The organism is Mesorhizobium sp. WSM4830, assembly GCF_055811495.1.
Genome location: NZ_JBVVQI010000024.1, coordinates 52,694 through 105,273, shown reverse-complemented (window position 1 = coordinate 105,273; position 52,580 = coordinate 52,694). Strand labels below are relative to the sequence as shown.

63 protein-coding genes and 1 pseudogene are annotated in these 52,580 nt (G+C 64.1%); 34 read left to right on the top strand and 30 right to left on the bottom strand.

Going from position 1 to position 52,580, the window contains the following annotated elements; genetic code table 11:
• Positions 1–9 precede the first annotated feature (9 nt).
• A complete protein-coding gene (locus AC0L2Y_RS25820; RefSeq protein ID WP_254819626.1) occupies positions 10–441 on the bottom strand; it encodes a DoxX family protein in 432 nt (143 codons plus the stop codon).
• A gap of 360 nt (positions 442–801) precedes the next feature.
• Positions 802–1,554: a tryptophan 2,3-dioxygenase family protein gene (locus AC0L2Y_RS25815; protein WP_473560402.1), complete on the bottom strand. Its 753-nt coding sequence runs from the start codon at positions 1,552–1,554 to the stop codon at positions 802–804.
• 157 nt (positions 1,555–1,711) lie between these two features.
• On the opposite strand from AC0L2Y_RS25815, the gene AC0L2Y_RS25810 reads away from it, so the two are divergent.
• Positions 1,712–2,188 (top strand): Lrp/AsnC family transcriptional regulator, encoded by a 477-nt coding sequence (locus AC0L2Y_RS25810; protein ID WP_473560401.1) that lies wholly within the window; start codon positions 1,712–1,714, stop codon positions 2,186–2,188.
• A 5-nt stretch (positions 2,189–2,193) separates the two neighbouring features.
• Here AC0L2Y_RS25810 and AC0L2Y_RS25805 read toward each other — a convergent pair whose 3' ends face one another.
• Positions 2,194–2,667, bottom strand: a complete 474-nt coding sequence (locus AC0L2Y_RS25805) for an Lrp/AsnC family transcriptional regulator (RefSeq protein WP_352490963.1) — start codon at positions 2,665–2,667, stop codon at positions 2,194–2,196.
• Between the two features lie 111 nt (positions 2,668–2,778).
• Here AC0L2Y_RS25805 and AC0L2Y_RS25800 point away from each other — a divergent pair, with 111 nt between their 5' ends.
• Positions 2,779–3,345: an RBBP9/YdeN family alpha/beta hydrolase gene (locus AC0L2Y_RS25800; RefSeq protein WP_473560398.1), complete on the top strand. Its 567-nt coding sequence runs from the start codon at positions 2,779–2,781 to the stop codon at positions 3,343–3,345.
• A 63-nt stretch (positions 3,346–3,408) separates the two neighbouring features.
• On the opposite strand, the gene AC0L2Y_RS25795 is transcribed toward AC0L2Y_RS25800, so the two are convergent.
• Entirely contained in the window at positions 3,409–4,368 is a 960-nt protein-coding gene (locus tag AC0L2Y_RS25795) for a prohibitin family protein (RefSeq protein WP_473560396.1), read from the bottom strand.
• A gap of 122 nt (positions 4,369–4,490) precedes the next feature.
• Positions 4,491–4,661: a hypothetical protein gene (locus AC0L2Y_RS25790; protein WP_473560395.1), complete on the bottom strand. Its 171-nt coding sequence runs from the start codon at positions 4,659–4,661 to the stop codon at positions 4,491–4,493.
• Between AC0L2Y_RS25790 and AC0L2Y_RS25785 the strand changes: the two genes are divergently transcribed.
• From AC0L2Y_RS25785 to AC0L2Y_RS25765, 5 genes are all read left to right on the top strand, one after another.
• Positions 4,651–5,037 carry a hypothetical protein gene (locus tag AC0L2Y_RS25785; RefSeq protein ID WP_473560393.1) on the top strand — a complete coding sequence of 129 codons (387 nt, stop codon included), beginning with the start codon at positions 4,651–4,653 and terminating at the stop codon, positions 5,035–5,037. The two genes, AC0L2Y_RS25790 and AC0L2Y_RS25785, sit on opposite strands and share 11 nt — an antisense overlap.
• Positions 5,034–5,342: a hypothetical protein gene (locus tag AC0L2Y_RS25780; RefSeq protein WP_352661393.1), complete on the top strand. Its 309-nt coding sequence runs from the start codon at positions 5,034–5,036 to the stop codon at positions 5,340–5,342. Before AC0L2Y_RS25785 ends, AC0L2Y_RS25780 begins: the two co-directional genes overlap by 4 nt.
• Before the next feature lie 11 nt (positions 5,343–5,353).
• On the top strand, positions 5,354–5,536 hold the full coding sequence (locus AC0L2Y_RS25775; RefSeq protein WP_352490958.1) for a DUF3606 domain-containing protein: 183 nt from the start codon (positions 5,354–5,356) through the stop codon (positions 5,534–5,536).
• A 251-nt stretch (positions 5,537–5,787) separates the two neighbouring features.
• Positions 5,788–5,952: a hypothetical protein gene (locus tag AC0L2Y_RS25770; protein ID WP_352661396.1), complete on the top strand. Its 165-nt coding sequence runs from the start codon at positions 5,788–5,790 to the stop codon at positions 5,950–5,952.
• 43 nt (positions 5,953–5,995) lie between these two features.
• Complete coding sequence (locus AC0L2Y_RS25765) at positions 5,996–6,607, top strand: hypothetical protein (RefSeq protein ID WP_473560391.1); 612 nt, start codon at positions 5,996–5,998, stop codon at positions 6,605–6,607.
• A 15-nt stretch (positions 6,608–6,622) separates the two neighbouring features.
• Here AC0L2Y_RS25765 and AC0L2Y_RS25760 read toward each other — a convergent pair whose 3' ends face one another.
• A complete protein-coding gene (locus AC0L2Y_RS25760; protein WP_352564250.1) occupies positions 6,623–7,528 on the bottom strand; it encodes a S1C family serine protease in 906 nt (301 codons plus the stop codon).
• 229 nt (positions 7,529–7,757) lie between these two features.
• Between AC0L2Y_RS25760 and yghU the strand changes: the two genes are divergently transcribed.
• Positions 7,758–8,645 carry a glutathione-dependent disulfide-bond oxidoreductase gene (gene yghU, locus AC0L2Y_RS25755; protein ID WP_473560389.1) on the top strand — a complete coding sequence of 296 codons (888 nt, stop codon included), beginning with the start codon at positions 7,758–7,760 and terminating at the stop codon, positions 8,643–8,645.
• Here the strand turns inward: yghU and AC0L2Y_RS25750 are convergent.
• The 3 genes from AC0L2Y_RS25750 to AC0L2Y_RS25740 form a co-directional block, all read right to left on the bottom strand.
• Complete coding sequence (locus AC0L2Y_RS25750) at positions 8,642–9,436, bottom strand: hypothetical protein (RefSeq protein WP_473560388.1); 795 nt, start codon at positions 9,434–9,436, stop codon at positions 8,642–8,644. The genes yghU and AC0L2Y_RS25750 overlap by 4 nt on opposite strands.
• Positions 9,437–9,813: 377 nt before the next feature.
• Positions 9,814–10,935, bottom strand: coding sequence for a KamA family radical SAM protein (locus AC0L2Y_RS25745; RefSeq protein ID WP_473560411.1), 1,122 nt, complete (start codon positions 10,933–10,935; stop codon positions 9,814–9,816).
• 192 nt (positions 10,936–11,127) lie between these two features.
• The gene (locus AC0L2Y_RS25740) at positions 11,128–11,298 is read right to left on the bottom strand and encodes a hypothetical protein (RefSeq protein ID WP_023675693.1); all 171 of its coding nucleotides are present in this window, start codon (positions 11,296–11,298) and stop codon (positions 11,128–11,130) included.
• Between the two features lie 124 nt (positions 11,299–11,422).
• Here AC0L2Y_RS25740 and AC0L2Y_RS25735 point away from each other — a divergent pair, with 124 nt between their 5' ends.
• On the top strand, positions 11,423–11,854 hold the full coding sequence (locus AC0L2Y_RS25735) for an SAM-dependent methyltransferase (RefSeq protein WP_473560386.1): 432 nt from the start codon (positions 11,423–11,425) through the stop codon (positions 11,852–11,854).
• 61 nt (positions 11,855–11,915) lie between these two features.
• Here the strand turns inward: AC0L2Y_RS25735 and AC0L2Y_RS25730 are convergent, their stop codons facing one another.
• Entirely contained in the window at positions 11,916–13,538 is a 1,623-nt protein-coding gene (locus AC0L2Y_RS25730; RefSeq protein WP_473560384.1) for an ABC-F family ATP-binding cassette domain-containing protein, read from the bottom strand.
• Positions 13,539–14,280: 742 nt separating this feature from the next.
• On the bottom strand, positions 14,281–15,186 hold the full coding sequence (locus tag AC0L2Y_RS25725) for a LysR family transcriptional regulator (protein WP_473560409.1): 906 nt from the start codon (positions 15,184–15,186) through the stop codon (positions 14,281–14,283).
• A gap of 100 nt (positions 15,187–15,286) precedes the next feature.
• Here AC0L2Y_RS25725 and AC0L2Y_RS25720 point away from each other — a divergent pair, with 100 nt between their 5' ends.
• The 3 genes from AC0L2Y_RS25720 to AC0L2Y_RS25710 all read left to right on the top strand — a co-directional run bounded on the left by AC0L2Y_RS25720 (position 15,287) and on the right by AC0L2Y_RS25710 (position 16,825).
• Entirely contained in the window at positions 15,287–16,027 is a 741-nt protein-coding gene (locus AC0L2Y_RS25720; RefSeq protein WP_473560383.1) for an SDR family oxidoreductase, read from the top strand.
• A 33-nt stretch (positions 16,028–16,060) separates the two neighbouring features.
• Complete coding sequence (locus AC0L2Y_RS25715) at positions 16,061–16,264, top strand: tautomerase family protein (RefSeq protein ID WP_473560381.1); 204 nt, start codon at positions 16,061–16,063, stop codon at positions 16,262–16,264.
• Between the two features lie 96 nt (positions 16,265–16,360).
• On the top strand, positions 16,361–16,825 hold the full coding sequence (locus tag AC0L2Y_RS25710; protein ID WP_473560379.1) for a GFA family protein: 465 nt from the start codon (positions 16,361–16,363) through the stop codon (positions 16,823–16,825).
• 38 nt (positions 16,826–16,863) lie between these two features.
• Here AC0L2Y_RS25710 and AC0L2Y_RS25705 read toward each other — a convergent pair whose 3' ends face one another.
• The 7 genes from AC0L2Y_RS25705 to AC0L2Y_RS25675 all read right to left on the bottom strand — a co-directional run bounded on the left by AC0L2Y_RS25705 (position 16,864) and on the right by AC0L2Y_RS25675 (position 24,420).
• Positions 16,864–17,634, bottom strand: coding sequence for an exodeoxyribonuclease III (locus AC0L2Y_RS25705; RefSeq protein WP_473560377.1), 771 nt, complete (start codon positions 17,632–17,634; stop codon positions 16,864–16,866).
• 9 nt (positions 17,635–17,643) lie between these two features.
• Positions 17,644–18,288 (bottom strand): alpha/beta hydrolase family protein, encoded by a 645-nt coding sequence (locus AC0L2Y_RS25700; protein ID WP_473560375.1) that lies wholly within the window; start codon positions 18,286–18,288, stop codon positions 17,644–17,646.
• Positions 18,289–18,504: 216 nt separating this feature from the next.
• On the bottom strand, positions 18,505–19,176 hold the full coding sequence (locus AC0L2Y_RS25695; protein ID WP_473560374.1) for a hypothetical protein: 672 nt from the start codon (positions 19,174–19,176) through the stop codon (positions 18,505–18,507).
• 1 nt (position 19,177) lies between these two features.
• On the bottom strand, positions 19,178–20,272 hold the full coding sequence (locus tag AC0L2Y_RS25690; RefSeq protein ID WP_473560372.1) for a tetratricopeptide repeat protein: 1,095 nt from the start codon (positions 20,270–20,272) through the stop codon (positions 19,178–19,180).
• Positions 20,269–21,183, bottom strand: a complete 915-nt coding sequence (gene ku, locus AC0L2Y_RS25685; RefSeq protein WP_473560370.1) for a non-homologous end joining protein Ku — start codon at positions 21,181–21,183, stop codon at positions 20,269–20,271. The genes AC0L2Y_RS25690 and ku overlap by 4 nt, the downstream gene beginning before the upstream one ends.
• Before the next feature lie 221 nt (positions 21,184–21,404).
• Complete coding sequence (gene ligD / locus AC0L2Y_RS25680) at positions 21,405–23,903, bottom strand: DNA ligase D (RefSeq protein WP_473560368.1); 2,499 nt, start codon at positions 23,901–23,903, stop codon at positions 21,405–21,407.
• Between the two features lie 292 nt (positions 23,904–24,195).
• The gene (locus AC0L2Y_RS25675; protein ID WP_473560366.1) at positions 24,196–24,420 is read right to left on the bottom strand and encodes a hypothetical protein; all 225 of its coding nucleotides are present in this window, start codon (positions 24,418–24,420) and stop codon (positions 24,196–24,198) included.
• Positions 24,421–24,605: 185 nt separating this feature from the next.
• Between AC0L2Y_RS25675 and AC0L2Y_RS25670 the strand changes: the two genes are divergently transcribed.
• The 6 genes from AC0L2Y_RS25670 (at position 24,606) to AC0L2Y_RS25645 (ending at position 30,218) form a co-directional block, all read left to right on the top strand.
• Complete coding sequence (locus tag AC0L2Y_RS25670) at positions 24,606–25,613, top strand: aldo/keto reductase (RefSeq protein ID WP_352564222.1); 1,008 nt, start codon at positions 24,606–24,608, stop codon at positions 25,611–25,613.
• Positions 25,614–25,842: 229 nt separating this feature from the next.
• A complete protein-coding gene (locus tag AC0L2Y_RS25665; RefSeq protein WP_352867706.1) occupies positions 25,843–26,793 on the top strand; it encodes a substrate-binding domain-containing protein in 951 nt (316 codons plus the stop codon).
• Positions 26,794–27,019: 226 nt separating this feature from the next.
• Positions 27,020–28,612, top strand: a complete 1,593-nt coding sequence (locus AC0L2Y_RS25660; protein WP_473560364.1) for a sugar ABC transporter ATP-binding protein — start codon at positions 27,020–27,022, stop codon at positions 28,610–28,612.
• On the top strand, positions 28,609–29,625 hold the full coding sequence (locus AC0L2Y_RS25655; RefSeq protein WP_473560362.1) for an ABC transporter permease: 1,017 nt from the start codon (positions 28,609–28,611) through the stop codon (positions 29,623–29,625). The genes AC0L2Y_RS25660 and AC0L2Y_RS25655 overlap by 4 nt, the downstream gene beginning before the upstream one ends.
• Before the next feature lie 97 nt (positions 29,626–29,722).
• Complete coding sequence (locus AC0L2Y_RS25650; RefSeq protein WP_473560413.1) at positions 29,723–30,028, top strand: hypothetical protein; 306 nt, start codon at positions 29,723–29,725, stop codon at positions 30,026–30,028.
• Positions 29,940–30,218 (top strand): GNAT family N-acetyltransferase, encoded by a 279-nt coding sequence (locus tag AC0L2Y_RS25645; RefSeq protein ID WP_473560361.1) that lies wholly within the window; start codon positions 29,940–29,942, stop codon positions 30,216–30,218. The genes AC0L2Y_RS25650 and AC0L2Y_RS25645 overlap by 89 nt, the downstream gene beginning before the upstream one ends.
• Before the next feature lie 192 nt (positions 30,219–30,410).
• Here AC0L2Y_RS25645 and AC0L2Y_RS25640 read toward each other — a convergent pair whose 3' ends face one another.
• From AC0L2Y_RS25640 to AC0L2Y_RS25625, 4 genes are all read right to left on the bottom strand, one after another.
• A complete protein-coding gene (locus AC0L2Y_RS25640; RefSeq protein ID WP_473560359.1) occupies positions 30,411–31,040 on the bottom strand; it encodes a DUF982 domain-containing protein in 630 nt (209 codons plus the stop codon).
• Positions 31,037–31,252, bottom strand: a complete 216-nt coding sequence (locus tag AC0L2Y_RS25635; protein ID WP_473560357.1) for a hypothetical protein — start codon at positions 31,250–31,252, stop codon at positions 31,037–31,039. The genes AC0L2Y_RS25640 and AC0L2Y_RS25635 overlap by 4 nt, the downstream gene beginning before the upstream one ends.
• A gap of 104 nt (positions 31,253–31,356) precedes the next feature.
• Entirely contained in the window at positions 31,357–32,988 is a 1,632-nt protein-coding gene (gene groL / locus AC0L2Y_RS25630) for a chaperonin GroEL (RefSeq protein ID WP_473560356.1), read from the bottom strand.
• Between the two features lie 58 nt (positions 32,989–33,046).
• Positions 33,047–33,361 (bottom strand): co-chaperone GroES, encoded by a 315-nt coding sequence (locus AC0L2Y_RS25625; protein ID WP_023718103.1) that lies wholly within the window; start codon positions 33,359–33,361, stop codon positions 33,047–33,049.
• A 363-nt stretch (positions 33,362–33,724) separates the two neighbouring features.
• Here AC0L2Y_RS25625 and AC0L2Y_RS25620 point away from each other — a divergent pair, with 363 nt between their 5' ends.
• Entirely contained in the window at positions 33,725–33,994 is a 270-nt protein-coding gene (locus AC0L2Y_RS25620) for an usg protein (protein ID WP_023718102.1), read from the top strand.
• 108 nt (positions 33,995–34,102) lie between these two features.
• Here the strand turns inward: AC0L2Y_RS25620 and AC0L2Y_RS25615 are convergent, their stop codons facing one another.
• Together AC0L2Y_RS25615 and AC0L2Y_RS25610 are read right to left on the bottom strand one after the other, a co-directional pair.
• Positions 34,103–34,372, bottom strand: a complete 270-nt coding sequence (locus AC0L2Y_RS25615) for a DUF982 domain-containing protein (RefSeq protein WP_473560354.1) — start codon at positions 34,370–34,372, stop codon at positions 34,103–34,105.
• A gap of 157 nt (positions 34,373–34,529) precedes the next feature.
• Positions 34,530–34,742: a hypothetical protein gene (locus tag AC0L2Y_RS25610; protein WP_352490081.1), complete on the bottom strand. Its 213-nt coding sequence runs from the start codon at positions 34,740–34,742 to the stop codon at positions 34,530–34,532.
• 239 nt (positions 34,743–34,981) lie between these two features.
• Between AC0L2Y_RS25610 and AC0L2Y_RS25605 the strand changes: the two genes are divergently transcribed.
• The 8 genes from AC0L2Y_RS25605 (at position 34,982) to AC0L2Y_RS25570 (ending at position 41,860) form a co-directional block, all read left to right on the top strand.
• Positions 34,982–35,347, top strand: a complete 366-nt coding sequence (locus AC0L2Y_RS25605) for an endonuclease domain-containing protein (RefSeq protein ID WP_473560352.1) — start codon at positions 34,982–34,984, stop codon at positions 35,345–35,347.
• A 264-nt stretch (positions 35,348–35,611) separates the two neighbouring features.
• Positions 35,612–35,935, top strand: coding sequence for a hypothetical protein (locus tag AC0L2Y_RS25600; RefSeq protein ID WP_473560351.1), 324 nt, complete (start codon positions 35,612–35,614; stop codon positions 35,933–35,935).
• A 109-nt stretch (positions 35,936–36,044) separates the two neighbouring features.
• Positions 36,045–36,647 (top strand): CDP-alcohol phosphatidyltransferase family protein, encoded by a 603-nt coding sequence (locus AC0L2Y_RS25595; protein ID WP_352490075.1) that lies wholly within the window; start codon positions 36,045–36,047, stop codon positions 36,645–36,647.
• Between the two features lie 25 nt (positions 36,648–36,672).
• Positions 36,673–38,460 carry a bifunctional alpha/beta hydrolase/class I SAM-dependent methyltransferase gene (locus tag AC0L2Y_RS25590; RefSeq protein WP_473560350.1) on the top strand — a complete coding sequence of 596 codons (1,788 nt, stop codon included), beginning with the start codon at positions 36,673–36,675 and terminating at the stop codon, positions 38,458–38,460.
• A gap of 2 nt (positions 38,461–38,462) precedes the next feature.
• Positions 38,463–39,806, top strand: a complete 1,344-nt coding sequence (locus AC0L2Y_RS25585; RefSeq protein WP_473560348.1) for a phosphatase PAP2/dual specificity phosphatase family protein — start codon at positions 38,463–38,465, stop codon at positions 39,804–39,806.
• Positions 39,803–40,231 (top strand): hypothetical protein, encoded by a 429-nt coding sequence (locus tag AC0L2Y_RS25580; RefSeq protein ID WP_473560347.1) that lies wholly within the window; start codon positions 39,803–39,805, stop codon positions 40,229–40,231. Before AC0L2Y_RS25585 ends, AC0L2Y_RS25580 begins: the two co-directional genes overlap by 4 nt.
• Before the next feature lie 8 nt (positions 40,232–40,239).
• The gene (locus tag AC0L2Y_RS25575; RefSeq protein ID WP_292664595.1) at positions 40,240–40,902 is read left to right on the top strand and encodes a lysophospholipid acyltransferase family protein; all 663 of its coding nucleotides are present in this window, start codon (positions 40,240–40,242) and stop codon (positions 40,900–40,902) included.
• A gap of 22 nt (positions 40,903–40,924) precedes the next feature.
• Positions 40,925–41,860: a phosphatidate cytidylyltransferase gene (locus AC0L2Y_RS25570; RefSeq protein WP_473560407.1), complete on the top strand. Its 936-nt coding sequence runs from the start codon at positions 40,925–40,927 to the stop codon at positions 41,858–41,860.
• Positions 41,861–41,977: 117 nt separating this feature from the next.
• Here AC0L2Y_RS25570 and AC0L2Y_RS25565 read toward each other — a convergent pair whose 3' ends face one another.
• The gene (locus tag AC0L2Y_RS25565) at positions 41,978–43,963 is read right to left on the bottom strand and encodes an AI-2E family transporter (RefSeq protein WP_473560345.1); all 1,986 of its coding nucleotides are present in this window, start codon (positions 43,961–43,963) and stop codon (positions 41,978–41,980) included.
• Between the two features lie 260 nt (positions 43,964–44,223).
• Between AC0L2Y_RS25565 and AC0L2Y_RS25560 the strand changes: the two genes are divergently transcribed.
• The 3 genes and pseudogenes from AC0L2Y_RS25560 to AC0L2Y_RS25550 all read left to right on the top strand — a co-directional run bounded on the left by AC0L2Y_RS25560 (position 44,224) and on the right by AC0L2Y_RS25550 (position 47,313).
• Positions 44,224–44,511 carry a hypothetical protein gene (locus AC0L2Y_RS25560; protein WP_473560343.1) on the top strand — a complete coding sequence of 96 codons (288 nt, stop codon included), beginning with the start codon at positions 44,224–44,226 and terminating at the stop codon, positions 44,509–44,511.
• 418 nt (positions 44,512–44,929) lie between these two features.
• Positions 44,930–45,150, top strand: a pseudogene (locus tag AC0L2Y_RS25555) (alkylphosphonate utilization protein).
• Between the two features lie 192 nt (positions 45,151–45,342).
• Positions 45,343–47,313: an acyltransferase family protein gene (locus AC0L2Y_RS25550; RefSeq protein WP_473560341.1), complete on the top strand. Its 1,971-nt coding sequence runs from the start codon at positions 45,343–45,345 to the stop codon at positions 47,311–47,313.
• Positions 47,314–47,556: 243 nt separating this feature from the next.
• Here the strand turns inward: AC0L2Y_RS25550 and AC0L2Y_RS25545 are convergent, their stop codons facing one another.
• Positions 47,557–47,835: a DUF2285 domain-containing protein gene (locus AC0L2Y_RS25545; protein WP_352490061.1), complete on the bottom strand. Its 279-nt coding sequence runs from the start codon at positions 47,833–47,835 to the stop codon at positions 47,557–47,559.
• 271 nt (positions 47,836–48,106) lie between these two features.
• On the opposite strand from AC0L2Y_RS25545, the gene AC0L2Y_RS25540 reads away from it, so the two are divergent.
• Together AC0L2Y_RS25540 and AC0L2Y_RS25535 are read left to right on the top strand one after the other, a co-directional pair.
• Positions 48,107–48,370 carry a hypothetical protein gene (locus AC0L2Y_RS25540; RefSeq protein ID WP_352490059.1) on the top strand — a complete coding sequence of 88 codons (264 nt, stop codon included), beginning with the start codon at positions 48,107–48,109 and terminating at the stop codon, positions 48,368–48,370.
• A gap of 222 nt (positions 48,371–48,592) precedes the next feature.
• Positions 48,593–48,901: a hypothetical protein gene (locus AC0L2Y_RS25535; RefSeq protein WP_254819673.1), complete on the top strand. Its 309-nt coding sequence runs from the start codon at positions 48,593–48,595 to the stop codon at positions 48,899–48,901.
• 44 nt (positions 48,902–48,945) lie between these two features.
• Here the strand turns inward: AC0L2Y_RS25535 and AC0L2Y_RS25530 are convergent, their stop codons facing one another.
• From AC0L2Y_RS25530 to AC0L2Y_RS25520, 3 genes are all read right to left on the bottom strand, one after another.
• Entirely contained in the window at positions 48,946–49,551 is a 606-nt protein-coding gene (locus tag AC0L2Y_RS25530) for a DUF6456 domain-containing protein (protein ID WP_352661502.1), read from the bottom strand.
• A 61-nt stretch (positions 49,552–49,612) separates the two neighbouring features.
• Positions 49,613–50,248 (bottom strand): GcrA cell cycle regulator, encoded by a 636-nt coding sequence (locus tag AC0L2Y_RS25525; protein WP_473560339.1) that lies wholly within the window; start codon positions 50,246–50,248, stop codon positions 49,613–49,615.
• A gap of 69 nt (positions 50,249–50,317) precedes the next feature.
• Positions 50,318–50,716, bottom strand: a complete 399-nt coding sequence (locus tag AC0L2Y_RS25520) for a hypothetical protein (RefSeq protein ID WP_473560337.1) — start codon at positions 50,714–50,716, stop codon at positions 50,318–50,320.
• A 76-nt stretch (positions 50,717–50,792) separates the two neighbouring features.
• Between AC0L2Y_RS25520 and AC0L2Y_RS25515 the strand changes: the two genes are divergently transcribed.
• Positions 50,793–51,488, top strand: a complete 696-nt coding sequence (locus AC0L2Y_RS25515; protein WP_292663302.1) for an XRE family transcriptional regulator — start codon at positions 50,793–50,795, stop codon at positions 51,486–51,488.
• 203 nt (positions 51,489–51,691) lie between these two features.
• Here the strand turns inward: AC0L2Y_RS25515 and AC0L2Y_RS25510 are convergent, their stop codons facing one another.
• Positions 51,692–51,988, bottom strand: a complete 297-nt coding sequence (locus AC0L2Y_RS25510; protein ID WP_473560335.1) for a hypothetical protein — start codon at positions 51,986–51,988, stop codon at positions 51,692–51,694.
• A gap of 190 nt (positions 51,989–52,178) precedes the next feature.
• On the opposite strand from AC0L2Y_RS25510, the gene AC0L2Y_RS25505 reads away from it, so the two are divergent.
• A complete protein-coding gene (locus AC0L2Y_RS25505; RefSeq protein WP_352490051.1) occupies positions 52,179–52,535 on the top strand; it encodes a hypothetical protein in 357 nt (118 codons plus the stop codon).
• Positions 52,536–52,580: the final 45 nt, after the last annotated feature.

Below are 52,580 nucleotides of genomic sequence, written 5' to 3'. Positions count from 1 at the left end.
AATTCCGGATCACCCCCTGCCAAGCCTCAGCGCCAGGACGCGGCCCGGCCCGTGCACGGCGGCGAACAGCAGCCCGGCCAGGAAGGTGAAGTGATCGACGAAGAAGCCGAACTCCGCCTGGTTGCCGGCCCAGTGCGACGGCCCGTGGAAGGCGAAGCCCAGGAACAGCACATAGGCGCCTGCGACGAGTGCTGCCCAGGAGAAGAAGGCGCCGGTCAGGAAGCATAGGACGAGGACGACCTCGAGCAGGGCTGCGCACCAGGCCAGGAACAGCGGGAATGGAAACCCGGCCGCCGCGATATAGCCGGCGGTGGCGCCGATATCGACGAATTTGAAGATGACGGCCATCAGGAAGACGGCAGCGAAGATCAGGCGGGCGATAAGGATTGCCGCGGTCTGCCACGGCGACTGGACGGTTGATTGAGCGGTTTCCAAGGTCATGATGTCCTCCCAAGAGTTACGTGGTTGTGCCCCAAGGACGCACCACCGGCCGCAAGCCCGACATCATCCCCCGAAAAACCTGAGAGATACAAGCGCGGGGCGAGGAGGCCTTGCAGGATTGGGTTCCTCGCCCAGTGGAGGCAGGGCGCATATGGGCAAGTGCCCTCACCCGGATTGCCAACCGAATTGCGAAGGGCAATTCGGGGCAATCCGACCTCTCCCCGAGAGGAGAGGAGGTCGCCTGCGTTGGTGCCAGGCTCTTCTCCCCAGCGGCGAGAAGGTGGCCGCGAAGCGGCCGGATGAGGGGGACCCCCGTATGCGATTGCCCGCCTCTATTGGGGCGAGCAACCAGGTTCAGGACTACCTCACCTTGGCCCCTGGCTGGCTGATCGGCTCCCGCACCGTTCCATACTGGCTGCCCCAGCGGTCGGTCATCGCCCAGCGTATGTCCCAGAGTTCCGGGAAGAAGCGGTGGCGGGCGCCGGCCTCCAGCAATTCGACCGGCCGGCCTTTCAGCGATTTCGCGCCGAGGCCGATCGTGCGGTGGATGAGGTAGAGGTGGTTGGCACGGAATTTCTGGAACAGCTCGTCGAACTCGACCAGCGCTTCGGCCACGACATAGCTGTCGCCGTGATCGTAGCCGGCATCGTAGACGTCCTCGACCGAGAGGCCGCGGCCGTCGAGGTAGGACGTCTTGAAGGCTCGCCACAGATCGGGCGGCAGGCGCAGCAGCTGCTTGAAGCCCGGTGATTCCTGGCCGCTGCCATTGCCGAGCTGCAGCCGGATCTGCTGGTACTCCTTCGGCGACATGGTTTCGAGCAGGTCGAGCTGCGCCGTCATCAGCCGCATCAGCCGGTGCACGCGCGCCATCAGCGTGACGATGCGATGCGTGTCCTGCCTTTCCAGGAAATCGACGACATCGACCAGCGTGTAGGCGATGAGCTTCATCCACAGCTCCTCGACCTGGTGAACGATCTGGAACTGCAGCTCGTCGGCATTCACCATCTCGGCCAGCGGCTTCTGGCAGGCAAGCAGGCTGTCGCATTTGAGGTAGACGCCATAGTCGCGCATCTCAGGCTTTTCGATGCGGGCATAATAGTCCTGCTTATCCATGGCCATGCTCCTTGCCGCGGCCGCCGGGCCGCAGGCGCTTGTTGGATCCCGGTCGCTTGAGTCTAATCGCTTTCTTGCCGAACATTGTCCCTTTCTGTTATTCGATTGGCAGGAAACGAAGGACGAAAGTTGTCTCTGAAGCAGATTGGAAGAACGAATGATGCTGGATGCGGTCGACCGGAAGATCGTCGCGGCGCTCGAACGCGAGGCCCGCATCTCCTTTGCCGCGCTCGCCGATGAGGTCGGCTTGAGCAAGACGCCGTGCTGGAAGCGGGTCAAGACGCTGGAGGACGCCGGCGTCATCCGCGGCTACTCGACCCTGATCGACCCGGCCAAGCTCGGCTTCGGCATCGAAGCCTTCATCCAGGTGTCGATCGATTTCGAACTGTCGGACGCCTTCGAGGCGGCGGTCAAAAAGCATCCGCTGATCCGCCGCTGCCACGCCACGACAGGCGAGGCCGATTATCTCCTGCAGATCGTCACCGTCGACATGATGGCGCTCGACAGGATGCTGCGCGAGGAGCTCAGCCGGCTGCCCGGCGTGCGGCGCACGATCACCTCGATGGCGATGCGCGAGATCAAGGGCGGCATCTCGTTCGCCAATGCCGTCGGGCATACGCAGACCAAGCGATAGACCGGTCAGGCCCTGGTCATCAATTCGCGTCCCAGCCGCTTCGGTTGCTCGGCGCGCAGAACCACATTTGTCGTCACCGTGCCGTAGTGGCCGATGCTGTCGACGATGCTTTCAAGATCGGGCGGTGACGGGACCACGACCTTGACCAGAAAACAGTCCTCGCCGGTCACCCGCAGCACCTCGACCACCTCCGGCAATTGGGCGAACTTCTTCAGGCAGGCCTGGATATGCACATGCGTGGTGCGCAGGCGGATGACCGCCATGGTGCCGAGCCCGAGCGCTGCCGAATTGATCACCGCCTTGTAGCCGGTGATGACGCCGCGCTCCTCCAGCCGCTTCACCCGTTCCGAGGTGGCGGGCTGGGACAGGCCGACGCGGCGGCCAAGCTCGGAGATGCCGATGCGGCCGTCCTCCTGCATGATCTCGATGATCGCCAGATCGGTGGGATCGAGCCTTGGCCGATAATCGCTGTTTCGCATGATCGCCTTTAATCCATCGGATTTCTTCGCTGCTTTCCGATGACCTCTCATTCCGCCGCCCGGGAGAAGACCTAGAATTGCACGCGCCGCATCAGGAAAGAAGGGCTTCGCATGACCGACTTCATCATTGTGCCGGGCATCGGCGGATCGGGCAAAGCCCATTGGCAGACGCATTGGCAGCAGGCAAACCCGGCGATGCGTCGGTTCAACCCGGCGAGTTGGGACGCGCCGGATTTCGACGACTGGGTGGCTGCGCTGGACACCGCTGTAGGCCTGGCAAAGACACCACCCGTGCTCGTCGCCCATAGCCTCGGCTGTCTGCTCGTCGTACACTGGCAGCGGATCTCCACCCGCGAGATCAGCGGCGCGTTGCTGGTCGCGGTTCCGGACCCGGCGTCGCCGGCCTTCCCCTCCTCCGCCCTGGCCTTCGCCGACGCGCCGCAGCAACGGCTTCGCTTTCCGTCGCTGATTGTCGCCAGCACCAACGATCCCTACGGCTCGCTGGACTATGTCAGGGCGAACTCCGAGCGCTGGGGCAGCGATCTCCATATCGCCGGGCCGCTTGGCCACATCAATGGCGACAGCGGTCTCGGCGACTGGCCGGCGGGAACGGAACTGCTGGCGGCTTTTCTCAGGAAAACGCAAGCAATCGCCCAAGGCGCCGTGCTTCAGCCGTGACCGCACCGGGAACGGCTACCGCGCCGCCGCCCTGACCTGGTTTGTGCGCCGCGACGCCGCGCCTCAGTTCGCTGCTGCGGCGGGCGTGCTGAGTTCGAGGAACGGCACTGTCGAACCCGGGATCATCGACTTCGGCAACTCCCCGTCCCACTTCTCGGCTTTGGTCAGTTCGACCAGCAGCGGATTGTTGGCAAGTGCCGCGGCGCGGGCTTTGATGGCTTCCGCGGTCGCATCGCCTTCGACCCTGGTCTTGTAGGCGCTGGCCTCGGCTTCGGCCTTGACGCTGTCGGCGCGGCCCTTGGCCTGGGTGACGGCGATGTCGGCCTTGATCTTTTCCTGCTGCAGGTTCTGTTCCTGCTTCTGCACCTCGACCTGCGCCGTCATTCTGGCTTCGACCGCCTGCTCGTAGGCGTCGGAGAAATCGATGTTCTCGACCTGCACGCTGTCGATCATCACCGGGCCGTCGGTTACCGCCGCGATGGCCTCGGCGACATCCTTGTTGAACTTCGCCCGGTTCTGGATCACCGACACCGCGTCGTACTGGCCGAACACCGTCTTGATCTCCTGCGGTGCTTTCCTGGCAATGACACGGTCGGCCAGTGCCTCGATCGACCCGTAATTGGTGTAGACGTTGCTGACTTCGGCGGCCGGCACGTGGAAGTTGACGGTGACGCGCATGTCGGCCGGCTGCTGGTCGCGCGAATAGGCCTGCATGGCCGGCAGGCCGCTGCAATCGTTCTGGTTCTCGCAGCCCCATTTGAGCACCTGCTGGCGCAGGCTGATCTTCTCGACGCGCTGCAGCCACGGCAGCTTGAAATGCAGTCCGGGATCGACGACCGAACTCAGCGCTCCGTTGGTCAAGAGCACGCCGCGGTCGCCCTGGTCGATCGTATACCAGGACCCAAACAGCGCAAAGACGCCGAGCGCTACGATGACGAGTGCGATCAGGCCGGAACCGATCGACCCCGATGCCGCCCCCGGCTTGCCCTGCGGACGGCTTGAACTGCCTTGCGTTTCGGTCATTGCCCCACCCCAACCTGATTGCCCGTGCTGCTTTTGCCCACAATAGTGGCGGCATTGCAATCCTCCGGATACGGAAGGACCTTCGCGCCGGCCGGCCGGACCGGCGGGGTGGTTCAGGCTGGCTAGCGGATTTCCCCTGCAGTCGCGGCAGCGGGCAGGTGCGCGTTGCCTGGCGTCTCCTTCTGCCGTTCGGCATCGCTTTTGCGCTTCGGGCAATCCTCGTAGTCGTGGTCGCGCCCGCCGCAGTAGGAGCAGCATTTTGCCGGCGCGTCGGAGCGAAGCATGGTTGGCATGCACAAGAATGCACTAAACCCGACAGATTGCGAAGGCTTGCGCACCGGCAAGGTCGATTTCGCCACGGAACCGCTGCTGCCGCATGAAAGTTATCTGCTCATTGCAACCGGAGCACAGGACATGGCCGACGACCCGAACCGCTACGAGACCGGAGCGAGGAAATATCCGGCAAAGACGAGCCCCGACGCTGCCGACGAATTCTCGCAGGATGCGGCCGGCAACAAGCCACCGCCCGGCGGCATGGGATTGACCAGGCCGGCTGACGATTTCGACGACAAGACCCGGCATTCGGAGGGCCAGAACCCGCCCCGCGCAGCGATCCGGCCAGACGACAAGGCCACCGCCAAGAAGTCCGGCAAGGACGCAAGACGATGAACGTCGCCAATCTCCAGCTCGAAGGACTGATGATGGCGATCGCGGCCGTCAACAACGCGCTGGTCCACAAGGGCCTATTATCGGTCGACGAGGTCGACATCGCGTTGCGCCGGGCCGAGGCGGCGATGACCAGCGACGAGCGTCTCTATGAAGACATGTCGCCATCCAACCGCGACGCCGTCTGCTTTCCGCTCAGGCTGCTGCAGGCGGCCAACAATGCCCAGGGTGAAACCGGCGTACCGTCCTTTGCCGAACTGGCCAGGATGGTCGGCCGGACCAAGGAGCCCTATAACGACCAGATGTGATGGAGGACGCCATGGCCGACGACAAATCCAAGACCAAGCAGGATCGCAAACTGGTCTCCAGCGAAGAGCCTTACGAGGTCGCTGCTTTTGCCCGCAAATACGGCATACCGCAAAGCGAGGCCGCAACCATCATCAAGCGTTACGGCCCCTCGAGGAGGAAGCTCGACGCCCATATGGCCAGCCGCAACGCCTGATCCAAATTTTGGCGGCGGCCTCCGTTCACGCCAGAAGCGTCCCTGCCCCTGCCGCCTTGTCGAGCGTATCGGCACCATCGGCCCGGTGCGGGCCGCTGCTCGCGCGTCGCGGCTGCGGGATTCAACGCCTGGTTTTGACAGCCGCGGAATACTCTCGCGGCGCAACAACTCATTTACCTCGACACTGTACCAGTCCGGTGAGCAAAGCCGGGGGTCGGATGCAGGAACAACTATTGCGCTACGAATGTGTCATGGAGCCGAACGGCCGATGGATGGTGTGGGACATCGTTCATGATCTGCCGGCGCAATTTTCGGAAATCGCGCTGATCGGCCTGAGTCGTCGTGAAGCGGTTTCGCTCTGCCGGCTGCTCAACGAGACGAGCCGTTCCGAGATGCGGCAGAGCCGGGCCTCCTGAGAAGCGCTTGCGTCTCAGGCCTGCCCAAGCTCGGGGGATTTACATGCGATCGACAATATTCGGTCTGGTCCTGCTGCTGCCGGCCGCCGCCCTGGCGGAGCCGATCGAGACGCAGAAGATCATCACGGCGGCGACCGGCGACTGGAACGGCGACGGTGCCGCCGATCTGGCGATGATCGTCGAGACCGAGCCCGGCCATCCCATGGACCTGCATTTGTTCCTCAGGGACGGCGACGGCGATTTTCTCAGACCTGCCGGGGTCGTGCATGAACAGATTTACGGTGAATGGAAGAACTACGACCGGCCAGGCCCCGCCACATCCGACACCGAGCCAGAACTCACCGCGCTCCCCAACGGCTCGATCAAGCTCTATATCCCGGCGATGGAGATCGGCAGCGAGCGGACCAACAAGACGCTGACGCTCGCCTGGCGCAATGGCACGTTCGTCGTCGCCGGTTTCGCCTACGAGTATTGGGATTACATGGACGACAATGTTGCCGGCGACTGCGACTACAATGTGCTGACCGGCAAGGGCAAAAGCAGCAAGAAACTGGCGGACGGCACCACCAGGCAAGCGACCGTATCGGTCGAAGGCAAGGTCATCCCATTTGCGGAATGGACCCCGGGCACTGGCTTCAGCGCGTGCGGAGAGTGAGAGGTTTCGGTTGCCTCACTGCAGCGGCGGCTTCCACAGCAGGCTGTTGCGATCGGCGGACTTGACGCGCAGCCAGGTTTCGCGGCCGTCGCGCAGCACCCGGAGCGGGATCTCGGCGCCCGCCGGGCCGCTCTTCCAAAGCTTGCGATAAAAATCGGCGAGCCCGTCGACCGCCGTGTCGCGGACATCCGAGATGACATCGCCCTGGCGAAGGCCCGCCTGGGCGGCCGGACCGCCCTCGGCGACGCTCATTACCACGACCTTGCCGTCGCTCTCGGCCGAGAAGGCGCCGAGCCAGGGCCGCGGCGGCCTGGCGACCTGCCCGCGCGTCAGCAGATCGTCGAGGATGGGCGGCAGCAGATCGATCGGCACAACCATGTTGATGTCGGCGACCTCGCCGTTGCGGCTCATCTGCAGGCGCAGCGAACCGATGCCGAGCAGCCTGCCATCCGCGCCGATCAGGCCGGCGCCGCCCCATGAGGGGTGAGCCGGCGCCGTGAAGATCGCCTCGTCGAGCAGATATTCCCAATAGCCGGCGAACTCCTGCTTGGTGACGATCCGCGCCCGCACCGAGCGGCCGACGCCGTCGGCGAGCACGACGGGATCGCCGATCTTCGCCCTGGACGCATCGCCGAGTGCAATGGCGGGCAGCCCGAGCGGCGCCAGCGCCTGCACCAGGCCGAAGCCCGACTCCTGGTCGTACGCGAGCGCATGGGCGGGAACCACGCGCCCGTCCTGGTCGGCCAGCCAGACCTCCTCCGCTTCGGTGATGAGATAGCCGATGGTGAGCACCAGCCCGTCGCCGCGGATGACCACGCCGCTGCCCTCGCGGCGGGTGCCAAGTGCGTTTGCCGTGAAGGCGTCCTCCGGCACGGTGGCGCGGACGGCCACGATGGATCGCAAAAGGGGTTCGATATTCATGCTTTGGTTCCTGGCAATGTTCGCAGGCTGATATGGGCTATAGGTATGGCGCAGGTGATCAGGCGCAAGGGGCCGGCGCCGCGCCGTTCGCGCCGGGGTTTTGCAACAGCGCCGGCAGCCCTATCTGTACCTACGGCTATCCGAAGCTGCCCTATGCAAAGTTCCTCCGCCATTACCCAAGTTGATACTCTGATATCCTCCCAACCCAACCCTTCCAAAGGCCTCCCGAATGAACGACTACGCAACGGACCAATACACGCCGCCAAAAGTCTGGACCTGGAACAAGCCAAATGGCGGCGCCTTCGCCAGCATCAACCGGCCGATCGCCGGCCCGACGCATGACAAGGAGCTGCCGGTCGGCAAGCATCCGCTGCAGCTTTATTCGCTGGCGACACCGAACGGCGTCAAGGTGACGATCATGCTGGAGGAACTTCTGGCGCTCGGCCACAGCGGCGCCGAATACGACGCCTGGCTTATCAGGATCAACGACGGCGACCAGTTCGGCAGCGGCTTCGTCGAGGTCAACCCCAACTCGAAGATCCCGGCCATGATGGACCGCAGTGGGAAAAAGCCGGTCCGCATCTTCGAATCCGGCTCGATCCTGCTCTACCTCGCCGAAAAATTCGGCGAATTCCTGCCGACGGAGCAGCCGGCTCGCGCCGAGACCCTGTCATGGCTGTTCTGGCAGATGGGCTCGGCGCCCTATCTCGGTGGCGGCTTCGGCCATTTCTACGCCTATGCGCCGACGAAGATCGAATATGCCATCGACCGCTTCGCCATGGAAACCAAGCGGCAGATGGACGTGCTCGACCGGCGCCTCGCCGAAAGCGAGTATTTAGGCGGCAGCGACTACACGATTGCCGACATTGCGGTGTGGCCCTGGTATGGCGGGCTGGCCAAGGGCCGCATGTATGACGATTCCGGCGAGTTCCTGCAGGTGGAGCAGTACAAGAACGTGCAGCGCTGGGCCGACGCCATCGACGCGCGGCCGGCGGTCAAGCGCGGCCGCATGGTCAACCGCACCTTCGGCGAGCCTTCGATGCAGCTGCACGAGCGCCATGACGCCAGCGATTTCGAGACGAAGACGCAAGACAAGCTCGCGGCGGCCAAAAGCTAAGCGGACGACGCGCCGATCTCCCGCCTTGTGGGGGAGATCGGGAGCTTCGGCTGGCCCGCCTCCACCGCCGCCATCCACAGCCGGTCGATGCTGGCCAGGAATTTCTCGTCGAGTTTGTCGAGGTGCTTCCAGTACATGCCATCCTCGAAGAAATAGCCGAGTTCCTTCTCGATCCTGTCGGCCTCCTCCGCCTGATCGAGCCGCAGCCCGGCAAGCATCTCCGCCTTCATTTCCGAAAGCTGCGAGGAAGAAAGCGCGCCGAGTTCATCGAGCGTCAGCCGCGGGAAGATCAGCCGGCTGCGGGGCAGGTCGGATAGGTTGACGCACAGGCAGCCGCGCCGAAGCGCATGGATGAGCAGGCGGGCCGACTTCGCCTCGAGATTGCGCAGGGTGACGTCGTTGCGCAGCGGATCGGCGCGGCCGACGCCGTAAAAATGCGTGTTGCCGGGCTGGTCGTAGATCATGTCGCAGCCAAGGAATGCCAGCACGTCCGGCTTCTGGCTGTGGATCGTCCAGTAGGCCGCCGTCATCGACATAGTGCCGCCGGCATAGACGAAGCCGCCAAAGCTGTTTTGCGCCGGCACGTAATGCGAGGCGCTGAAGATCTGCGCCTGCTGCAGGGGATCGCCTTGCGGCATCCGCTCCGCCGGGAAATCGCCGGCATGGACGAGGAAATCCCAGTCAGGGCGCACGCGCCAGGCGTTGTTGATGGCGACAATCTTGCCGAAGGCCTGCTTGGGCCAGGCCGCGCAGCGCACCACATCCGGGGCGCTGCCGATCAGCAAGATCACATTTGGCGTTCCGTCGATCACCACAACCCTCTCGACCGGCCGAAATGCGTCTCGATGCCGCCCGGTTGAACAGCTTTATAGCCTCAGCACCGCATCGAAACACCGGCCGGATTTAGGCTGACATCAACAAAAGCGAGCTTTGCCAGCCGATTGTAAAATGTGCCCCTAGGCACCGTCGTACAAGCAGCAGGCAGGTTTTCCCGCTAGCCCAAAAACGACGACATCAGTTGGGCGATATATATTAGTTGACTAAACTAGCGGAACGTCCAATGCACATTCCCAGAACCGAACATGTCCTGTCTAGACCATGATATCTATATGGGACATTACTACATAAGCTGAACGCGACCTCGACGGTTCGGCGGCTGCGCGCCCCCCTACTCCCCAGCAACCTCCCTGTACGCCCGCACCGCCCCATCCTGGCCACGTATCCGCCACGTCTCCCCCTCCCGGGCCTCGAGATAGGACTGGCCGAGCGGCACTTTCCCTCCGCCGTCCGGCAGGTCCAGCACGTAGACGGGATTGCAGATGCCCGACAGGCGCGCACGCAAGGCGCTGACCAGCGCCTGGCCCTCGGCGATCGTGGTGCGCCGGTGCGCCATGCCGCGCACGAGATCGCCGTGGTGCAGGTAATAGGGTTTGACGCCAAGGCGATACATCAGCTCGCGGCACAGCTCTTCCAGCACCTCCACCGTGTCGTTCACGCCTTTCAGCAGAACGCTCTGGTTCAGCAGCACGAAGCCGCCCTGCCGCAACGTGCGGCAGGCCCGCTCAGTCGCCTCGGTGATTTCGCGTGGGTGGTTGAAATGGGTGACGACGGTGACCATCAGTCGGCCTTGCAGGGCTTGAACCAGCCCGCCGGTGACGCGCGACGGCAGCGCGACGGGCACGCGAGTGTGGATGCGCAACAGCCGCACATGCTGGATCGCCTCGACGCGGGCACGGATTTCCGCCAGCGCCTTATCCGGCAAGGACAGCGGGTCGCCACCGGTCAGGATCACCTCGCGGATTTCCGGATGGGCCGCGATATAGGCGAAGGCTTCATCGAGAGCTTCGCGCGTATAGCCGCGGCCGATCGAGGTCAGCTGCTCCTTGCGAAAGCAGAACCGGCAATAGACCGCGCATTGATAGGTCGGGAACAACAGAACCCGGTCGGCATGTCGATGCGTCAATCTCGGCACGGGACTGAAGGGGTGGTCGGCGATCGGATCGTCGAGCTCGCCCTCCTGTTCTGCCAGTTCGTCGGGCGACGGGATGACCTGAAGCCGTATCGGATCGGCGGGGTCGTTCCAGTCGATCAGGTCGAGATAAGACTTGGGAATGCGAACCTTGTGGCGCGTGGCCGCGGCTTCGGCCGCCGCCCGCTCGGCCGGCGACAGCGGCAGCGAATCCAGATCGCCTATATGCCGCACGCCCTCGCGGACATCGTCCTGCCATGCGGCATCCGCCTCGCGAGCGCGCCGGTCATCGGCTGCCACGCCGGCCGCATCGACCGCCATGCCGGCGTCGGGGATGTCGGGATGTGAGGTCATCGCAGGCTCCTTGAATTTCGGGCCGGGGTACAGCATTGGAGCCAGGACTTGAAGGCAATAAGCGGTGTTTGGCCGGGTTGGAGGGCGCGGCAGGAAGCCACAACCGGCCACTGATCAGGACAATCGCCCACATCGCTGACGCAAAACATTAGCTTGCTCTTATATTAGCTTGAGCGTATACACATAAACGGCCGGTGATCTACCCCCCAACCGGTTAGGCTCGGCGCCAGTTCCCTCCCTACCCCTCAGGTCAACGACGCCGGGCCGCTCGGGGTCCGCCCGGTCGCCCGCGGTCGAGACCGGATCGTCGACCTCTTCGATGTCGATCATTCCCCCTCCTCAACCAGTACCCAAAACACCAGCTGACCCCATCGGCAATGCCCGCGTCTCTCGGCCTTCCCGTCGCCGGGCGTGGTCGCTAATCTCGGATCGCGAAAAAGCTGGAGAAGAGGGTATGGCGAACGACTTGTCGCCAAGGCTTTTGGCCATCGTCGATGCGCTGCCCTTGCGGCAGGGCATGCGAGTGCTGGAGATCGGCTGCGGACCGGGTGCCGCAGCGCGCGAGATCGCGCGCCGGATCGGCGACGGGCACGTGCTGGCGATCGACCGCTCGGCCAAGGCCATCGCACAGGCCGGGGCCGCCTCACGCGCCGAGATTGCGGCAGGCCGGCTGAGTCTTCGCCAGGTCGCCATCGAGGATTTCGAGTTGGAGGCGGACGAGAAGCACTTCGACATTGCCGTTGCGGTGCGCGTCGGCGCGCTGGACGGGCGTCATCCCGAAGCAGGAAAAATCGCCCTGCAACGGCTCGGCGCCGCGTTGACCGCGCAAGGCCGGCTGTTCATCGACGGCGGCGATCCGCTGCGCGAAATTGCGATACACGTCTGAGCAGCTCATGCTTTCGCTTCCGGAATCGAGCGCTAGGTAACCGTTAGCGGCAGAGCCGGCCTCAGCTCCGCAACCCCGGCGCCTCCTGCCCGGTGCGCTCGACATATTCGGTATAGCCGCCGCCATAGGTGTGGATGCCCTCGGGCGTCAGTTCCAGCACCCGGTTCGACAGCGCTGCCAGGAAATGGCGGTCGTGCGAGACGAACAGCATGGTCCCCTCGTACTGCGACAGCGCCGTGATCAGCATCTCCTTGGTGGCGATGTCGAGGTGGTTGGTCGGCTCGTCCAGCACCAGCAAATTGGGCGGGTCGAACAGCATCAACGCCATCACCAGCCGCGCCTTCTCGCCGCCCGACAGCACGCGGCATTTCTTCTCGATCTCGTCGCCGGAAAAGCCGAAGCAGCCGGCCAGTGCCCTGAGCGGCGCCTGACCGGCCTGCGGAAACGCGTCTTCCAGTGTCTGGAACACGGTGCGCTCGCCCTCCAGCACTTCCATGGCGTGCTGGGCGAAATAGCCCATCTTGACGCTGGGCCCGCGCGCCACCGTGCCATTGTCCGGCTCGGAAGCGCCAGCCACCAGCTTCAGCAGCGTCGACTTGCCGGCGCCGTTGACGCCCATGATGCACCAGCGCTCGCGGCGGCGCACCTGAAAATCCAATCCCTCGTAGATCGAGCGGCTGCCATAGCCCTTGTGCACGTTCTTCAGCGTCACCACGTCCTCGCCGCAGCGCGGCGCCGGCTGGAAATCGAACGACACCTTCTGGCGCCGCTTGGGCGGCTCGACACGGTCGATCTTGTCCAGCTTCTTCACCCGGCTCTGCACCTGGGCGGCATGCGAGGCACGTGCCTTGAAGCGCTCGATGAAGGCGATCTCCTTGGCCAGCATCGCCTGCTGGCGCTCGAACTGCGCCTGCTGCTGCCGGTCGGCAATCGCGCGCTGCTGCTGGTAGAATTCGTAGTTGCCGGAGTAAGCGGTCAGGGAACCGCCGTCGATCTCGACCACCTTGTTGACGATGCGGTTCATGAACTCGCGGTCGTGGGAGGTCATCAGCAGCGCACCGTCATAATTCTTCAGGAACTGCTCCAGCCAGATCAGGCTTTCGAGGTCGAGATGGTTGCTCGGTTCGTCGAGCAGCATGGCGTCGGGCCGCATCAAAAGGATCCTGGCCAGCGCCACGCGCATTTTCCAGCCGCCCGACAGCTTGCGGACGTCGCCGTCCATCGTCTCCTGGCTGAAGCCGAGGCCGTCCAGCACCTCGCGGGCACGCCCATCCAGCGCGTAGCCGTCGAGCTCCTCGAAGCGATGCTGTGCCTCGCCGTAGCGGGCGATGATCTCGTCCATTTCACCGGCGCAATCGGGATCGCCCATGGCATGCTCGAGTTCGCGCATCTCGGCCGCCACTTCGCTCACCGGCCCGGCGCCGTCCATCACTTCGGCAACGGCGCTGCGGCCGGACATGTCGCCGACATCCTGGCTGAAATAGCCGATGGTGACGCCGCGATCGACCGAGACCTGGCCTTCGTCGGGTTGCTCCTCGCCGTTGATCATGCGAAACAGCGTCGTCTTGCCGGCGCCGTTAGGCCCGACCAGCCCGACCTTCTCGCCCTTCTGCAACGCCGCGGAGGCTTCAATGAAGACGATCTGCCTGCCGTTCTGCTTGCTGATGCTTTCGAGACGAATCATGGTTTTCCGGGAAAGGCCAAAGGAGAGGTCCCGCGCCAATACGCGATAGGCCGCGCTTGCGGAAGCCCGCAAGTGGCGAGGCGCCCCGCGCCAAATTGTCTGAACCCTACTTGCGCATCGCCCGCCGGAATCGCTCGTCCAGCTGCTGGAACTCGGCAAAGAGCCTATCGCATGCCCGGCGACCCGCTTCGCATCGCATAGTCCGTGTTTGGTACAAACTGCCCTGCCGGTCCCTGCTGAGGTGATTGCAGGTTATGGCGGGATACGCCTGTTCGGTGGGCCTTGTGAAACTCCACTGCGTCAGCCCGTCAGCAGAAACGAACAGTTCGAAGCGCGATGAGGCAGCAACCCGACGCAAGGCTGGAGACGCCCTCACCTGCTTGACCAGATCCATTGCGTCAGCACCATGGAAACCGCACATCGTCGACGGCCCATGAGCGTCGCGGTGGATGCCTTCGTCCACCGTCTGGGCGTGCGAGGCGCCGTAGGTTGCGAGCATAATCGCGCCGACTATAAGAAATCTTCTCACTGGAGCTTCCCTATTGGCTACTGCATTCGGTCAACACGTTGGTTGCAGCAGGACCATCACCCGATCCGGCCGGTCACCTCATGGGCGCCGGCGGCGCGCCCGCCCTCAAGTCGCACCGGCTCGCCGCCCGGTCCCGATCTTGTCACTAAACCCAAGCGTGATATCTATCTCGTCCGATCGCCCTTCGCAAAGTAGCCGGCGGCCGGTGCACGATCACAGCCGGCCCGATGTCCCATCCTCGCCAAAAATCCCGGTTACCCAGTCGATGAACACGCGTACGCGCGGCGCGAGCTGGCGGTTCTGCGGGTAGAGCGCCGACAGCGGTGTCGGTGACGGCGGGTAGTCCGGCAGCACTTCGACAAGCGTGCCGCGTGCGAAATCCCCGGCGAAGCGGTAATGCGGCGCCTGCACCAGGCCGAAGCCGAGACGCGCCAGCTCCGCCATCGTGTCGGAGCCGTTGACCGTCACCCGGCTGGGCAGGCTGACATATCGCAACGCGCCGCCGACGGTGAATTCGAGCGGCATGACCTCGCCGGTTCGCGACGAGCGGAAGCCGACCATCAGATGGCCTTCGAGATCGTCGAGGGTTGCCGGCACGCCATGCTTTTCGAGATAGGCGGGGCTGGCGCAGGTGACTTCGCGCAATGTTGCCACCCGCCGCACGATCATGCCGCTGTCGGCCTGTTCGCCGGAACGCAGCACGCAGTCGATGCCCTCGCGCACCAGATCGACCAGCCGGTCGCCGTCGCCGATATGGAGGTCGATCCCGGGATAGCGGTCGAGGAATTCGGAGAGCCGCGGCAGGATGAAATGGCGGGCCATGAAGCCGTGCACGTCGATCCTCAAAAGGCCCTGCGGCTGCGCCGATTGAAAGCCGGCCTCGGCATCCTCGACATCGGCAAGGATGGCGAGGCAGCGCTGGTAATAGGCCTGGCCGTCCAACGTCGGCCTGACATGGCGCGTGGTGCGTTCGAGCAGCCTCACCCCCAGCCGCGCCTCGAGGTCCTTGATCGCCTCGGTCGCGGTCGATCGCGACATCGACAGATCGGCGGCCGCCGCGGTGAAGCTGCCGCGCTCGATCACACGGGCAAGCAGGCGCATCCGGTCGAGACTGTCCATCGCCATTGTTCGCCATATCCGAATGGTGTTGGCAAGTCCCGAGCGATTATCCCGCAGGATTTATCGCCTATTTTCAGCCGACAAGAATTGGAGAGCTGACATGGCTACGCGGAATGGAAAGGTGGCGCTGGTAACCGGCGCCTCGAAGGGTATCGGCGCCGAAATTGCCAGAAGGCTGGCACGCGACGGCTTTTCGGTCGTCGTCAACTATGCCAGGGGCGCCGAAGCCGCCGAAGGCGTGGTGCGCGGGATCGAGGCGGCAGGCGGCACGGCGATCGCCGTCCAGGCCGATGTCGGCGATCCCAAGGGCGCGGCGCATCTGTTCGACGCAGCCGAGCAGGCCTTTGGCGGCCTCGACGTGCTGGTCAACAATGCCGGCATCATGAAGCTCGCGCCGATCGCGCAGATGGACGACACCGGTTTCGAGCAGCAGGTCGCGGTGAATCTCGGTGGCGTCTTCCGCGGCATGCGCGAGGCCGCAAGAAGGCTGCGCGAGGGCGGCCGCATCATCAGCTTCTCGTCCAGCGTGGTCGGGCTCTACCAGCCGACCTACGGCGTTTACGCTGCCACCAAAGCCGGCGTCGAGGCGATGACCCATGTGCTGGCCAAGGAACTCGGGCCGCGCGGCATCACCGTCAATGTCGTGGCGCCGGGGCCGGTGGCCACCGATCTGTTCCTCGGAGGCAAGTCCGAGGCACTGGTCGAGACGATCACCAGGATGATCCCGCTCGGGCGGGTCGGCCAGCCTACCGACATCGCCGCCGTGGTGTCGTTCCTCGCCGGACCGGACAGTGGCTGGGTCAACGGCCAGGTGCTGCGCGCCAATGGCGGCACGGTCTGACTTTACCTCCACAACCAACAGGAAATCGACATCATGCCGTTTGCAAATTTCAAGGTGCCTGAGCGCGCGCTGTCCGTCGGACAGAAGGAGGACCTCGTCCACAAGACCACAGCCCTGTTCGTCGAGATGTTCGGCGAAGGCGTGCGCCCTTACACGATGGTGCTGATCGAGGAGGTCGCCGATGGCGGCTACGGCCGCGCCGACGTGGTGTTCACGATCCCTGGGGGAAGGACGTGAAGCTGCCGATCTCCTCCCTCGTGGGACCGTCAAGGGGGAGATTGCAGCTTGGCGGTCGCGCGCTAGATCGCTGGCAGAGCTAACGCGAGGCTAGCAATGGACGATTGGAAGCTACCTTGGGACGGCGGTTGCCTGTGCGGCGGAATACGCTTTCGCATCAGCGCCCCGCCTTTGCTGACAATGGCGTGTCACTGCACCGGCTGCCAGAAACTGAGCGCCAGCGCGTATTCCCTGACCATCGCTGTGCCCAGCGACGGTTTCGCCATAACGCAAGGCGAGCCGGTGCTCGGCGGCCTGCACGGCCCGCACCGGCAGCTCTATTGCCCGCACTGCAAGAACTGGATGTTCACGCGTCCGCATGGCCTGGATTTTCTCGTCAACATTCGTGCGACCATGCTGGACGAGCACCATTGGTATGTGCCTTTCGTCGAAGTCTTCACGTCGGAAAAGCTGCCCTGGGCTTCGACCGCCGCTACCCACAGTTTCGCTACGCAGCCCGACCTCGAGGGATACGCCCCTTTGATCGAGGCCTTCGCCCGCGAAGCGGCGCGGCCAACCTGACTGTCCGCCGCCCGGAAGGCGACGCCAGCTTTCGTGCCTCACTTCAACTCCACCCAGACAGGCGCGTGGTCGCTGGCGCCGGTCTCGCCACGCACGTCGCGATCGATGCCCGCCGCTACCAGCCGGCGCGACAGCTTCTTCGAAAGCAAGATATGGTCGAGCCGCAGGCCGGCGTCGCGCGGCCAGCGATTGCGGCGATAGTCCCAGAATGTGTAGAGCGTCTCCGTCGGGTGCTTCTTGCGCAGCGCGTCAAGCCAGCCCTGGTCGAGCAGCCGCTGGAACGATGCCCGGCTTTCCGGCTGCACCAGCGCGTTGTCGTCATAGGAGCGGGTCGGGTAGATGTCGCGCGGCTCGGGCACGATGTTGTAGTCGCCGGCCAGTACCACCGGCAGGGCGGTGTCGAGCAACTGCGCCGCATGCGCCTCCAGCCTCTCATGCCAAGCGAGCTTGTACTGGAACTTCGGGCCGGGCTGCGGGTTGCCGTTCGGCGCGTAGAGCGACGCGACGACGATACCGTTGACCGCCGCTTCGATGTAGCGCGCCTGCTGGTCGCTATCGTCGCCGGGCAGCGCCTCGCGGGTCAGAACGGGTTCTGAGCCACGCGACAGGATGGCGACGCCGTTCCAGGTCGGCTGCCCGACCCAAACCGCGCCGTAGCCGGCGGCCGCCAGCGCGGTGCGCGGAAACTGCGTCTGCCTGGTCTTGAGCTCCTGCAGGCAGGCGATGTCGGGTTTGGCGGCGGCCAGCCATGCGAGCAGGTTCGGCAGCCGGCCGTTGATGTTGTTGACGTTGAAGGTGGCGATCTTCATCGGCCTGCTTCAGCGCACGATGCGTTCGGTCCACGCCTTCACCGCATCAGCGAGCGTCTTCAGATGATCGGCGGTGGAGAAACCGGAGATGTTTTTGCGCGACTTCAGATCATGGTCGCCGTCTTCCAGCCAGAATATCTCGATTGCGTCTGACAGAGCATAGGTCGCGACCTCGTCTTTGGTCCCGAACTCGTCGCGCGTGCCCTGGAAGATCAATGTCGGCGTCTTGAGATCGGCGAGGTGTTTTGTCCGAAGCTGCGTCGGTTTGCCCGGCGGATGGAAGGGATAGCCGAGGCAAAGCAGGCCCGAGATCTCGCCCTTCGAAAACATCTCGTCGGCGATCATCGAAGCGACGCGTCCGCCCATCGACTTGCCGCCGATGATCAGCGGACCCGTCACGCCCTTCGCCCGGAGGTCGGCGATCGCCTTGATGTATTCCGGGTTAACCGTCTCGGCGCGCGGCGGCGGCTTGCGGTGGCCATAGCGGCGGGCCGCCATGTAATGGAATTCAAAGCGCGCAACGCGGAAGCCGGCCGCCGCGAGCGCTTTTGCCGTGGCGGTCAGCGAGGGCGAGTCCATCGAAGCGCCTGCGCCGTGGGCGAGCAGGATAGTGATGGCAGCGGTTTCGGGGCCGTCGAAGAGAAAGGTGGTCATGGGGTGGCCCGCAGATAAAGGCCGAGTTCCTTCGCACCCCCCTCTGTCCTGCCGGACATCTCCCCCTCAAGGGGGGAGATTGGATGACGTCGGCGTTTTCCCCAACCACCAAAGCTGAAAGGCACGCGGAGCGCCGAAGCTGCCGATCTCCCCCCTTGAGGGGGAGATGTCCGGCAGGACAGAGGGGGGTGTTTAAGCGCAGGCATTGCGATCCTTTTATACGGAGCCCCCACCGCAAACCTGTAGCTGAAGATACTCGACCTGAGCGGCCAGAAATTCGGGCCAGCCAGTCGCATCAATGTCACCTACCCATTTGCAAGCAACCTCACGCCCGTGAACCTGTTCCAGCAGGCAGAAATATGCTGTATCACGCCATGAGCCGCACAATTGTTCATTGCCGTCCATCACTTCCAGCGCTGAGGCCCAGGTAAACCATTTCCTGATCCATGCGCCGACCTTGCCGTCAATGTCGGTAACGCATCGGACTACAAACGCATCGAGATCCACTTCATTCGCCACCCAGAAGGTATCCCGACCTTTGACGAAATCCCCGTCAATGGTATCGAAACCCACCCTGAGAAATGGATGGCTCAGTTGTCGAGAGCTTTTGGTCTTGAACTGAGCTGAACTCGGATCCTTGATCTCATACCAAGCATCAAAATCCTTCCATAGCCTAGAAAACTTCTTCCATTTGAAAACGGCTGCGATCGAACAGTCGTATTGGCCATATCGGCGGTCCGTATAGCAATCCAACTCGATGCCAAAATCGGTCAGGTTATCTACTGTCGAGACGATGAGCTTGGTGCCGTCCGGTTTGAACCAACCCTCGCCAAGTCGCGTATGTAGCTCGTCAGCAACCCGTATTCGAATGGTCTTTGCGTCGAGCATCTCAGGAAGCCGACATCCGCGCCAGCTGCAAATCGACGAACTGTATCCCCTTGGCCGCCATGCGCGCCCATTCGGAATTGGCATCGAGCTCGAGATAGCGCACCCAGCGACGCTGCGCCTCGGCGAGATTGCCGGCGTCGAACTCCAGCCTCGCAAGGTTGAACACCGCATCGGCGTACTTCGCATCCAATGCGATCGCCTTGAGCAAATGGCGGCGCGCCGACGCCACCCGCCCCTCTTCGCTCATCAACCCGGCGAGATTGAACCAGGCCTCGACGAACCCGGGATCGAGCTTTATCGCGCGGGCATAGTCGTGCGCCGCCTCCGCCGCGTGGCCGGCGGCGCGCAGGCAGTTGGCGCGGTTGAAAGCGGCGATGGCATCGCTCGGGTCGATGGCCAGGCAGCGCTGGTAGAGTACCGCGGCCTGCTCGTGGTCTTCAGCCTCTTCCGCCGCCTCGGCATCGGCGAACAGCTCTTCCAGTGTGTCGTCATCCTGCGAACCCAAATCGAACAGCAGCTGGCCGTCGAGCTCGCTCTGACCGCCCTCGAGATAGATCGCATCGGCCCGCCCGTGCTGCGAGCCGACATTGAGCGACTTGGCAGTGAGCGAAGCGATCGGGCCCGAGCGGTGCACCGACCGTGCGATCGCCCCCCAAGAGGCGCCGCCGGCGACCAGCCCGGCATATTTGCGGGCGAGGATCAGGTCGCGGAAGGAATACGGTTCACAATCATGCTCGAAGGCATCGAACAGCGACAAGAAGTCGAGATCCGCGCCGGTCAGCCGCGACTGGTCGATCAGCGACTGCCGCGACAGCGCCGAAGCCTCCGGCGCCTTCATCAGCCCGAGCAGGCGCAGGAAGCCGTTCTCGCTGACCAGCCTGCGCCCGGCTGCACGTTCCGCAGCGACGCGGCGCTCGATCTCGCCATCGCCGGCCCTGGCGAGCAACATGCGGCCCAACACGACATGGGTGGTGCGCCGAGTGACGCCGCGCCGCAACTGGCCGTGCTGGCGCTCGACCTCGCGCGTCGCCAGCCTGAGCGGAAAGGCCGCCAGCGCGCCGACGATGCCGAAGACCGTGCCGGCGAGAGCCGTCACGCCTTGCTCTTGCCGACGGCTTTGAGAAGGTTCGCCTTGAGCGGGTTTTCCTTGGTCGCGCCGGCCCCGGCCTTGGCGGATTTCGCCGCAGGCTTGGCGGTTTCATCGGCCTTGCTCTTCGACTTGGCCGGCGGCTTGGCCGATTGCGACAGGCTCGCCTTCAGCGCATCCATGAGATTGATGACATTGCCGCGCTCAGGGGCGGCCGCGATGATCGGCTTGTGGCCCTTGAGCTTCTCGCGGATCATCGTCATCAGCGCGATCTCGTAGCGGTCCTCGTAATTCTTCGGATCGAAGGTGGTTTCCTTCTGCTTGATCAGCGCTTCGGCCAATTGCAGCATTTCCGGATCGGGGTTTCCGGCCGGGATGTTGCCGAAATATTCAGCCGTGCCACGCACTTCGTTCGGATTCCTCAAGGTGCAGACGAACATGCCGCTCTCGCGCGCGCCGATCGTCACGACGCGCTCGCGGCTGGACAGCACCAGGCGCGCGATCGCCAGCTTGCCGGATTTGCGCATCGCTTCGCGCAGCACGGCAAAGGTCTCCTCGGCCATTGCGCCATCCGGCGCCAGGTAATAGGGCGCGTCCTGGTAGATGACGTCGACCGAATGCTCGTCGACAAAGGCCTCGATGTTCATCGTATGGTTGGATTCAATGCGCACCGCATCGAGATCGGTATCGTCGATGATGATGTACTGCTTGTCCTCGTATTCGTAGCCCTTGACCAGGTCCGAACGCTCGACCAGCCCGAGCTCGGGGTCGACCGGCTTCATGTTGATGCGGTTGTGCGTCTTCTTGTGCAGCTGGTTGAAGCTGATGCGCTCGCTGGCGCTCGTCGCCGGATAGAGCCGGACCGGACAGCTGACCAGACTGAGCTTGAGGTAACCCTTCCAACTTGCCCTGGGCGCCATGAAATACTCCTACGCGGCCTTGTGCTGTCGAACTGTTCGCAGCGTTCATTCGTCCGCAGGACGAACGGGGCTGCCGAAATCCTACATTGCCCCTTACAATACCGGCAAATCCCTAGCGAAATCTTCCTCCGCTGGGAGCCGCCTGCAGGCAAGAGGTCCGTCGCGAAGAATAATTCAAATTTTCCGGAGCGTCGATGGAGTCTGGCGCCGCGCCCGCAGGACTACCTCGCGGTGCCTATCACCGGCAAATCCCGGGCGAAATCTTCCATGTCGGCCCAGGGATCGCCTGACGTCGCCAGCAGGCCCGGCAGCGACGAATAATTCAGATCCTGCGGAGCGTCGATGGTCTCCAGATCGCTCCAGCTGACCGGCGTCGAGGCCGGCAAATTGGTGCGGGCGCGCAGCGAATAGGGAGCCGCCGAAGTGTGGCCGCGCGCATTGCGGTGATAATCGATGAAGATGCGTCGCTTGCGGTTGTCCTTGCCCATGGTGGTGGTGAAAGTGTCGGGCGCGGTGGCGGCAAGATGCGTGGAGATGGCGCTGGTCGCCTGGTGCAGTTTCTTCCAGTTCTGCTTTTGCGTCACCGGCACTGTGATGTGGATGCCGTGGCCCCCGGAGGTCTTGGCGAACGGCACCAGCCCTAGCGCTTCCAGCTCGCCCTTAATATGCACCGCCGCCTCCACCACCTCGCGCCAGACGATCCCCTCGCCCGGGTCGAGATCGAAAACGATCAAATCGGGCTTGTCGAGCCGCGTACGATGGGTGCCCCAGGTGTGGAACTCGACGACACCGAACTGCGCCAGAGCCAGATAGCCCTTGGCGTCTTCCACCGAGAGATAGGATTTGGTCTCGCCCTCCGAATTGGTCGCCTCGAAGGTCGCCACCGAGGAAGGCATGCCGGTGAAGGCGTGGCGCTGGAAGAAACAGTCCTGCGGTCTGCCGGTCGGGCAGCGCACCAGCGACACCGGCCGGCCAAGGATATGCGGCAGCATGAAATCGCCGACCAGCGCGTAATAGACTGCGATGTCGAGCTTGGTCGGGCCGGTCTTGCCGAACAGCCGCCGCGTCGGGTTGGTCACCCAGATTGTTGCGAGGTCGGCCTCGGCGATCAGCCGCTTGCGCTTGGCCGAAACCGGCGTCGACAGGCCGACGTCGCGCAGGCCGCGGAACACCGCATGGCGCAGCGCATTGTCGGTGGTCCGGTTGGCGTAGTGGATATGCGCCGAAAGCAGCGGCCGCACCCAGTTCATCTCGCGCATGATTTCGCGGGGAACCCCTTCGGGCGCGGATGCACCCGCCCTTAGCGGCTCCAGCCGCGCCAGCAATTCGCCTGCGGTCGCGGCATCGAAGCCGGTGCCGACCTTGCCGCGATAATGCAGTTCGCCGTCTTCGAATTCACCGAGGCCAAGCGCAGCCAACCCCTCTGCCGCAGCGGAGATCGTGTAGCCGGCGATGACAAAGTCGCCGGTCTGGAGCGCCTTGGTCTTGGTCCAGGTCTTGGTGCGGCCGCTCTGGTAGATTGCCGTGGCGCGCTTGGAGACGACACCCTCGAGCCCCATCTCGGATGCCTGGTCATAAAGCGCCTGGCCGTCGCCCTCGACATGATCGCTGAGCTGGATGGCCGAATTGGCGCCGAGACCGGACAGCAGTTGCGAAAGCAGCGCCTTGCGCCGGCGGAGCGGCGCTTGTCTCAAGTCCCAGCCGTCGAGATAGAGAAGGTCGAAGGCGTAGAAGTGGAGCTTGTTGCCGGCGCCTTCGGCGAGCGCGTCTTGCAAAAGCGCAAAGCGACTGATGCCCTTGGCGTCGAGCGCGACGACCTCGCCGTCGATGATCGCCTCGCGGCACGGCAGCCTGGCGAATGCAAGCGGCAGGTCGCCATAGCGCTTCGTCCAGTCGAGGCCGGCGCGGGTGATCAGCCTGACCTTCCCGTCGGAAACATGCGCCATGGTGCGGTAGCCGTCGAACTTGATCTCGTGCAGCCAGGCTTCGCCCGTTCGGGCGGCGGGGTCATCGCCGCCCGGCGGCTTCGGAACCTGCGTAGCCAGCTGCGGCTCGATCCGGGAAGGCGGCGCCGCCTTGACGGCGCCCGGCAAAGCGCCGGGTTTCAGCACCATCGGCCTGGCAGGTTTGGCGGCAGGCTTCGGCGCTGCCACCAGCTCCTCGATGCGGCGTCCGGATTTGACGCTTTCCGAGCGGGCTTCCAATATGTCGAGTGTGGCGTCGGCGGCGAGATCACGCTCCTTGAACAGCAGCCAGTTCTTCTTGCCCTCATCCTCGCCGGGCTTCGGTTTCAGCCGCGTCAGCATCCAGCCGCCATTCAGCTTCTCACCGGCGAGCCTGAACTTGAAGGAACCGGTGCGCAAACTCTTTTCGACATCGTCCATCGGCGCCCAGACGCCGGTATCCCAGACGATCATCGGCCCGCCGCCATATTCGCCTTCGGGAATGACACCTTCGAAGTCGATATATTCGAGCGGATGGTCCTCGGTCTCGACCGCCAGCCTTTTGTCGGCGGGATTGAGCGACGGGCCGCGCGGCACCGCCCAGCTCTTCAGCACGTCGCCGACCTGCAGGCGCAGATCGTAGTGATCGGCGGTGGCGTGATGCTTGTGGACGACGAAACGATTGCCCTCACCGGCAACCAGACCGCCGGCTGGTTCCGGTGTCCTCGTGAACTCGCGCTTGGCGCGATAGGTCTTCAGCTTGGAGGGAGCGGTCATGGGCTCGACCAAAGCACGGCAGCCAAGTGCAAACGTCTCGTTCCTTCGCGCCCCCCTCTGTCCTGCCGGACATCTCCCCCACACGGGGGGAGATTGGATGTCACGGCGACCTTCGCTAATCTTCGACGTTGCAGAAGGAGGGCTGGCGCCGAAGCTGCTGATCTCCCCCCTTGTGGGGGAGATGTCCGGCAGGACAGAGGGGGGCGCGACAGAACTCTACGCCGGCTCGAAAAGATGGATGCTAACTGCATCAGGTGACTAGCCGAAACATCGCTGCCACCAATCGCCACGCTCAATCGTCGGTGGCCGGCGTCAATTCGAGCTCGGCCGGCGACAGGCCCTGCTGCAGCTGCCTGAGCCGGAATTCGTCGACCCAATAGGCCTCGCCGTCGACCAGCACCCGCGCGCTGTAGCTGCCGGCCGAAAAACGCTGCGCGGTGATGTAGACCTTGTGGCGATCGAGCGCGTTGCGCACCGCGGCGCGCTTGGATTTCTGACTGGCGACGGAACTGGCCATGCTGGTTGCTCACGCACAAGCCGCAAGGCGGCGTGCCTTAAGGATGGCCGAGAGCGGGTCGGCTGTCAATTTGGCGGCCGCTGCGAGCCCTCGCGCGGTGGCGCCTCCCGCTCTGTGGAAACCGAGCCGGTGCGCTATATTGAACCTGGCGGCTTGGAAAGCGATGCTGATCCGGAGAACTTCACATGACATTGACGATGCGCAAACTCGGCAGCCAGGGGCTGCAAGTCTCGGCAATCGGTCTCGGCTGCATGGGCATGAGCCAGTCCTATGGCCCGGCCGATGAGGCGGAATCGACCGCCACGCTGCACCGCGCCATCGAACTCGGCTGCACCTTCCTCGACACCGCGGAAGTGTACGGGCCGTTCACCAACGAGGAACTGCTCGGCCGCGCGCTGAAGGGCCGGCGCGATGAGGTGACGATCGCGACGAAATTCGGCTTCCGCATTGAAAACGGCAAGCAAGTCGGCACCGAGCGCGACAGCCGGCCCGAACATATCCGCGAGGCTTTGGAAGGTTCGCTGAGGAGGCTCGCCACCGACCACGTCGACCTCCTCTATCAGCACCGCGTTGATCCGGCGGTGCCGATCGAGGATGTGGCGGGCGCTGTCGGCGAGCTGATCGCTCAGGGCAAGGTCCGCTTCTTCGGCCTCTCTGAAGCCGGCGCCGCCAACATCCGCCGGGCGCATGCCCTGCATCCGGTGTCGGCAGTGCAGAGCGAATACTCGCTGTGGGAGCGCAATCTGGAGCCGGAAATCATTCCGCTGCTGAAGGAACTCGGCATCGGCCTGGTGCCGTTCTCGCCGCTCGGCCGCGGCTTTCTCACCGGCGACGTCAGGCGCGCCGAAGACTATGCGGAGGGCGATTACCGGCGCGGCGATCCGCGCTACCAGGGCGCCAACTATGACGCCAACATGCAGGCGGCGGCCACGGTACTCGACATCGCCGCGGCGAAGCGCGTCAAGCCAGGTCAGATCGCGCTGGCCTGGCTGCTCCACAAGGGGAGCGACTTCGGCATCGACATCGTCCCGATCCCCGGCACCAAGCGCAGAAAATACCTCGAGGAGAACGTCGCCGCGGCTTCGATCAGGCTGGACCCAGCCGAGATGCAGGTGCTCGACGACGCGCTGGCGCCGGGAAAGGTCGCCGGTCCGCGCTACGGCGAGCGCACCATGGTGATGATCGATCGGTAGGTCTTGCGTTCTCCCGTTCTTGCGCAAAGCTCCGGCCTTGGCTAGCATCCGCCGGCCGGCATCGAGCGGAGGAGAACGTCGCGGTGGACCGGCTGGAGCGCCGTTGCGTCCCTTCAAACACGAGTTGGGCGCTCAAAGGACACTCCATTTATGAATCGACGCAAGGAACCTTCCGGAAATCCCATTCCGGTTCCGGGGTCGTGCGCTCATCTGGGAGGAGACTAAATTGATCAACAGACGTGAATTCCTGCTGTCGTCCGCGGCGATGGGCGCCTTGGCGCTGGCCGCTCCGCAATTGGCTATTGCCCAGGACAAGCTGACCATTCTTGGTTCGGTGCCGAGCCTCGGCTTTCCGTTCTTCGTGCACATGCTGAACCAGATCAAGGCGGAAGCCCAGGCGCAGGGCGTCAACCTGATCGAGAGCGACGGCCAGAACTCGGCGCCCAAGCAGACCGCCGATATCGAAGCGGCACTGGTGCAAAAGGTCAACGCCATCGTCATCTCGCCGCTCGACGTCAACGCGCTGGCCCCAGCTATCGAGGAAGCGGTGAAGGCCGGCGTTCCCGTCGTCACCATCGACCGCCGCGTCGAGGGCGTCGAAGGCATCCTCGCCCATGTCGGCGCCGACAATGTCAAGGGCGGCGAGGCCGAAGCACAGGCCATGGTGGCGGCGTTCCCGAACGGCGCCAAGATCTTCCATCTGCAGGGTCAGCCCGGCGCCGGTCCGGCGATCGACCGCAACAAGGGTGTGCACAACGTCCTCGATCCGATGAAGGACAAGTACCAGATCATCTTCGAGCAGACCGCCAACTTCGCCCGCGCCGAGGCGCTGTCCGTCACCGAGGCCGGCCTTGCTGCCAACGGCAAGCCCGACGCGATCATCTGCGCCAATGACGACATGGCGCTTGGCGCGGTTGAAGCCTGCGCGGCGCGCAACTTCACCGACGTCAAGATCTATGGCTTCGACGCGCTTCCCGAAGCGCTGGTCGCCGTGCGCGACGGCAAGCTGGCCGGCACGGTCGAGCAATTCCCTGGCGAGCAGTCGCGCACCGCGGTGCAGATCGCGGTCGCCTACGCCAGGGACAAGACCGAGCCGAAGGAAAAGCTGGTGCTTTTGACGCCGATCGTCATCGGCAAGGACAATCTCGACAAGGCGGAGAGGCTGGGCGAGACGAAGTAGGGGGCCCGCAGCAGCAAAAGTAGCGTTCTGTCGCGCCCCCCTCTGCCCTGCCGGGCATCTCCCCCACTTGGGGGGAGATCGGCAGCTTCGCCGATAGCGCCGTTTTTGCAGCGCAGGAGATTGGCGAAAGCCAAGGTGACATCCAATCTCCCCCCTCGTGGGGGAGATGCCCGGCAGGGCAGAGGGGGGCGCTGTCCCGCCATCAATCGCAAATTGGGAGTAACCTTTGCCCGCGACTGAAGCCACTGCGCCATCACCCTCTCCCGCCCTCCTCACCGTCGAGGGCGTGACCAAGCGCTTTGCCGGCGTCACCGCGCTGAACGACGTTTCGCTCGAAGTCCGCCCCGGCGAGATCCTCGGCCTGCTCGGCGAGAACGGCGCCGGCAAATCGACGCTGCTCAAGATCCTGTCCGGCGTGATGCCGCCGTCCAGCGGCCGCATCGTCTTCGATGGGGTCGAATTCAGCCCGCACAATCCGCAGGATGCCAAGCGCCACGGCATCGTCACCATCTACCAGGAACTGAGCCTGATCCCGACGCTGACCGTGGCGGAGAATATCTTCATCGGCCGCGCGCCGCTCGGCCGGTTCGGGCTGGTCAGCTGGCGGAAGATGGAGGAAGATTCGCGCGCGATCATCGCTCGCGTCGGCCTCGACCTCGACCCGGCGACGCCGGTGTCGGCGCTGTCGGTGGCCGAGCAGCAGCTGGTCGAGATCGCCCGTGCGCTGTCGCTGAAGAGCCGCTTGATCATCATGGACGAGCCGACCTCGGCGCTGACCGAAACCGAAGTGCACAGGCTGATGTCGATCATGGGCCGGCTGCGCAAGGACGGCGTCGCCATCATGTTCGTCACCCACCGGCTGGAAGAGGCATCGGCGATCTGCGACCGCATGACGGTGCTGCGCGACGGCAGGCTGGCCGGCCATCTAGACCGCGAAGGTGGGCCGATCAAGCTGCCGAAGATTATCGAGAAGATGGTCGGCCGCGCCGCTTCCGAGCTCTATGCCAGGCCGACGCAGCGCGATGTCGCCGGCGACGTCCGGCTCTCGGTGCGCGGCCTGCGCACGGTGCGCGATCCGCAGGCGCCGCACGCGATCGTGCTCGAAGGCGTCGATCTCGACCTCAAGGCGGGCGAAATCCTCGGCGTCGCGGGGCTCGTCGGCTCCGGCCGCACCGAGCTCGCTCGCGCCATCTTCGGCGCCGACCGCATTGCCGCCGGCACCATCAGGCTCGACGGCAAGCCGATCGCGCCCGCCTCACCCGCCGATGCCATCGAGCTCGGCATCGGGCTGGTGCCGGAAGACCGCAAGCACCAGGCGATCTTCGCAGCACTCGGCATTCTCACCAATTTTTCCGTCGCCGCGCTCGACCGCTACTCCAATGCCGCCGGTTTCATGGCCGAGCGGCGCGAGCGAGAAGCGCTGGCGAACTACAGGAAGATGCTGTCGATCCGCATGGCCTCGCCCGAGCAGGCGATCGAGGGACTGTCCGGTGGCAACCAGCAGAAGGTCATCCTTGCCCGCTGGCTGGCGCGCGACCCCAAGTTGCTGATCGTCGATGAACCGACGCGCGGCGTCGATGTCGGCGCCAAGGCTGAGGTGCACCAGATCCTGGTGGAGCTCGCGGCGCGCGGCATCGCCATCATGATGATCTCCTCCGAGCTGCCCGAAGTGCTTGCGGTGTCGGACAGGATCGTCACCATGCGGCGCGGGCGCATCACCGGCGAGATGCCCGGCGTCGAGGCGAACGAGGAGAAACTGATGGAACTGATGGCGCTGGACCAGAAGCAGGAAGACCAGAAGCAGGAAGCAACGCAATGACCAGCACGACCGAACGGAGCCAGCGCGGCGGCGTCAATATTGCGCGCCTGCTGATGAGCTTCGGCCCACTGATGTTCCTGGCGTTGCTGATCGTCGTCTTCACCGTGCTGAAGCCGAGCTTCATCGACCCGATCAACCTGTTCAACATCATGCGCCAGATCTCGATCACCGGGCTGATCGCGCTCGGCATGACCTTCGTCATCCTGACCGCCGGCATCGACCTGTCGGTCGGCTCGCTGCTCGCCTTCTGCGGCATGGTCGCGGCGGTGGTAGCCAAAGGCGGCACCGCCAACACGCTGTCGCTGTCGACAACGGGCACGCAAGGCTATGGCTGGTTCGCCGCCCTTCTCGCCGCCGTCGTCGTCGGCGCCATGGCCGGCGGCGCCCAGGGCTTTGCCATCACCAGGCTGAAAGTTCCGCCCTTCGTCGTCACGCTTGGCGGCCTCACCGTGTTTCGCGGCCTGACCTTGACAATCTCCAATGGCGGCCCGATCTCCGGCTTCGACGCCTCGATGCGCTGGTTCGGTACCGGCCTGATCGGCCCGGTTCCGGTGCCGGCGATCATCTTCGCGATTGCCGCAATCCTTTGCCACATCGTGCTGCGCTACACGCGCTACGGCCGCGCGGTCTACGCCGTCGGCGGCAATGCCGAGGCCGCGCGCCTCTCCGGCCTGCGCGTCGACCGCATCCTGATCTCGGTCTACATCATCGTCGGCTTCTTCGCCGGCCTTGCCGCCTTCGTTTTGTCGGCGCGGCTCAACTCCTCCGAAGCCGTCGCCGGCATCGGCTACGAGCTGACGGTGATCTCGGCGGTCGTCATCGGCGGCACCTCGCTGTTCGGCGGCATCGGCAGCGTCGGCGGCACGGTGGTCGGTGCAGGACTGATCGGCGTCTTGCAGAACGGGCTGCAGTTCAACAACGTCTCGTCCTACACGCAAAGCATCGTCATCGGCCTGATCCTCATCCTCGCCGTGGCCTTCGACCGCTGGCTGAAATCGCGGGTAAGGCGGTGATACAGGTGCCGTACCTATCCAGGTCGGCGGGACAAGCACCTCTCTGTCCTGCCGAACATCTCCGCTCAAAGGGGCAGGTTTCTGAGGCGAGGTGCCAATGACTCAAATAAGGACCATGACCGAACAGGAAATTCCGGCGGTGTCGCGGCTGCTGGGCCAATCCTGGCGACACATCTATTCGCCGATTCTGGGTGCCGAGACCACGGCACGGCTTTCGGACGAGAGGCACGCGCCGGAGCGGCTGGCGGCCGAGCTCGGGGATGACAGCAAGATGTCCTTCGTCGCCGAGCGGGCTGACGGCTCGCTCGCCGGTTATGCGATGGCCGCGATGGACGACAAGGGCGAGGTCACTCGAGCGGCTGCATATAGGCAAAAGCGAGTACGGTACCGGCCTTGCCGCTGACCTGCTGCATGCCGTTCTTGCCGCGCATGCGGGCATTCCCAGCATCGCGCTGGAAGTGATCGACGGCAACGACCGCGCAATCGCCTTCTATCGCAAGCACGGCTTCGAGGTCGTCGAGCGCCGGCCGGCTGCACACGGGGTGGGCGGCCACGCCTCGCTGATCATGCGCCGGCTGCTGCCGATGGCTTAGCAGGCGAAAGCGGCTGAGCGGTAATCTCCCCCCTCGAGGGGGAGATGTCGCCGAAGGCGACAGAGGGGGTCGCCTCGGCTGGCGCGATGCCATGCGAGAGAAGGTTGGCGTTTCACGCGCGGCGACCCACTCTGTCCTGCCGAACATCTTGCCTCGAGAGGGGAGATTGGCAGCTTTGCCGACAGCGCCAGCTCAGGCCGGGGCGTTGACACGCTGTGGGCGCGTTGCCCAGTCGGCAACCGTCGCGCCAGCAACGCTCTCGCCGGCAACCATCCCGGTCGTCTGCGGCGCAAGCAGGTCGTTGCGGCGGGCGAAGGCGACGAAGGTGGCGCGCGCGGTTTCGGCGTCGATCTCTCCTTCCAATGCGGCACGGCACGCTTTTGCGGCAATGTCGTGCGCCGCCGTCCGGCTTGCCGCCGGCCACTCAGCCAAAAGCGCATGGGCCTCAGCCGCGCTTTCTATCTTCGTCGGCGTACCGAGGCCGGTGAGGATGGTAACCGGCTTGTCGAACGAAGCACGATCCATGACACTCTCCTTTCCTGGCTCACTCGGCTCCTTTCGGAACTCAACCGCGCGGGCGCTTCGATCCGCCTGCAGGACGGCGTCGATCGGCGAATGCGATACGGCTTGCATGCCCGGCCGCGGCAGCAGCCGATGCACCTTGACCAGCGCCTCGAGCCAGGCCGCCACGCCCAGCGGCGGATGTTCGCGCCCGTAGAGCCACGCCTTTGCCTTGGCTATGGGATACCCCGCCTCTTCGGCGAAATCGTTTTCCGACCACCGCAGCAGGCGCAGGCATTCGCGCATCCGCGCCGCGATCATTTGCGCTCCTCCGTGCCGGCTCCCACGCGTTGAGCCGACAGAAACATCAGCGTGTAGGCCGCCTTGTGGCGGTCCCAGCCGGCCGACTCGGCCATATCCAGCAAGCCGTCGACCAAAGGCGCCAGCGCTGCCCTGCAATCGGTCTCATAGTTGAAATCGTTCTTCGGGCGGGTCGGCGCCGCGATCTTTCCAAAACTGTCCATCATATCCATGGCAACACCTGCTCAGCATTAGTACCGGACCGGCAAGACCGTGCCCGCTTTTGGCGGACACGGTCCATCTGCCGTTTTCGAAATCGCGCCTTGGAAGCCTGGCCTTAGAAGTCCATGCCGCCACCGCCCGGCATCGGAGGCATGGGCGTTTCCTTCTTCGGCTTCTCGGCCACCATCGCCTCGGTCGTCACCAACAGGCCGGCAACAGAGGCGGCACCCTGCAGCGCAGTGCGCACGACCTTGGCCGGATCGATGACGCCCTGCCCGTACAGGTCGCCGAACTCGTTGGTCTGGGCGTTCCAGCCATAGCCGAAGTCGGTCGTCTCGCGCAGCTTGCCGACGATAATCGAACCTTCCGCACCGGCGTTCTCGGCGATCTGGCGCACCGGCGCTTCGATGGCGCGACGCACGATGTCGACACCGGTCTTCTGATCGGGATTGTCGACGACGACGTTATCGAGCGCCTTCGCCGCCCTCAGCAGGGCCACGCCGCCGCCGGGCAGGATACCCTCCTCGACCGCCGCGCGTGTGGCGTGCATGGCGTCGTCGACGCGATCCTTGCGCTCCTTGACCTCGATCTCGGTCGAGCCGCCGACGCGGATGACGGCGACACCGCCAGCGAGTTTGGCCAACCGCTCCTGCAGCTTCTCGCGGTCGTAGTCGGAGGTGGTTTCCTCGATCTGCGCCTTGATCTGGCTGATGCGCGCCTGGATTTCATCCTTGCGGCCGGCACCGTCGACGACGGTGGTGTTCTCCTTCTCGATCAGCACCTTCTTGGCGCGGCCGAGCATCTCCAGTGTGACGTTCTCGAGCTTGATGCCGAGGTCTTCCGAGATCGCCGTGCCGCCGGTCAGGATGGCGATGTCTTCCAGCATGGCCTTGCGGCGATCACCGAAGCCCGGCGCCTTGACCGCTGCAACCTTCAGGCCGCCGCGCAATTTGTTGACGACCAGCGTCGCCAGCGCCTCGCCTTCGACGTCCTCGGCGATGATCAACAGCGGCTTGCCGGATTGCACGGCGGCTTCGAGCACAGGAAGCATGGCCTGCAGGTTGGACAGCTTCTTCTCGTGGATCAGCACATAGGGTTCTTCGAGTTCGACGCGCATCTTTTCCTGGTTGGTGATGAAATAGGGCGAGAGATAGCCACGGTCGAACTGCATGCCTTCGACCACTTCCAACTCAGTCTCAGCGGTCTTGGCTTCCTCGACAGTGATGACACCCTCATTGCCAACCCTTTCCATCGCCTCTGCGAGGAAGCGGCCGATCTCGGCATCGCCATTGGCAGAGATGGCGCCGACCTGAGCGATTTCGTCGTTCCTGGTCACCTTGCGGGCATTGGATTTCAGGTCGGCGACGACGGCGTCGACCGCCTTGTCGATGCCGCGCTTCAAATCCATCGGGTTCATGCCGGCAGCGACCGCCTTGGCCCCTTCCCTGACAATGGCCTGAGCAAGAATCGTCGCAGTCGTGGTGCCATCACCTGCGGTGTCGCTGGTCTTCGAGGCGACCTCGCGCACCATCTGCGCGCCCATATTCTCGAACTTGTCCTCCAACTCGATTTCTTTGGCGACAGTCACGCCGTCCTTGGTGATGCGCGGCGCGCCGAACGACTTGTCGAAGACGACATTGCGGCCCTTGGGACCGAGCGTTACCTTCACCGCATTGGCGAGAATATCGACGCCGCGCAGCATTTTCTCGCGGGCTTCGGTATGAAATTTCACATCTTTGGCAGCCATTGGATCACTCCTTCGAATAGGCAGCTTTCGTTGACCGGAATGCTTGTTCAGGCCCCGCTCAGGCGGCCCTCTTCATCTCGCCGGCGCCCTCGATAACGCCCAGCACGTCGCTCTCCTTCATGATGAGCAAATCCTCGCCATTGAGCTTGATCTCGGTGCCGGACCATTTGCCGAACAGGATGCGGTCGCCGACCTTGACGTCGAGCGGCTGCAACTGGCCGCTGTCGTCGCGCGCGCCCGGACCGGCGGCAATGACCTCGCCTTCCTGCGGCTTCTCCTTGGCGGTGTCGGGGATGATGATGCCGCCGGCGGTCTTCTCGTCGACCTCGATGCGGCGGACCAGGATACGGTCGTGCAATGGACGGAACGTCATGTCGTTCTCCTCTCGGGACAAACAAATTTTCGAAAATCCTCCTGACCGGACCGGTAATATCGGCCCGGCACGGGGTGCGCGACCCTTCATCAGGCATCGCGCGCATACGAACTAGTCGCGCTTTTTTCAGCTTTCAAGAGGATCAGGCAAAAATTTTAGCACTCGGCACCTGAGAGTGCCAATACGCTGTAATCGTTCGCACATTAGCTGCTCTCAGCTACATGCGGCTCAAATTCTGGCAGGATATTTTCAAAATCCCGCCCGTCCGGGGCCGCTCGTGGCGGCTGGAACCTATGTGGAAGGCGAGGCGTTTTGCGGACTGAGATTTCAACGGACCGAGATTTCAACGGAAAGGACGATCGCATGACCAGCAGGGACTTTCAGCTCCAGATGCAAGGGTTTGGCCTCACCACGGCGGAGATCCACTACCGCCTGCCCGATCATCGGAGTCTGCTGCAGCTCTACATCTGGCAGGAATACGATATTGCCCCCGATTTCCCGACGCTGAAGCATTTCCTCGATTTCTGGGAGCGCGAGATCGAAGGCCCGCTGCATTCGGTACGCGTCGCCCATCATCACCTGATCCAGCCTTCCGAATGGCGGGCCGTAAACGGCATTATCACCGTCCACTGAGGAGCAGCCGAACTGCCGCTAGACAGCGGGCAAAGTCTCCGAAACGGGGAAAGGCAGCTGCCTCTCCCCACTTGTTTTGGACCTCACAATATCGGAGGGGGGTCCGGACTAGCCGGCGTGGTCGACAGGCTTGCGGGCCGTTGCGAGCAATCCGGCCTTGCGCGCCGCCCTGACGAACGCCTTGCGCGCATCACGCGCAGTGCGCCAGCCGTCGAGCGCGTCGCGGCAGGTCCGATAGGCCGCGCGCCAACTCCGGCCGCGTGCACGGTCCGGCCACTGCTGGCGCATGCATTCGATGGCTTCCCAACTGCTGGCGACCTTGCGCTCGCTGGATTGGAATTTCAACATGATCGGTTCGGCAAAGCGGACGTCGTCCATCACTTCCTCCTTGTTTTCTGATCGTCTTCTTGTTTGAGCAAGCAACGCTATGCTGGCGGTGCCAGCGGCCGGCCGGCGCCGCTGAAGGACATGGTTCGCCTCTTTACGCGGTTCAAGAGCATGGGGCGCGGTTCAAGAGCATCGCGGCTACAGCCGGTTATTCGTCCTCGTCCGGCCCTTGCAGCAGTTCGATCAGCGTCGCTACCCTTGCCGTCGGCAGCGGCCGGCCCTCGTTCACCAGAGCCTCGTCGGCGGCGATCCAGGCCAGGGCCTCGCGCAATTCCTGGACCGTCCCGTCCGTCGCCGCAATGTCGGCGATCACGGCTTCGTCGACCGGGCCCAGCACAGAAATGATCTCGTCGCGTGTCATGGTCAGCTCCATCTGCAAGTGCCGGGAATGGGCCCGGCAACAGAAGAATCTGGGTCTTGACCTGCAGCAGACAATAACCGCCGGGGAAGTCAGCGTTGGCGACTGAGGCCAGCCGGCGAAACCGCCAATCTCCCCATTAGAGGGGGAGATGGCCGGCAGGCCAGAGGGGGGCGCTGTCCCTCGAATCTATCGAAATTAGAACAGCTAGTAACCAGACAAATCAGAGGGCCGATGGGCAAATGACTCACCACCCAGTGCCTGCAAACAACCGCGGCAATGCGCGCAAAATGCGCAGGGCCATGACGGACGCCGAACTGAAGCTTTGGAATGAAGTCCGGGCGCATCGTCTCATGGGGCTGGCATTTCGGCGGCAGATGCCAATCGCAGGCCATATCGTCGATTTTGCCTGCCCGAACAAAAAGCTGATCATCGAGTTGGATGGTTGCCAGCACGCCGAACTCGAAGCCACGGGATCGGACGCTGGCAGAAGTGCAAGGCTTGCAAGGCTGGGCTGGACTGTCCTGCGCTTCTGGAACGACGACGTTATTCGCGATATCGACAATGTCTGTCAGCACATCGTGATTGCGGCTGGCTTGGCTCGGTAGACATGCGTTGAGCTCGGATGCCGGGCTTAGATCAGCAAGGCTTGCGGGACAGCGCCCCCCTCTGTCCTGCCGGACATCTCCCCCTCAAGTGGGGAGATTGGCTGTTTCGCCGACGGCGCCCCCTTTGCGAGATTTGGCGCAACGATCCGGCACAAGAAAACCACCGGGCCTTGACTTGCGGCGGACGACAACCAGATCGAAAGCACAGGTCGCCGAAATGGGGCCGGCGGAACCCAGGGAGCGCCGGCTCTTGGAAGAGGGCAAATGTCGATGACCCGTTCTCCCGACGCTCCGGTTCCGCCTGACCAGGCGCAGCACGCCCTGCAGTGCCTGACGACCGAGCATTTCGTGCTGCAAAACGCTCGCGCCGCGACCATTCAGGAAGCGAACCAGAGAGCCGATCTGTTCCTGACCTCGGTCTCGAGTGCAACGATTGCCTTGTCCTTCGTCGCGCAAATGGGCAGGCCGTTCGTGTTGTTCGCGACCTGCATTCTCGTCCTGCGGCGTTATCATAGTCGCGCCTGGGCGGCGGCCGAAGAAAGCTTGCCCGCACGGTTCCTGGGCGACGATGGCAACAGCGAAAGCTAGCGTCGACACAACCGGATCTCGAAAAGTGGCAGGCAGCCGCCCTTGCGTCTTGCGCGCCAATTGCCCATCCTCGCCAACATCATTTGCACCGCGGCCGGGGGGTTCGCATATGCCGACGCTTTATGCGCTGAAACCGGCCTTCCAGGCCAGGCTGCGGCCGCTTGCCGATGGCCTGGCTAGGGCCGGCGTCACCGCCAACCAGATCACGCTGCTGGCCGCGGCCCTCTCGCTCGCCACCGGCTTTGTGGTGGCAGCCCTTGCCGGCCACCGCGTGGTCTTTCTGCTGATGCCGCTCGTGCTGTTTACGCGAATGGCGCTGAATGCGATCGATGGCATGCTCGCAAGGGAACATGGCCAGGCCTCGACGCTCGGCATGTATCTCAACGAGCTCTGCGACGTTGTCTCCGATCTCGCTTTGATCCTGGCCTTTGCCGTCCTTTTTCCTGCCTGGGGCGTCGTTGCGTTTGCGATCGCGGCGATGATCACGGAGTTCGCCGGCGTGCTCGGCATCGCCGCAGGAACCGGGCGCAACTATGCCGGCCCGTTCGGCAAGAGCGACCGGGCGCTGGCGCTCGGCATCCTCGCCGTGCTTATCGCGTCCGGCCTGTGGGTCCCGGCGCTCACGCCGCTCGTGTTTCCGGCCATGGCTACACTCTCGCTGGCGACCGCCATCAACCGGATACGCAGCGGCCTTAACGGGAGCGGCAGCTGAATTCGGTCTCGCCAGGGAGAACAACATGCTTCACCAACAGACGGTTGCCGCAGTGGCTTCAGCCAACATCGAGCGGGTGGCGCAGGAGCGCAGCTTCAAGAGCCATGACGGCACCGAGATCTTCTATCGCTATTGGCCGGCGCTGTCGGAAAACCGCAAGGGCGCCGTCCTGCTGTTCCACCGCGGCCACGAGCATGGCGGCCGCATGGCGCATCTGGTCGACGAGCTCCAGATGCCCGACCACGCCTTCTATGCCTGGGACGCGCGCGGCAATGGCCGCTCCGCCGGCGAACGCGGCTATGCGCCGTCGTTTGCCGCGCTGGTGCGCGACATCGATTGTTTCGTGGGCGAGATCGGCAGCGACGGGTTTGCGCGGCGCGACATCGCGCTGATCGCGCAATCCTTCGGCGCCGTGCTTGCTGCCGCCTGGGTGCACGATTACGCGCCCGACATTCGCGCCCTGGTGCTGGCCTCGCCGGCCTTCTCGGTCAAGCTCTACGTGCCCTTCGCCAAGCAAGGCATTGCGTTGTGGCAGAAGCTGAAGGGCCGCTTCTTCGTCAATTCCTACGTCAAGGCGAAATTCCTGACGCATGACCCCGAACGCATCGCCTCCTTCGACGCCGACCCGCTGATCACCCGGCCGATCGCCTCCAACATCCTGGTCGAGCTCTACGACCATGCCGCGCGCATCGTCGCCGACGCCCGCGCCATCACCGTGCCGACACAGGTTCTGATTTCCGGCAGCGACTGGGTGGTGCGGCATGGACCGCAGCACGAGTTTTTCGTCAATCTGGCGAGCCCGGCCAAGGAGCGGCATGTTTTGGCCGGCTTCTTTCACGACACGCTGGGCGAGCGCGACCGCCACAAGGCACTCGACCTGATCAGGCCTTTCCTCGAAAAGCAATTCGCGGCGCCGGAAAAGCCGGTCGACCTGATCGAGGCCGATCGCGCCGGCTACACACGCGACGAGGCCGACCGGCTGGCCTCACCGCTGCCGCTGCTGTCGCCCAGGGGCCTCTACTGGGCAATGAGCCGCGCCTCGATCCGCATGGGCGCCTGGCTGTCGTCCGGCATGAAGACAGGGATTGCCACCGGCTTCGATTCCGGCTCGACGCTCGACTATGTCTACGAGAACGAGGCGCGCGGCATCAGCCCCATCGGCCGCATGATCGACCGCACCTTTCTCGACGCCATCGGCTGGCGCGGCATCCGCCAGCGCAAGCTGCATCTGGAAGAGCTGATCGGCAGCGCCGCCTCCTCGCTCAAGGCCGCCGGCCGGCCGGTCCATATCGTCGATATCGCAGCCGGCCATGGCCGCTACGTGCTCGATGCCGTGCAGAAATGCGCCGAGCCACCGGCAAGCGTTCGGCTGCAGGATTTCTCCGAGCTCAACGTCTCGCTCGGCCGCAAGCTGATCGCCGAGCGCAGGCTGCCGGCGACCGTCTCGTTCCATCAAGGTGACGCCTTCGACGCCACGATGCTGGCCGGGCTCGAACCGGCGCCGGATCTCGCCATCGTCTCGGGGCTCTACGAATTGTTTTCCGACAATGCCATGATCGGCCGCTCGCTCGGTGGACTGGCCAGCGCCATGCAGCCCGGAAGCCTGCTCGTCTACACCAACCAGCCCTGGCATCCGCAGCTCGAGATGATCGCGCGCAGCCTGACCTCGCACCGCGGCGGCCAGGCCTGGGTGATGCGCCGCCGCACGCAGGCCGAGATGGACCAGCTGGTGGCGGCCGCCGGCTTCGAGAAGCTCGACCAGCGCATCGACCAGTGGGGCATCTTCACCGTTTCGGTCGCGCGGCGCGTCTGAGCATGGATTTGCCTACCTCTGCCTTACCTCGCGATGCCCCTGCCCTTCCGGCCTTGCCGCGCGAGCCGTATCCCGGGATAGTCCTGCGCGCCGCCCTGTGGCTGGCATTTCTGGCACCGTTCTTCTACGCCACTTACGGCTTCGCCAACTGGCTGGCGTCGCGGCGCGACGATGTCGGCAGCATCGTCTTCGGCTGGGAGCATGGCATCCCGTTCCTTGCCTGGACGATCATGCCCTACTGGTCGATCAATCTATTCTATGGCCTGTCGCTGCTGTTGAACAATTCGAAGAGCGGCGTCGACCGCCTTGCCGGCCGCTATCTGACGGCGCAGATTGTCGCCGTCGCCTGCTTCATCCTGTTCCCGCTGACGGCGACCTTCGTGCGCCCGCAGACGAGCGGCCTGCCCGGCTTCATGTTCGCCGTGCTCGGCGGCTTCGACAAACCCTTCAATCAGGCGCCGTCACTGCACATCGCACTGCTGGTCATCATCTGGGACCATTGGCGTCACAGATTGACCGGCATCGCCGGCTTCGCCTGGCATGTCTGGTGTTTCCTGATCGGCGCCTCGGTGCTGACGACGTGGCAGCACCATTTCGTCGACATTCCAACCGGCGCGCTGCTCGGCCTTTTCGCCCTGTGGCTGTTTCCGCGCGACGGCGAGCTGCCGTTCGCCGGCTTCCGCCTGAGCGCTGATCCGAACGCGCGGCGGCTGGCGCTGTTCTATGCGTTTGGCGCAAGCCTTGCGCTGGCCGGCGCCGCTGCCGGGGCATTGGTCTCGGCGGTGTGGCTCATCCTGTTGTGGCCGGCACTGGCGCTGGCCATAGTCGCTTTCGCCTATGCCGGCGCCGGCGCCAAGGTGTTCCAGAAAACAGCCGATGGCCGCGTGTCGCTGGCCAGCCGTCTTCTGCTGTGGCCCTACCGGGTTGCCGCCAAGGTCAATGTCTGGGCATGGACGCGAAAGCTTCCGGCGCAGATCGTCATCGCCGACGGTGTTTGCCTTGGCCGTTTTCCGACCGCCGCCGAGGCCGACGCCTTCGGCACGGTGATCGATCTTGCCGGCGAATTGGAAAGGCCGCGTGGCGCCTCGATCCGCTGGGTGAGCCTGCCCATGGTCGACCTTTTGCCGCCGTCTCGCGAGGCGCGTGCGCAAGCGGTGGCGGCGATCGAGACGGCGCAGAGCCAGGGCACGGTGCTGGTCTGCTGTGCGCTCGGCTTCCAACGCAGCGCCGCCGTCGTCGCCGAATGGCTGGTCGCCAGCGGCCGGGCCGCGACGCCGGATCAGGCGCGAGGCCAGCTCGCCGCCGCGGGCCGGCCGGTGCATCTTGGCATGGACGCGGCGACATGACCGCCTATCGTGACAAGGCCGAAGCGTTCGCCGCCGGGCTGATGGTGCAGGTGGCATGGCCGCTGCTGTTGATTGCTGCTGCCTTGCTGGCTGCGCCGGTCATCGGCCTGGCGGCTGCGCCGCAAACATCGTCGCTGTCCGCAGCGGCCTGGCTGATCGCCGCCGCGGGTGCCATAGCCACAATTATTCTGTCGGCCCTGCTTTTGTTCGACGCGCTGCTGTTCCGGCTGATGGCCAGCCACGCCAGCGAGGCAGGCGGCTGTGCGGCGATCGACGACGTGCTGGCGCGCATGCGGCTGAAACCCACGGCGGCCGGCGGCCGCTCGCTCGACCAGCGGATGGCCGGCACGCGCCGCCTGCTCGCCAGGCAGCGCATCGCCTTCAGTCTGTTCGCGGCCGCCTCGGTCGTCGCGGCATTCTTTTGAGCCCGTCCATGACAAAGCTTCGCGTCAGCACCTATACCTTGCTGCAGACGGTGACCTCGGTCGGCCTGTCGGCGCTGGCCTGGGTGGTCACCGGCGTGCGGCCGATCTGGAACGGCAGCCAGCCATCGGACCGGCAGCGCATCTACTTCGCCAACCATGCCAGCCACGGCGATTTCATCCTGCTGTCGGCCTGCCTTAGCGAGAAGGAACGCGCCCGTACCCATGCGGTGGCGGCCGCCGATTATTGGGGCAAGACGCGGCTGCGCCGTTTCATTGCCGAGGACATGCTGTCTTCCGTGCTGATCCACCGGCAATGGACGGACGAAACGCAGCACCCGATCTCGATCATGCTGTCGGTGCTCGACCAGGGCCATTCGCTGATCCTGTTTCCCGAAGGCACGCGCAACATGACCGACGAACCGCTGCTGCCGTTCCGCTCCGGCCTCTACAATCTGTCGATGGCGCGGCCCGATGTCGAACTCATCCCGTGCTGGATCGAGAACATGTCGCGGGTGTTGCCCAAGGGGCAATTCGTGCCGGTGCCGCTGCTTTGCCGCGTCGTCTTCGGCGCGCCGATCGCCATTCAACCGGGTGAGGAACGCCGCGCCTTTCTCGACCGCGCCCGCGAAACGCTGCTGGCGCTGAACCCCCGGCCGCAGCGAGACGATTGAGGACCAAGGCAAAATGCTGCCGATGATGCACGAAACCCTCATTCTGATTGTCGGCCTGCTGGCGGTGCTGATCAGTGCCAGCATCGTCGCCGGCGTCTTGTCGTGGCGCGCGCCAAAGCCGTTGTCGCCGGCGCTGGTCAACCTGACCCAGCGCATCAATGCCTGGTGGGTGATGGTGGTGGCGATCACCGTTGCCTTCTTTTTCGGCCGTCCCGGCATGACCATTCTGTTCGCGCTGATTTCCTTCGCCGCTTTGCGCGAATTCGTGACGCTGACACACAGCCGCCGCAGCGACCACTGGGTGCTGCTCGGCATGTTCGGCATCGTCATCCCGTTCCAGTACTGGCTGGTATGGACCGCCTGGTACGGCATGTTCACCATCTTCATCCCGGTCTACTGCTTCCTGCTGATGCCCGCGATCACAGCGCTGCACGGCGATACCGAGCGCTTTCTCGAGCGTGTCTCGGCGCAACAATGGGCGGTCATGATTTCGGTCTACTGCGTCAGCCACGTGCCGGCGCTGCTGACGCTCGAGGTGCCAGGCTTCGAAGGCCGCAACCTGTTGCTGATCGCTTTCCTGATCATCACCGTGCAAGGCAGCGACGTGCTGCAATATATCTTCGGCAAGCTGTTCGGCCGGCATCTCCTGGCGCCGACGGTCTCGCCGTCGAAGACCTGGGAGGGGCTGGTCGGCGGGCTGGCGGCGTCGAGCCTGCTCGGTGCGCTGCTGTCGTTCCTGACGCCGTTTTCGCCGCTGCAGGCAGCCGGCGTCGCCTTCATCGCCTGCCTGATGGGCTTTCTTGGGGGGCTGGTCGCCTCCGCCATCAAGCGCGATCAAGGCGTCAAGGACTGGGGCCATCTGATCGAAGGCCATGGCGGGATGATGGACCGCGCCGACAGCCTGGTCTTCGCCGCCCCGGTCTTCTTCCATACGGTGCGCTATTTCTGGACTGTGTGAGGGGTACGCCCTTTGCTGCGCCACTGTCCGGACGGTTAAGCCCGACCCTTGCGAAGCACCTGATCCGTCTTTCGCGAAAACAGTAATAACCCCACCTGCCGCGGTCGTTCGCCGCGGTCATTTTGCCGCGGCGAGCGGCTCTTTCTTGCGCGCCGGCGCCAGGCGGCGCATGCGGCGTTTGGCGGTGGTCTTCAGCGCCACCGGCGGAGCGCTGGACAACGCACCGAGCACCGCGCCGACCATGTCGTGTGCGACGAAATCGGCGTTGATCTCATTGGCCAATCTGGCATCTGCCTCTTGGTTGTCGCTGTCGGGTTCCGACCACAACACGATGCCCACCCGCAAGCTTGGTTTGGCGCGTTTCAGCCGACGGACCAGGAACCGGCCGTGCTTGACGGAATCCGGGTTCAAAAATCCGGCGACGACGGTATCGACGGCGTCGAGCTCAAGGCGGCGAATGCTCCCCGGTTCCATCTCGGCGAAGCTCGCCCTCAACACCGTGGCGCCCTGGACTTCGAGCACCTGCGCCAGCATGGCGGCAGCCGCGTCGTCGAGTTCGCCGCGCCCTCCGGCGCACAGCACCGACATGCCCGTGCCATCCGGCAGTTCGGTGTCGTCCTCCCCCTGAACCTGCTTGTCCTCGCCTGAGCCGTTGTCCTCGGCTGCGGCCGTGTCGTCCGCTTCCGCCTCCTCCTGCGCGCTGTCGTCGAGGTTGGCCACCATCGTCAGCGCGCTGCCCGCGACCTGCTGTCTTTGCTCATCGCTCAACACACCACGCACCCGGTCCTGCTCGCCGAGCAGCAGTGCGGGAATCGCGACCTCGTCGTAGAACTCGACCAGATATTTTTCCTCCAGCATCTCCTCGGCATGGTCCGTCGCTTCCTCGGGATCGCCGGCCAGCAGCCGCTGGTAAAGCCGGGCGTGCGGTTCGAGCACGGGTTCGTTGCCGAACAGAACGTCGAGGAATTCGAACTGCGGCACATGGCGGCCGAGCACGACGAGGCAGACCGTAAGCGGCGTCGACAGAACCAGGCCCAATGGGCCCCAGAGCCAGGTCCAGAAGATCGCCGCAACGATGATGGCCAACGGCGACAGCCCGGTGCGCGAGCCGTAGAGCCAGGGTTCGATCACGTTGCCGGTGATCAGTTCCACCACCACGAAAAGCCCGGCGGTCCATAGCACGAGCGACCAGCCGGGCGCCACGGCCAGCGCCAGGAACAGAGGCAACAGCGTCGCGATGACCGGGCCGATATAGGGGACGAAGCGCAGCGCCAGCGCCAGCAAACCCCACAGCAATGGATTGGGTATGCCCAGCAGCCAAAGTCCGATTGCAATCGGGACGGCATAGACGATGTTCACGACCAATTGCATGAGCAGGTAGCGGCCGACGCGCTTGCCGGCATCCTGCAGCGCCTCGGTGGTTCGATGCAGGTCGCCGTAGCCGACGAGGCGTATGAAGCGATCGCGCAGATCCTCCCGCTCGAGCAGCATGAATATGACGACCACGACGATCAGTCCGGCCGATGCCAGCGGGCTCAGCAGCGGGCCGATCAGATTCTGGAGGACCTCGAGCGGTCGTTCGCGCGCGACGATTTCGACCGGGATCGGTTCCCGCGGAGGCTGATCGGCGGCGGGTTGTGCGGGCTCGGGTCTGTCGAGCTCCTGGCCGACGCGTTCGATCACCCGGCTCAATCTGGAAACGATGCCGCCGCCGACGCCGGTTTCCTTGAGCGACCGGACCTTGGTCAGGATATTCGCCTGGTAAAGCGGAATGTTCTGCGCCAGTTCACTGACCTGCGTGGCGACGATGAAGGAGAACAGCGCCAGCACCGTGAATGCGCCGAGCACGCTGGCGATTACGGCAGGAAGACGCGGAATGCCGGCTCGCTTGAGTGCCGAAACCATGGGTACGAGCGCAAAGGTAAGCAGCAGCGCGATTGCGATCGGCAGAAAGACCTCGCGCCCGAAATAGAGCGCCGCGACGGCCGTCACGACCGACGCTACGCTGGGCAAGGATGTGCGCGGAAGCGCCCTGGCCGCGGAAACAATGCCCGCCCGCCGGGGCTCCGACAGGTGCGCGCCGTTTCGACGATTTGCCGCCACTTGGTACCTCCGCCCCGCCGTCGCCATGATCGGGCATATTGAGCCGGCGTGCAACTTCGTAGCGTCTCACCCAGCTGGACGCCGATTGCCCTGGTCGGCAGCGCCGCAAATTCAGTCATGGTAGAATTTTCTGCATTAATGGCGTCACGGGCAATCCTGTTCCATGCCTGCGCCAGAACGTGGAACTTTTGGGTCAAAACGCCGTTCCTTCGTAGATCGCTGATGGACAACCTCAAAGCAGCAGCTCAGGAGGAATGATCATGAACATCAAGATGCTTTGCATGGGCGCGATGGCGCTTTCGATGATGACCGGCGCAGCGCTTGCCGCCGGTGCAACTGGCACTTCGGCGCTCGACGATCCGCAGAAAATGACGCCCTTCTTCACCGACGCCGGCATGAAGAGCATGAAGTCGGAAGCCGAATTCAAGGCGGCATGGATGGCCATGTCCACAAGCGACCGGGCCATGCTGTTGAAGGAATGCAGCGACGCAGGCATTGCCAAGACGCATGCTGACTTCTGCAAGATGGCCATGCAGCTCAACAAGTGACCGCCGGCTTTTTGCCGATTGCAATAACGGACCAAGCGATAGGGCGGGCAGCTCCGCCATCGTGCGACGTTCTTGTCTGCACCGGCGGGCGCTCAGCTATTCGAACTCGTGCCGGAATACCCGCGTAATGAAGGCCACGGCTTTTGTTCGATTGCCGTGGCGCCATTGGCATGGAATGACCGCCTGGTCGGAGCGCATGTCGCGGAGCGGCAATGCCACTACCGCCCAGGGAGTTCTGCTCGCAATCCGGGTTTTCCGGTTGGCCGTCCGCATAGCATTGCCGGCCGGAACGTTTGGCTGCCGGCACGCTTGACCCAGTGGGCATGATCCCAGCACGCTTGAACCTCGCCGCCAACCGTGAGATAGGCCGGGTAATGACCCAACCGCCTCCGCACCGGAGCCCCGCGAAAGACCTGCCATGACCGACGCGATCATAAGAGACAGCAATGGCACCGCGCTGCACGAGGGCGACTCCGCGACCTGATCAAGGATCTCAAGGTCAAAGGCACGTCGGAGACGATCAAGCGCGGCACGCTGGTGAAGAATATTCGCCTCACCGGCAATCCCGGCGAGATCGAATGCAGCACCAAGCAGGTGAAGGGCCTGGTGCTGAAGACCGAGTTTTTGAAAAAGGCGTGATCGCTTCGGCACCCTGCGCTTCGCTTCCATATCAGTCGCTCTCGAATCGCTCACGTGAGTGAATCGCCCACGCGAGGAGCTGCCGGAGCCGCGCCCTCCCTCTATGTTGCACTGCGTTAGATTTGTTGCATTGCAATATCGGCGCATCGGGTCGAGCCTTTGCGAGGTGGGTATTCCTTGCATGAGGTGATTGTGTCGGCATCATTTCGGCCTGACATCGAAGGGCTGCGCGCACTGGCGGTGGCGGGTGTCATCGCCTTCCATTTTGGTCTCTCCGGCCTACCCGGCGGCTTTGCCGGCGTCGACATCTTCTTCGTCATCTCGGGCTATCTGATCACCCGCCACCTGGTTACGGAAATCACCGAGACCGGGCGGCTGAACCTCTGGCGTTTCTATGCCCGGCGCGCCCGGCGCCTGTTGCCGGCGGCACTGTTCGTCATCCTCGCCACGCTGTTCGCGGGTTACTTCATCCTGTCGCCGGAGGAACAGGCGCTCTATTCGAAAGGCGCCATGTTCGCCTCCGCCTACATGATCAACCTCTGGCTGATCCGCTGGTCGTTCGACTATTTCGCCGCCGACGCCACCAACAACCCGTTCATCCACTTCTGGTCGCTCTCGGTCGAGGAACAGTTCTATTTGGCATGGCCGGCGCTACTGCTTGCCGCCGCATGGCTACGCCCCGGCAAGCGCACTGCTATCGTCGTCATCGGCGTCGCCGGCGCGGCCTCCTTCGCCGCCTGCGCCTGGCTGACGGAAGTGTCGCAGCCCTGGGCCTTCTATTTCTCGCCGCTCAGGGCCTGGGAATTCGCCGCCGGCGGCCTCGCGACCATGGCGCCGGCAAAGATCTGGCGCGACCGGCCATTACTGGCCACTCTCCAGGCATGCCTCGGTCTGGCACTGATCGCCTGGGCCTATCTGATGCTGGACGAAGATTCGCCGTTTCCCGGGGTGAATGCGCTGGCGCCTGTCGCCGGCACAGTGCTGCTGCTGCTCAGCGGCAGCGGCGGCCGCAATCTGCCGAGCGCCGTGCTGGCGCTGGCCCCCATGCAATGGTTGGGCCGGCTGTCCTATTCGCTCTATCTCTGGCACTGGCCGGTAATCGTCTATGCGGCGATGGTGGCGCCCAACCTGTCCATCCTGGACCGCTTTGCCTGCGCGGCGCTGACGCTGCTTCTGTCGATGTTCACCTATCATTTCATCGAGAACCCGGTCCGCCGCAACGGCTGGCTGATGGCCGGAGCAGCGCGGGCGCTGGTGCCCGCCGTCGCGCTGACCGGCGCCGGCGTGGTCGCCGCCTATGGCAATGCGCGCTTTGCCGAGCACAATCTCAGCCCCGAACAGCACGTCATCGCCGACAGTGCCGCCCAGCTCTCCACCGTGCGCGCGATCAATGGCGGCTGCGTGCTCGATTTCGAGACCGTCAAGCCAAAACCCTGCATGTTCGGCCGCAAGGATGCCCAGCGCTCGGTCGTGCTGTTCGGCGACTCGCATGCCGACCATTGGTCGACGCCGCTGATCAAGGCGGCCGAGAAGAACAATTTTAGCGTCGTCACCTTTCTCAAATCCTCCTGCCGGGCTTCACGGGTGACGACCTGGAACTGGCGGCTGAAGCGCGACTACACCGAATGCGATCAATGGCGCGAGCAGTCCGTCAAGGACATCATCGCGCTGCACCCGCAACTGGTGGTGATCTCGGAGTTCTCGATCGGCAATGTGATGAAGGAATCGCCCGAGGAGTTGAAGCACGCCGATTGGCAAGCGCAGTGGCGGACGGGCCTCACCTGGACGCTTCAAGCCTTCAGCCAGGCCGGCATCAAGGTCGCCGTCATCAGGGACGTTCCCTACAATGCAAACTACGCCGACAAATGCGTGGCGCGGGCGCTGTGGCGGGGCCAGACGCCCGCGACATGCGACACGCCTCGGATCATGGCGGCAAACGACGACATCGCCACCGTCGAGCGCGATATCGTGCGCTCGACACCGAACGCTGCTTACATCGATATGACTGACCGCTTTTGCGACCAGACCACCTGCCATGTCTTCATCGACGGCAAACTCGCCTTCCGCGACCGCCACCACCTGGCGACGCCCTTCGCCGAAACGCTGGAACCGGCAGTGGAGCGGGCGCTGTTTTCGGATGTGATGGCGGCGGCTGTAAAGTAACGGTACCGGATCTTGTCGGATCCGACCCACCGGCCCCCGGCAAGCAACCATCCCGGGCGTCAGCTCGGGCGTCAGCTAAGGATAAGACCAGCCAGGAAGACCGTAAGGATCAGCGACAGCGGAACTGCAAGAAGGCAGCACAGCTCGAAAGTATTGGCTGGCCAAGAAGTCATTGGTCGCTTTTCCATGTTGGCCTTCTCCCTCAACGGCCAGACCGGGACGGCAGTTCCGTTTAGACGGTGCTCATCCCCACCACTCATCATGCAATTGGCGCAGTTCGTTCCGCTTCCTGGTCATCCATCGTGCACGCGCCAGATGTGTCGCCCACGCCCGGAAAGCCCTCTCCGGCTCCCGCTCCGGATCCATATGCAGAACGATGCGGGCGACCTCGCGCCAATCGGTTCCTTCCGCCGAAGCGTCGAGCAGCCGGATATAAGTAAGCATGCGATCTTCGTCATAACCGGTCAGTACCGAAGACGTCGGCGCTGCGTTCGCGATATGAAGGTTTGGCAGCTTTAGCATTGCGATCTACCCACTGGCACATCGTAGCAGCCTATGAAGAAGCCCGCGCCCTTTGATCGGAGGATGCGGATCGAGATTCGCCTCGACAGCCGACAAATGCGGGCCTCGGGCGGGGGTTCCCCGCCCAGCTGGGCTCACGCCTCACCCATGGCGATCGGGTCCGAGGCAATCTATGTATTTTAGTGGAACCTAATTTAGTCGACGCAATTATGCGTGCGTGAGAAAGCGTGAAATCCAGACCGTCACTGAAAGCCGGCTACCGCGGGATCAGTTGGCCGACGACCCGGTGATTGCCGTCGATTTGACCGAACGGATATTACAGGCGGCCGACAACGACAGGATCGTCTGCCTCGTCGTGGCAACGGAGCAGCTGGAAGCCGACCGCGTCGAGAAAGCGGAGCCCAAGGAGACCAGGATTGCCGCAAGCTTCGTCCGGGACTTTGAGGTGATGCTGCTTGTTCTTTATGCGGCCTACGCCCTCGCTGTGCTGGGTGCGACCGCCTTCGTTTTGCTGGAATTGGGCCATGTTCTGTAGGCAGACGTTGGCAAAAGACGGGACTGACGCGCGATTGCCGCTGTTTGATGAGAGGAGCGGCCACGCTGCGTCGGCGATCCGACCCCCGCCGCAGCCAGCGGCATTTTCGCGCCAGCAGGCTAAACTTCGGGCTCGTCCGTTCGTTACATCTTGTCAATCTATGGAACGAGGCTGCCCCTCGCGGGTTTTTCTATTAGAGGGACGTTAAAGAAGGAGGTAGCTATGAAGAAGCTCCTGCTTGCCTCGGTGATCGCCGTCGCCTCGGCGGCTTCCGTGATCGGCCCGGCGAACGCCGGCGGCAGCGTCACGATCGGCATCGGCAACGGCTATGACGACGACTATTATTATCGCCACCATCGGTATTCCGATTACGACGATGAGTACGTCCCCCGTTACCGCTATGATGTCTATAACGAGGACTACGCGCCGCGCTACCGGTACCGGTACCACCGGCGCTGCCATACCGAAGTCATCAGGCACTGGCGTCATCACCACCGGATCATCGAAAGAATCCGTGTCTGCCGTCGTTGACGGATCGATCCGGCCGGTAGTGCCGGCCGGATCGGCGGGGCTTCTCATCTCGGCTTGCGCATCAGCATCATGCCGTAATGCACGGCCAATATGTCGAGCCCGATCTTGAGTAGTTTCACCACCACGTCGCGCGGCTCGCCGGCCTGTTCCGCCAGGCTCTTGACCGTTGTGTCGGCACAGCAGACCTTTTGCACGATGCCGGCGATCTCCCAATGGACAAGCGCCCTGGTGGCCTCAGCATGGTCGCGGCCGGCGGACAGGATGTGTTCGGCGACGCCGCTGCCGGTGCGGCCGCCGTCGACGCGCTCGGCCCACGCCATCGGCTTGGCGGTTGCCTCCGACGAGTCGCGAAAATCCTGGCGGTAGCGCATGCCCGCCTCGCGCTGCTGGCGCGACAGCGAGGTGAGGCCGCTCAGCGGGTCGACATTGCGCACCCGCACGATGCCGCCGGTCGCGGTGTGGCCGTCATTGGAGACCTCATAGAGGCGCGCGCCCTCCTGCGTCCCCTTGGCCAGCCGCTTGCGGCCGAACCGGTCGTCCTTCAGCGCGAAATCATGACCGATCTCCTTACGGATGCGCACCTGCTCGGCCTCGCCCTTCGGCAATCGCGGCAGCCTGGTTTTGATCTTCTGGACGGTTTTGGTGCTCATCGGTTCGGTCCTCCTGGTTTTCCGTCGTCGGTCTCTGGCGAACTTCCGTCATCCAGCAGGCTCAAATCACTTCGGCCGGCAGCGTGCGCAGGAAGCGCGCCGCGTGATAGGCGCAGTAGCTTTTCGATGGCTTCGTGCGCAGTCCGCAGCACAGCATGTCCAAACCGGGCCGGCTGCCGGGGGCGTCGTTTTCCGCATCCTCCTGCAGCGTCGTGTCGAGCGGCGCGCGGCAGCGCTCGAACAGGCAATCGATGAAGCGCATGGCGGCGAAATGCGGCTGGCGGCCGCCGGCGGCGATCGGCCGCGGCGCCGGCATTTCGAGCGGCGCGCCATCGGTCCCGGTAATCCGAGCCGGACCCGGCTGCCAGGCCGGCGGCGCCAGCCTGGCCGACAGCCTGGCGGGACGGCAGCGGGGCTCGGCCTTCGGAGCCGCCTCCGCTTGGCCTGCGGCATTTGATGGCTCAGGCGCCGAATTTCCGAGCCGGCCGCCCGAGCGTCCACCACACCGGCCCTTGGATCTGGCAAGGCCGATGGTGCGCAAACGGGCGGTGCGGTGGACGATGCCGATGATGGCCGCGCGTGAGACCGGGCGGCCGCGCAGCGCGGTCAACCGGGTCGCGATCTTCGCGGCCGACAGTCCGCTCATCAGCCAGTTCTCGATTTGTTCCAGTTCCGAGGCGGAATAGCGGGCGGCCATGATGTTTCATTCCCTGCAAAGATGGTTGTGTGCGGTGCCGGCTTCGCCGGCCTCAGGCGCGAAAGCCGGTCAGCCTTCGCGTGGTCCGCTGCGATCGAGCTTCATCTCGGCCGCCTGCCTTGTTGCGCCGGACGCTGCCTTGCCCGTCCGCTTGTCGAAGGCGATGACCGTGCCGTCTTCGGTGCGGATGCAGGAAACCGCAGCATCCGGATTGCCGGCCGGCAGGTAATTCGTGGCCGGAGCCGTGAGGGGAACGGCTCCGGCCGTTCCGGCCGCTTGCGCTGCCGGATCCGAGGCGCGAGCCTCGGGCATCGTCCCGGCCGGGGAGGAGGACAGCCGCGACGAAGGGGAAAGGGTTGGCACGGCCTTGGCGATCGTTTGCGGTACCGCCCCCAGGCGAGCGCTGCCGGCGCGCTGAACGACGGATTCGATGACGGAAAGCTGGTGAAGCGACTTGTGCATGCCCATATAAAAGCATAACTCAAATCATAATGCAAGCGATTCTTGCATAGACGAAACCGAATCTTATGCCTCAGATGGAGCCATGGCGAAAACTGCACTGTCGATCAAGGTCGGAGCGGCGATCCGCCGGGCGCGCAAGCAGCGCGGCCTGGTGATGCGTCACATTGCCGAGCACAACGACACCGACGTCGCTGCCGTCGGCAACTGGGAGACCGGGCGCAACCTGCCCAAGACCGAGAACCTCTTGAAGACCGCCGCTTTCCTGCGCGTCGACCCGGTGGCACTCGGCAAGGGCGAGGTCGTCTTCCTCGAAGATGCCGGACCGGTCGCCGATGCCGAGATCGTCACCGATCCCGGCCCCCTGCCCGCCGGGCCGATGGACATCCAGCTTCTCGGCACCGCCGTCGGCGGCGACGATGGCGACTTCACCTTCAATGGCCAGCCGGCCGGCTATGTCCAGCGGCCGCCGGGGATCCGGCATCTGCGCAATGTGTTTGCGCTGCACGTGCTGAGCGATTCGATGGTGCCGCGCTACGAGCCCGGCGAGATGATCTATTGCGGCGGCCGCGACGCCGTGCCCGGCGACCATGTGGTGATCGAGACGCTGCCCGAGGAGAACGAGCAAAACGGCAAGGCCTTCATCAAGAAGCTGGTCAAGCGCACCGCCGCTGAGCTGATCGTCGAACAGTACAACCCGCCGAAGACGCTGACCTTCAACCGCTACGCCATCAAGAACGTCTTCCGCGTCATCCCGCTCAAGGAATTGCTGGGGTATTGAGGGACCGCTTTCCCTTCTCCCCTTGTGGGAGAAGGTGGCCGAGCGAAGCTCGGTCGGATGAGGGGTGCCGGACGGATCGCTACGTAAGGCTTTAAAATCGTTCCATATTTTTTAACGCCGAGTTTCTTCCAGCACCCCTCATCCGGCTCGGCGCTACGCGCCGATCCACCTTCTCCCACAAGGGGAGAAGGAAGTTCCTCCCCTCAAGCCCGCCTCGATTGCTCCAGGTCTCGACCGTTGAGCATCCGCGCCTCGGCGCGGGTCCGTTGCCGGTCGTCGATGAAGGCGGTCTGGATCGAGACGGCCGCGCCCGGCAGGCCGTCCGCCCTGCAGGCCTTGCAGATCAGGCGCCCTGAAAGTGCGGCCAGCGGTGTCTCCGGCATCACCCCATGCCGCTTGAGCTCAGCCGGCTTCCACCACCTGTTTCGGCCGCAATCGATGCACTCGACGGCAATCGACACAACATCGGCGATCGTCGCTTCCTTGCCTACCAATGCCATGGCCATCCCCATCATTGTTCCTGCTTTGTTCACATATAATTATCGGTTTTCAGAGCGGAGTCGAGTCGGTTCCGCTACATCACCGTGAAAGTTTCACTTGTTCAATTATTTGAGTTATGCTTATATCTGGTGCGGACTGGAATCCGCGCGAGCCACAGAACCGCAGCCGGCCGGCAGCAAGGGAACGACGATGGACCAGTTCGCCCATGCCTGCGGCTATAGCGGCGACAGCCCGGCCATGCTTGCCGCTTTCGCGGCCATCCGCCAGGACGGCATCCGCAAGGCACGCCAGGGTCATCGCCAGCGCAAGGCGGCGATTGACCAGATGAAGCCGAGCCGCGCTCTGTTCCTGGTGGCGATCCGCCCGGCGCAGTCAGCCGAGGAGGCACTCGAGGACGCCGCACGCTTCCTGGCGATGTTCCACAACATGCCGCGCTGGCGGCAGGAAAGGCGCGCCGCCGACCTCGCCCGCGCCAGGCAGCAGCGCCTCTTCGCCCGGTTCTTCCGCCTCTACGGCCATCGTCTCTGGGCGCTCGAGACCGCCTGAAGGCGCCCCCCTTGCAAGTCAAAACGGATATTGCGATCGCCGACG

Bases quoted from the DNA above. Each gene is read 5' to 3' on its own strand.
- AC0L2Y_RS25820 (WP_254819626.1), bottom strand. From the start codon at position 441: ATGACCTTGGAAACCGCTCAATCAACCGTCCAGTCGCCGTGGCAGACC.
- AC0L2Y_RS25815 (WP_473560402.1), bottom strand. From the start codon at position 1,554: ATGGATAAGCAGGACTATTATGCCCGCATCGAAAAGCCTGAGATGCGC.
- AC0L2Y_RS25810 (WP_473560401.1), top strand. From the start codon at position 1,712: ATGATGCTGGATGCGGTCGACCGGAAGATCGTCGCGGCGCTCGAACGC.
- AC0L2Y_RS25805 (WP_352490963.1), bottom strand. From the start codon at position 2,667: ATGCGAAACAGCGATTATCGGCCAAGGCTCGATCCCACCGATCTGGCG.
- AC0L2Y_RS25800 (WP_473560398.1), top strand. From the start codon at position 2,779: ATGACCGACTTCATCATTGTGCCGGGCATCGGCGGATCGGGCAAAGCC.
- AC0L2Y_RS25795 (WP_473560396.1), bottom strand. From the start codon at position 4,368: ATGACCGAAACGCAAGGCAGTTCAAGCCGTCCGCAGGGCAAGCCGGGG.
- AC0L2Y_RS25785 (WP_473560393.1), top strand. From the start codon at position 4,651: ATGGTTGGCATGCACAAGAATGCACTAAACCCGACAGATTGCGAAGGC.
- AC0L2Y_RS25790 (WP_473560395.1), bottom strand. From the start codon at position 4,661: ATGCCAACCATGCTTCGCTCCGACGCGCCGGCAAAATGCTGCTCCTAC.
- AC0L2Y_RS25780 (WP_352661393.1), top strand. From the start codon at position 5,034: ATGAACGTCGCCAATCTCCAGCTCGAAGGACTGATGATGGCGATCGCG.
- AC0L2Y_RS25775 (WP_352490958.1), top strand. From the start codon at position 5,354: ATGGCCGACGACAAATCCAAGACCAAGCAGGATCGCAAACTGGTCTCC.
- AC0L2Y_RS25770 (WP_352661396.1), top strand. From the start codon at position 5,788: ATGGAGCCGAACGGCCGATGGATGGTGTGGGACATCGTTCATGATCTG.
- AC0L2Y_RS25765 (WP_473560391.1), top strand. From the start codon at position 5,996: ATGCGATCGACAATATTCGGTCTGGTCCTGCTGCTGCCGGCCGCCGCC.
- AC0L2Y_RS25760 (WP_352564250.1), bottom strand. From the start codon at position 7,528: ATGAATATCGAACCCCTTTTGCGATCCATCGTGGCCGTCCGCGCCACC.
- yghU (WP_473560389.1), top strand. From the start codon at position 7,758: ATGAACGACTACGCAACGGACCAATACACGCCGCCAAAAGTCTGGACC.
- AC0L2Y_RS25745 (WP_473560411.1), bottom strand. From the start codon at position 10,935: ATGGCGGTCGATGCGGCCGGCGTGGCAGCCGATGACCGGCGCGCTCGC.
- AC0L2Y_RS25740 (WP_023675693.1), bottom strand. From the start codon at position 11,298: ATGATCGACATCGAAGAGGTCGACGATCCGGTCTCGACCGCGGGCGAC.
- AC0L2Y_RS25735 (WP_473560386.1), top strand. From the start codon at position 11,423: ATGGCGAACGACTTGTCGCCAAGGCTTTTGGCCATCGTCGATGCGCTG.
- AC0L2Y_RS25730 (WP_473560384.1), bottom strand. From the start codon at position 13,538: ATGATTCGTCTCGAAAGCATCAGCAAGCAGAACGGCAGGCAGATCGTC.
- AC0L2Y_RS25725 (WP_473560409.1), bottom strand. From the start codon at position 15,186: ATGGACAGTCTCGACCGGATGCGCCTGCTTGCCCGTGTGATCGAGCGC.
- AC0L2Y_RS25720 (WP_473560383.1), top strand. From the start codon at position 15,287: ATGGCTACGCGGAATGGAAAGGTGGCGCTGGTAACCGGCGCCTCGAAG.
- AC0L2Y_RS25715 (WP_473560381.1), top strand. From the start codon at position 16,061: ATGCCGTTTGCAAATTTCAAGGTGCCTGAGCGCGCGCTGTCCGTCGGA.
- AC0L2Y_RS25710 (WP_473560379.1), top strand. From the start codon at position 16,361: ATGGACGATTGGAAGCTACCTTGGGACGGCGGTTGCCTGTGCGGCGGA.
- AC0L2Y_RS25705 (WP_473560377.1), bottom strand. From the start codon at position 17,634: ATGAAGATCGCCACCTTCAACGTCAACAACATCAACGGCCGGCTGCCG.
- AC0L2Y_RS25700 (WP_473560375.1), bottom strand. From the start codon at position 18,288: ATGACCACCTTTCTCTTCGACGGCCCCGAAACCGCTGCCATCACTATC.
- AC0L2Y_RS25695 (WP_473560374.1), bottom strand. From the start codon at position 19,176: ATGCTCGACGCAAAGACCATTCGAATACGGGTTGCTGACGAGCTACAT.
- ku (WP_473560370.1), bottom strand. From the start codon at position 21,183: ATGGCGCCCAGGGCAAGTTGGAAGGGTTACCTCAAGCTCAGTCTGGTC.
- ligD (WP_473560368.1), bottom strand. From the start codon at position 23,903: ATGACCGCTCCCTCCAAGCTGAAGACCTATCGCGCCAAGCGCGAGTTC.
- AC0L2Y_RS25675 (WP_473560366.1), bottom strand. From the start codon at position 24,420: ATGGCCAGTTCCGTCGCCAGTCAGAAATCCAAGCGCGCCGCGGTGCGC.
- AC0L2Y_RS25670 (WP_352564222.1), top strand. From the start codon at position 24,606: ATGACATTGACGATGCGCAAACTCGGCAGCCAGGGGCTGCAAGTCTCG.
- AC0L2Y_RS25655 (WP_473560362.1), top strand. From the start codon at position 28,609: ATGACCAGCACGACCGAACGGAGCCAGCGCGGCGGCGTCAATATTGCG.
- AC0L2Y_RS25650 (WP_473560413.1), top strand. From the start codon at position 29,723: ATGACTCAAATAAGGACCATGACCGAACAGGAAATTCCGGCGGTGTCG.
- AC0L2Y_RS25645 (WP_473560361.1), top strand. From the start codon at position 29,940: ATGCGATGGCCGCGATGGACGACAAGGGCGAGGTCACTCGAGCGGCTG.
- AC0L2Y_RS25640 (WP_473560359.1), bottom strand. From the start codon at position 31,040: ATGATCGCGGCGCGGATGCGCGAATGCCTGCGCCTGCTGCGGTGGTCG.
- AC0L2Y_RS25635 (WP_473560357.1), bottom strand. From the start codon at position 31,252: ATGGATATGATGGACAGTTTTGGAAAGATCGCGGCGCCGACCCGCCCG.
- groL (WP_473560356.1), bottom strand. From the start codon at position 32,988: ATGGCTGCCAAAGATGTGAAATTTCATACCGAAGCCCGCGAGAAAATG.
- AC0L2Y_RS25625 (WP_023718103.1), bottom strand. From the start codon at position 33,361: ATGACGTTCCGTCCATTGCACGACCGTATCCTGGTCCGCCGCATCGAG.
- AC0L2Y_RS25620 (WP_023718102.1), top strand. From the start codon at position 33,725: ATGACCAGCAGGGACTTTCAGCTCCAGATGCAAGGGTTTGGCCTCACC.
- AC0L2Y_RS25615 (WP_473560354.1), bottom strand. From the start codon at position 34,372: ATGGACGACGTCCGCTTTGCCGAACCGATCATGTTGAAATTCCAATCC.
- AC0L2Y_RS25610 (WP_352490081.1), bottom strand. From the start codon at position 34,742: ATGACACGCGACGAGATCATTTCTGTGCTGGGCCCGGTCGACGAAGCC.
- AC0L2Y_RS25605 (WP_473560352.1), top strand. From the start codon at position 34,982: ATGACTCACCACCCAGTGCCTGCAAACAACCGCGGCAATGCGCGCAAA.
- AC0L2Y_RS25600 (WP_473560351.1), top strand. From the start codon at position 35,612: ATGTCGATGACCCGTTCTCCCGACGCTCCGGTTCCGCCTGACCAGGCG.
- AC0L2Y_RS25595 (WP_352490075.1), top strand. From the start codon at position 36,045: ATGCCGACGCTTTATGCGCTGAAACCGGCCTTCCAGGCCAGGCTGCGG.
- AC0L2Y_RS25590 (WP_473560350.1), top strand. From the start codon at position 36,673: ATGCTTCACCAACAGACGGTTGCCGCAGTGGCTTCAGCCAACATCGAG.
- AC0L2Y_RS25585 (WP_473560348.1), top strand. From the start codon at position 38,463: ATGGATTTGCCTACCTCTGCCTTACCTCGCGATGCCCCTGCCCTTCCG.
- AC0L2Y_RS25580 (WP_473560347.1), top strand. From the start codon at position 39,803: ATGACCGCCTATCGTGACAAGGCCGAAGCGTTCGCCGCCGGGCTGATG.
- AC0L2Y_RS25575 (WP_292664595.1), top strand. From the start codon at position 40,240: ATGACAAAGCTTCGCGTCAGCACCTATACCTTGCTGCAGACGGTGACC.
- AC0L2Y_RS25570 (WP_473560407.1), top strand. From the start codon at position 40,925: ATGATGCACGAAACCCTCATTCTGATTGTCGGCCTGCTGGCGGTGCTG.
- AC0L2Y_RS25560 (WP_473560343.1), top strand. From the start codon at position 44,224: ATGAACATCAAGATGCTTTGCATGGGCGCGATGGCGCTTTCGATGATG.
- AC0L2Y_RS25545 (WP_352490061.1), bottom strand. From the start codon at position 47,835: ATGCTAAAGCTGCCAAACCTTCATATCGCGAACGCAGCGCCGACGTCT.
- AC0L2Y_RS25535 (WP_254819673.1), top strand. From the start codon at position 48,593: ATGAAGAAGCTCCTGCTTGCCTCGGTGATCGCCGTCGCCTCGGCGGCT.
- AC0L2Y_RS25530 (WP_352661502.1), bottom strand. From the start codon at position 49,551: ATGAGCACCAAAACCGTCCAGAAGATCAAAACCAGGCTGCCGCGATTG.
- AC0L2Y_RS25525 (WP_473560339.1), bottom strand. From the start codon at position 50,248: ATGGCCGCCCGCTATTCCGCCTCGGAACTGGAACAAATCGAGAACTGG.
- AC0L2Y_RS25520 (WP_473560337.1), bottom strand. From the start codon at position 50,716: ATGGGCATGCACAAGTCGCTTCACCAGCTTTCCGTCATCGAATCCGTC.
- AC0L2Y_RS25515 (WP_292663302.1), top strand. From the start codon at position 50,793: ATGGCGAAAACTGCACTGTCGATCAAGGTCGGAGCGGCGATCCGCCGG.
- AC0L2Y_RS25510 (WP_473560335.1), bottom strand. From the start codon at position 51,988: ATGGCATTGGTAGGCAAGGAAGCGACGATCGCCGATGTTGTGTCGATT.
- AC0L2Y_RS25505 (WP_352490051.1), top strand. From the start codon at position 52,179: ATGGACCAGTTCGCCCATGCCTGCGGCTATAGCGGCGACAGCCCGGCC.